This is a genomic window from Achromobacter dolens (genome assembly GCF_902859745.1).
Lineage (GTDB): Bacteria > Pseudomonadota > Gammaproteobacteria > Burkholderiales > Burkholderiaceae_B > Achromobacter > Achromobacter dolens.
On the sequence record NZ_CADIJW010000012.1, the window covers coordinates 1 to 54935 of the forward strand.

The window sequence follows — 54935 nt, forward strand, 5'->3', positions numbered from 1 at the left end:
ACCCGCGCCGGTGGTGGCATCGCCGCCCGCCGTCACGCCTCCGGCGCCGGTCGCCGCTGCCCCCGCCGCCATCGCGCCGGCGCCCGCCGCGCCCGAACCGGAAGCCGCGCCCAAGAAGGCGTCCTGGCTGTCGCGGCTCAAGCAGGGGCTGTCGCGCACCGGCCAGAGCATTGGCGGCATCTTCGTCGGCGTCAAGGTCGACGAGAACCTGTTCGAGGAACTCGAATCGGCGCTCATTATGGCCGATGCCGGCCTGGAAGCCACCGAGAAGCTGCTGACCGCGCTGCGCGCGCGGGTCAAGAAAGAGCGCATCGAGGACCCCGCCAAGGTCAAGGCCGCGCTGCGCCAGTTGCTGGCCGATCACCTGCGTCCGCTGGAGCGCGCCTTTGACCTGAAGCGCGCGCAGCCGCTGGTGGTGATGATCGCGGGCGTCAACGGCGCCGGCAAGACCACGTCCATCGGCAAACTGGCGCACACCTTCCAGCGCCAGGGCGCCAGCGTGCTGCTGGCCGCGGGCGACACGTTCCGCGCCGCCGCGCGCGAGCAACTGATCGAATGGGGCAGCCGCAACAACGTCACCGTGATCTCGCAGGATGGCGGCGACCCGGCGGCGGTGGCGTTCGACTCGGTCAACGCCGGCCGCGCGCGCGGCATGGGCGTGGTGATGGTGGACACGGCCGGCCGCCTGCCGACCCAGTTGCACCTGATGGAAGAACTGAAGAAGATCCGCCGCGTCATCGCCAAGGCCGATCCAGCCGCGCCGCACGAGGTGCTGCTGGTGGTGGACGGCAATACCGGCCAGAACGCATTGGCGCAGATCCGCGCGTTCGATGCGGCCATCAACCTGACGGGCCTGGTCGTGACCAAGCTGGACGGCACCGCCAAGGGCGGCACGCTGGCGGCGGTGGCGGCGGGCAGCCAGGGCGTGCGGCCGATCCCGGTGTACTGGATCGGCGTGGGCGAAAGCCTGGAAGACCTGCAGCCGTTCGTGGCCGACGAATTCGCCGGCGCCTTGCTGGCCGACTGATCCGTCCCGCTGATACCGGCACGGGCCTCGCGCCCGGCGCTGAAAACACCGCGCCCCACGTCTGCTGCATCGCAGGCTTGGGGCGCGGTGTTTGCGGCGGGCGGAAACGCAATCCGCGAAGGATCGCGCCGCCTTATTTCCAGAACGGCTTGCTGCCGGCCAGGTCGTCGAATGCCTGTTGGGCATCCACCGCCAGCTCTTCCAGGCGCGCGCTGATCCAGCCCAGCGCGAACCAGGCCTGCGGATGCGTGGCCGTACACGACTCGTAGTAGTCCTTGGCCACGGCCAGGTCGTTGATCTCGCCCAGGATGTCCTGCACCCGCGACAGCAGCTTGCGGTAGCCGCGCAGCTTGCTCGGGGGCAGCAGCGATTCGGCGAAGGCCAGGCTGTAGCGCAGGCGCTTACCGCGCTTGCGCAGTTCGTGGCGCGTGGGGATGTCGAGCGTGGCGAACTGGGTGCCCTGGTCGGCCACCTTGCTGTGCCAGCGATGCAGGCGCCGCGCCAACTGCTTGTGCAGTTGCTGCGGATCGGGCTCGGGCGCCAGCATGGGGATGATGGTGGGCTTGACGCTGGGACCGGCGATGCCGCCTTCCAGGCGGATGGCGGGTTCGGGCGCCGCGTCGCTGGGCATGCCGTTGGCGACGGGCAGGCCATCGCTGGTGGGCTGCGCGGGCGGCACGTCCAGGCTCCATTCCAGCAGTTCCAGCAGCCAGGCCTGGAAGGCCTTGCCGCCGGCGATGGCGCGCGCGTCCTGTTCGGGCGGCGCGGCCTCCATCGGGATGACCGGCATGCCGGCGCGCATCAGCGCGGGCGCCACGGTTTCGTTCAGCACGTCCTGGTCGCGGTTGGCGCCGAAGGCGGCGAAGTGGGCGCGCACGCCCTGCATGATGGCGTCGGGGATCGGCCCGATCCAGCCGTCGAACAGCTTCCAGGCCGAGCGCAGGCGGCGGATGCCGACGCGCAACTGGTGCACGTGCTCGGAATTGCCGGCCCGGTACACGCCTTCGGTGTCGACTTCGGCCAGCACGGCCGCGTTGCGGGCGATCTGGTCGAGGCATTCGGCGGCGATGCGGCCCATGGCCTGCGCCGCCGTCATGTCCTCGCGCAGCTTGACGGACGCGGCGCCGCGCGGCGCCCAGAACAGCGCGATGGCCTGGGCGCGGCGGCTGTCGAGGTCGTCGCCCGGGACGGCGTCGACGTCGGCCAGGCGCTGCGCCAATTGCGCCAGCGCGTCGCCGCGCTCGGACTTGCTGCGCGGGTCCAGCACCAGGTTGTGGCGCTGCTGCCAGCCGCGCGCGACCGCGAAGATGGCGGCGGGGCGGCCCGAGACCAGTTCGAATTCAAGTTCGGAGATCGGCAGTTCCAGCGCGCCGGCGCGCAGGATGCCGGTGTCGTAGGCCAGTTCGACGGTGCCGTAGCGCGTGCGCACCTTGCGCAGCATGCGCTGCACGTCGGTTTCATAGCGCAGGCCGAGTTCGCCCTTGATGGCGGCCAGCGCGGCCTCGACCTCGGTGCCGGCGTAGACCGACAGGTCGAGCACGGGGCCCGGGCGCGGGTGGTTCAGTTCGATGCGGGTGATGGCGTTGATGCCGGGCATCTTCAGCGTCTGCACCCAGTCGCGGCCTTCCTGGCGCAGGCGGATGGCGATGCGCGCGCGGGCCAGTTCACGCTCGGGCGTGTCGAAATACATCGCATGCAGGCGGATGCGCGTCGCCTCGCGTTGCTTGATCTCTCGCAGCACGGCCTGGCGCGAAGCCGTGGGCACGTGCAGTTTCAGTTCCTGTTCCGACATGGCGGCGGGTGTCCAACGGCAAAAGCCGAGATCTTAATCAAACGGGAGGGGCGGTTTGATGACCGGTCATATTTATTTCACAAACGCTCGCATGGAGCATAGACGGGGTTGCGGTGCATCAACAATCGTTCCCGCGTGGGGCGCGGGATATTTTCCGCTTCGATTGCGTCCGCTCAATGACCCGGACAGGCAGAGACGGGCCGTGGGGGGGTGTCAGATTGTAAATCCGGGATGGGGCGTGCCTCGGCGGTCCGGGTGCGCGGGGTGGCATGCAGCCCCGCGCGAGGCGGCCAAAAAAAACCGCCCGTTGCCGGGCGGCGCAAAGGAACGTCGGTTGCGGGCGCGTCAGAGGATGCGTTTGCGCGCCTGGGTGATGAGGATCTCGGCCAGCACCACCACCACGAAGATGGCTGCCAGCACCAGCGCCACCCGGTCCCACTGGAACAGATTGAGGGCGGTGTCCAGCGCCATGCCGATGCCGCCGGCGCCGACCAGGCCAAGCACCGCCGATTCGCGCACGTTGATGTCCCAGCGCAGCAGCACGATCGACCAGAACGCTGGGCGGATCTGCGGCCAGTAGGCGTACCAGATCACCGAGGCCTTGCTGGCGCCGGTGGCGGTGACGGCCTCGATCGGGCCGCGCTGCGCTTCCTCGATGGCTTCGCCCACCAGCTTGCCGACGAAGCCGATGGAACGGAACGCGATGGCCAGCGTGCCGGCCAGCGCGCCGGGGCCGAAGATGGCGATGAACAGCAGCGCCCAGACCAGCGAGTTGACCGAGCGGCTCGACACCAGGATCAGGCGCGCGAGCATGTTGATGGTCTTGCTGGGCGTGAGGTTGTTGGCCGCCAGCAGGCCCACCGGCACCGCCATGATGACGGACAGGATGGTGCCGAGCGTGGCGATGTGCAGGGTCTCGATCAGCGCGTCGTGCACGCCGCCGCGATAGTGGGCCCAGTCCACCGGCCACATGCGCTGGAACAGGTCGGCCATCTGTTCCGGCGCGTCGTACAGGAACTCCGGGATGATCTCGACGCCGCGGATGGCCTGCACGATGGCGGCCACCAGCAGCAGGTAGAGGGCGAAGCGCAGCAGCCGCTGGCCCAGGCTGTAGCGGTGCCAGACGCGCGGCGCGTTGGCGGCGGGCAGGGTGGGGGCGTGCGTGTTCATTGATCCGCCTCCGCCTTGCGCGCGGCCTGGTAGGCCGCCTTCGATGCGCTCGAACCGATGCCGCGCGCGCCGGCGAAGCGGCCCTGCAGGATACGGTCGAAGCCCAGGTTGTCCAGGAACACGGCGCGCACGAAGCCCGCCAGGATCTCGCCCAGCATGATGATGGCGATGAGCGTCAGCAGGATGGCGCTGACGAAGTCGTAGTCGAAGCGCTGGAAGGCCGAGAACAGCGTGCCGCCCACGCCGCCGGCGCCGACGATGCCGACCATGGTCGAGTTGCGCAGGTTCGAGTCGAACTGGTAGGTGGCAAAGCCGATGAAGCGCGCGAACACCTGCGGCAGCACGCCAAAGGCGAGCACGTTGGCGAACGAGGCGCCGGTGGCGCGCACCGCTTCGACCTGCTTGAGCGAGATTTCCTCGATGGCCTCGGTGAACAGCTTGCCGATGAAGCCGATCGAGGCCACCGTCAGCGCCAGGATGCCGGCCAGCGCGCCAAAGCCCACGGCCTTGACGAACAGGATGGCGACGATCACCGGATGCAGCGCGCGGCACAGCGCCACGATCGAGCGGGCGGGCCACGAGACCCACGCCGGCATCAGGTTGCGCGCGCCCAGCAGGCCCACGGGCAGCGCGAACAGGATGCCCAGCACCGAGGCCAGCACGGCGATCTCCAGGCTCTCGGCGATGCCCTTCCACAGCGTGGCGGGCTTCTCGAAATTGGGCGGGAACATGCGCGCCAGGAAGGTCGAGGCGTGGCCCATGCCGCTTTCGAAGCGGGCCCAACTGAAGTCCAGTTGCGCGGCCGCATACACGGTGTACAGCACCAGCAGCAGCACGCCGGCCTTGGCGCGGCCGGACAGCGCGAAGGGACGCGGGTGGGACGAACGCGGAGTCATTACGCCAGCCAAGACTCGCCTCCGTAGATGGTCTTGAGCATGGCGGCGTCCAGGCCTTGGCCGTTGCCGTCGTAGACCACGTGTCCGCCGGACATGCCGACGATGCGGCCGGCGTAGCGCCGCGCCAGTTCGACGTCATGGATGTTGACGATCACGGGGATGCCGCTGGCGTCGCCCTGCGCCGCCAGCAGCTCCATGATCTCGACCGAGGTCTTGGGGTCGAGCGACGAGGTCGGCTCATCGGCCAGCAGCAACTGCGGGCGCTGCATCAGGGCGCGGGCGATGCCCACGCGCTGGCGCTGGCCGCCCGACAGCGCGTCGGCGCGCTGGTCGGCAAAGCCCGCCAGGCCCACGGTATCGAGCAGTTGGTAGGCGTGCTCGATGTCCTCGGCCTCGAAGCGGCGGGTCCAGGCCTTGAAGGCGCCGGTGTAGCCCAGCCGTCCGGTCAGCAGGTTTTCCATCACGGTCAGGCGTTCGACCAGGTTGTATTCCTGGAACACCATGCCGATGCGCCGGCGCGCGCGCCGCAGCGACGCGCCACGCACCCGGGCCAGGTCGACCGCGCCATCGCCGGACTCCAGCACGATCTCGCCGCGGGTGGGCTCGATCAGCCGGTTGATGCAGCGCAGGAGCGTGCTCTTGCCGGTGCCCGAGGGGCCGATGATGGCGGTCAGGCCGCGTCCCGCGATCTGCAGGTCGATGCCGTTCAGTACCGGCCGGCCGGCCCGGTATTCCTTGACCAGGCCGGAAATGCGTAGCGACGTCGTCATGCTGATTACTTCTTGCTCTTGGCGGATTCGCGGTCGTAGGCGGCGCGGTTGAAGCTTTCGCCGCCGGATTCGGCGACCTGGCGCACGATGGCCCAGTCCTTCTGGTAGGTCACCGGGTAGAAGCGGTCGGCGCCGTCGAAGGCCTTGGACATCTCGGCCGGGAAGCGGTAGTCGTAGAAGCACTTGAGCATCTGGTCGCGGAACTTCGGCTCCAGGTCGTGCGCGTAGGCGAACGACGAGGTGGGGAATTTCTCGCTCTTGTAGATGACGCGGAAATCGGCTTCCTTGACCTGGCCGCGCTCGATCATGCGCTTGAACACGTCCGAGGCCACGGCGGCGGCGTCGTAGTCGCCCGAGTTCACGCCCATGACGGACTGGTCGTGCTTGCCCGAGAACACCACCTTGTAGTCCTTGTCGGGCGTCAGGCCTTCCTTGGGGAACAGCGCCACGGGCGCCATGTGGCCGGAGTTCGACGACGGCGCGGTGTGCGCCAGCTTCTTGCCCTTGAGGTCGGTGAGCTTCTGGTACGGGCTGTCTTTCTTGACGATGACGATCAGGTTGTAGCCCTGGAAGCCATCGGCGTAGCCCTTGACGGCGAACGGCACCGCGCCGGCGATGTTCACGGCGAAGGCGGTGGGGCCGGTGGAGAAGCCGCCCACGTGCAGGCGGCCCGAGCGCATGGCCTCGATTTCGGCGGCGTTGCTCTGCACCTGGTAGAACACCACGCGCTTGCCGGTGCATTCGGACAGGTGCTTGGTGAACGGCTTGAAGATGTCTTCATACACCGCGGGGTCTTCCACCGGGGTGTAGGTGAACACCAGCGTCGACGGCGTCTTGAGCTTGGCCGGATCGGTGGGCGTGTCGGCCACCAGGTCCTTGTTGGCGTCGCAGTAGTTCTGGTCCAGGTCGCCCCGGTTGGGGCAGGCGTCGGCGGCGTGGGCGGCGGACGCTCCGAACGTTCCGAACACGAGCGCGGCCAGCGAGGCCGCTTGCAGGTGACGCAATGCGCGCATCGTATGTCTCCTCTTATAGGTCTGAATATGACTGGTAACTGAATTCAAACATACAAGCGCCAGGGGCACACTCGGGAAAGTCCCTGTGTTTCTTTTCGGGTTTTGTTCGTTTTGTTCGCTTTGGGTTCGTTTATGCGCGAACGGCGCGACGGCCGCGCGAGTGGATCGGCGGATCCGTCGCGCGGCTTGCGGGTCAGGCGGGAGGAGGGAAGGTCAGGCGCGGTAGCCCAGCTTGCGCGAGATCTCGTGCGCGCAGGCCAGCAACGGACGGGCGATGGCGCCGTCCCAGGACACGTCGAACAGGCCGGTGGGGCCCAGGCTGGTCAGCGCCAGCACGATGTTGCTGGTGTTGTCGAACACGGGCACCGACAGGGCGTCGACGCCCGGCAGCGGGTTGCCCAGGGCGCGCGCCATACCGTGCACGCGGATGTCCGCCAGTTGCGCCTCGATGTTGGCGCGGCTGACCTTGCGCGGCGGCGACACGCTGGAGATCACCGCCGTATCGCCTTCCTCGCGGGCGATGTAGTGCTCGCTGACCTTGGGCGGCAGCCAGGCCGCGAACACCAGGCCAGTGGCGGTGTGCAGCATCGACATCACGGTGCCCTTGCGCATGTTCACGTGCACCGGATAGCTGGCCTCGGTCATGTGGATCATGGTGGGGCCGTGCGAGCCCAGCACCGCGATGCCCAGCGTGTGGCCGATCTCGGATTGCAGTTTGGCGATCTCGGGCATGGCGATGCGCACCGGATCCAGCCGCTGCAGGCTGACCAGGCCCATCTGCAGCGCGAACGGCCCCAGCTCGTACTGGCCGGTGATGCTGTCCTGCTGCACCAGGCCGACCCGGATGAAGCTCACCAGGTAGGGGTGGGCCTTGGCCGAGGTCATGCCGGCGCCGGCGGCCAGATCGCGCAGGGTCAGCGGCTTGGCGGCGTCGACCAGGGCGGCCAGCAGCGGCACGCCCACTTCGATGGACTGGATGCTGCGGCGGCCGTCATTGGCGGCGGGGGCGGCGGGTTTGGTGGTGGCCACGGTGGGTGCCTCAGGCGGTGACGGCGCGGGCGGCCAGCAGCCGGTCGGCCATCTCGGTGAAGCCGGCGCCGCCATGGAACGCGGCCACGTAGGCGGGGCGGTGCGTCAGGCGGTGCAGTTGCGACTGGATGTTGGCCACGCCGACCGAGACCGGGAAGTAGGCGAACATGGGCTCGTCGTTGGGCGAGTCGCCGATGAACAGCGTGCTGTCGAGCGCGCTGGCCACGTCGATGCCGAATTCGCGCTGGAACAGGGTGCGCGTCATGGTCAGCTTGTCGTAGTCGCCGAACCAGCCGTTGACGTGGATCGAGCTGACCTTGGCCTGGGCGCCGGCGTCTTCGAAGATGCGCACGATGCGGCCGATATCGGCCTCGGGCAGGGGCGGCACGTCCTCGCAGAAGTCGATGGCCAGGTCGGCCACGCGGTAGTCCTGGTCGCTGGCCACGGCGGCGCCGGGCACCTCGGCCAGCACCCGGTCGCGGATCGCGTCGAGCTTTTTGCGGCTGGCCTGGCGCGAGGCCGCGTCGGTCCAGTAGTGCGTAACCATGCGGCGCGCCTGGCGGTCGTAGGCGTAGTAGAACGCGCCGTTCTCGCCGACCACTGCGCGCACCGGCCACATACGGGCGATGTGGTCGCACCAGCCGGCCGGGCGGCCGGTGATCGGCACCACCTGGATGCCGGCCTGTTCCAGGCGTTCCAGGGCGGCGTAGGCGTCGGCGGGCAGCCGGCCTTCGGTGGTCAGGGTGTCGTCGATGTCGGTGAGCACGACGCGGATCCCCGCCGCGACGGTCAAAGGCATGGCCGCAAGGGCTTGCATGGCGTTTTTCCTTGGTTTTATGGGGTGTTCTCCGGCCGAAAGTTTAACCGGATGGCCCTGTTTGGGCGGGGGCGGGGCGGGCCGGTAGGGGATATGGCGCCGGGGGCGGTAAAATCCGGGCTTTCCCGCCTGGTTTGCGTGCCCGCCATGTCCGTCCAGTTGTCCCCGTTGCCCGGCTCCGAGCCGGAATCCTTCGATATTGCCTCGGTCGCCGAGATCATCGCCGAGCTGCGCGCCGGCCGCATCGTCATCCTGGTTGACGAGGAAGACCGCGAAAATGAAGGCGACCTCGTCATGGCCGCCGAATTCGTCACGCCAGAGGCCATCAACTTCATGGTGACCCACGGCCGCGGCCTGGTGTGCCTGACCCTGACCGAAGAACGCTGCCGCCAGTTGGATCTGCCGCTGATGGCGGCCCGCAACGGCACGCGATATGGCACCAATTTCACCCAGTCGATCGAGGCCGCCGAAGGCGTCGAGACCGGCATTTCGGCCGCCGACCGCGCCCGCACCATCCAGGTGGCGGTGGCGCGCGACGCCAAGCCGTCCGACTTGGTCCAGCCCGGCCACATCTTCCCGGTGCGCGCCGTGCCCGGCGGCGTGCTGGTGCGCGCCGGCCACACCGAGGCCGGCTGTGACCTGACCGCCATGGCCGGCCTGACCCCGGCCGCGGTGATCTGCGAGATCCTCAAGCCGGACGGCACCATGGCGCGCCTGCCCGACCTGGTGCAGTTCGCCCGCGAGCACGGCCTGAAGATCGGCACCATCGCCGACCTGATCCAATACCGCAGCGAGCACGAATCCATCGTCAAGCGCGTCGGCAAGCGCAGCATGCAGACCGCCTGGGGCACCTTCGAGGCCGTGGCCTACGAGGACGCCGCCACCGGCTCGGCCCACCTGGCGCTGGTGCATGGTACCGTGGCGCCAGACGTCGAGACCCTGGTGCGCGTGCACGAGCCGGCCTCGGTGCTGGACGTGCTGGATACCGGCGCCAGCCCGCATAGCTGGGGCGTGGCGCAGGCCCTGCAGGCCATTTCGCAGGCGCCGGCCGGCGTGCTGGTGCTGATGAACTGCCAGTCGTCCACCGAACACCTGTTCGCGCAGATCGCAGGCTGGAGCGACCCCAAGGCCAATGCCAACCCCGCCAACGCCGACCGATTCGGCCTGCGCACCTATGGCATCGGCGCCCAGATCCTGCGCGACCTGAACGTGGGCCAGATGAAGCTGCTGGCCCGGCCGCGCAAGATGCCCAGCATGGCGGGCTTCTCGCTCACCATTACGGGTTACGATTGCGACCCTCCGAACACTCCCGCAACACACTGAAGGCCGACACATGAACCCTTACATCCTCACCCCCGACCTGAACGGCGAAGGGCTGCACATCGGCATCGTACGCGCCCGCTTCAACGAAGAGATCGGCCAGGCCGAACTCGAAGCGTGCCTGAAGGAACTGGCCGAACTCGGCGTGGACGAGCGCGACGTGATGGTCGCCACCGTGCCGGGCGCCCTGGAACTGGGCGTGGCCCTGTCGCACATGGCCGAGACGTTCGAGTTCGACGCCCTGATCGCGCTGGGCGCGGTCATCCGCGGCGAGACCTATCACTTTGAAGTGGTCAGCAATGAAATGGCCACTGCTATCACCCGCATCTCCCTCGAGACCGGCATCCCGGTCGCCAACGGCGTGCTGACCGTGGACACCGACGAGCAGGCGCAAGCCCGCGCCGCCGGCAAGGGCCGCGACTGCGCCCAGGTGGCCGTCGAAATGGCCAACCTGGTGGCGGCCCTGGAGCCCGAGGAAGAAGACGAAGACGACGAAGACGAGGACGAAGATTTTGACGACGAAGAAGACGACGACCAGCGCTGATAGCGCGGCGCAAGCCCGCGCCAACGCCCGCAGCGCGCGCCGCCGTGCGCGCGAATTCGCGCTGCAGGGCGTGTACGCGTGGCTGCTGCGCGGCGGCGAAGGCACGCAGGACGCCGGCGAGATCGACGCCCATCTGCGCGACACCGAGGACTTCTCCGAGGCCGACGCGCAGTGGTTCAAGACCTTGCTGCATGGCGTCCTGCGCGAAGCGCCCGCGCTGCGCGAGCGTTTCACGCCCTACGTCGACCGTCCGCTGGCCGAGCTGTCGCCGGTCGAGCATGGCATCCTGCTGATCGGCAGCTTCGAACTGATCCATCATGTCGAAGTGCCGTACAAGGTCGCCATCAACGAAGCCGTGGAACTGGCCAAGTCGTTCGGCGGCACCGACGGCTTCAAGTTCGTCAACGGCGTGCTCGACAAGCTGGCGGCGGACGTGCGCTCGCATGAAATGAAGAAGTAGATACCCCCCCGAAGCGCTGCGCGCTTCCCCCCCAGGGGGGCGCCGCTGCGGACCGGCGGAGCCGGATCCGCGCGGCCCGGGTCTGGGGAGGCGCATTTTTTTGGATCGGTCTCCTTTCTTTCGGAGTTACCTTTCCGCTCCTTTGGTGCGGGCCTCTCTTTGGAGCGAACCTTTCCTTGGAGCGTCGCTCCTGCCTGGGAGTCAATACCGGCCGTAGCGCCGGACTGCGGAGTTGTCGTGGCGTCCGAATTCGATCTGATCGCGCGCTATTTCACGCGCGCCGCGCCGGCGGGGCTGTTGGGCGTGGGGGATGACTGCGCGTTGTTTCCGGTGCCGGCCGGCGAACAGGTGGCCACCAGCACGGATCTGCTGCTGGAAGGCCGGCATTTCTTTCCCGATGTCGATCCGAAGGCGCTGGGGCACAAGGCCCTGGCGGTGAACCTGTCGGACCTGGCCGCCATGGGCGCGCGGCCCATTGGTTGCGTGCTGGGGCTGGCGCTGCCGCGGCTGGACGAGGCGTGGCTGGCGGCGTTTGCCGAGGGGTTTCATGCGCTGGCGCAGGTCCATGGCTGCCCGTTGATCGGCGGCGACACCACCCGCAGCGTCCATGACCTGGCCATCAGCGTGACCGTGTTCGGCGCCGTGCCGGCGGGCGCCGCGCTGCGCCGCGACGGCGCCCGGGTGGATGACGATATCTGGGTGTCCGGCGAACTGGGCGCGGCCGACGTGGCCTACCGCCTGCTCGACGGGCAGTATCCGGCCGACGCGGCGCGGCTGGCCGCGACCCGCGGCGCGCTGGAATGGCCCGAGCCGCAAGTGGCGCTGGGCGTGGCGTTGCGCGGCATCGCGCACGCCGCCATCGATATTTCCGACGGCTTGCTGCAGGACCTCGGCCACATCCTGGCGGCCAGCCGGGTGGGGGCGTTGCTGCATGAAGACCGCATGCCCGTGGCCGCCGCGCTGGCCGGCATGTCCGCTGACGTCGTGCGCCAAGCGGTGCTGGGCGGCGGCGACGTGTACCAACTCTGCTTCACCGCGCCGCCCGCCCGGCGCGACGCCGTGCGGGCGGCCGCGCAGGCGGCCGGCGTCCGCGTGACGCAAGTGGGCAATATCGTGGCCGAGCCGGGATTGGTGCTGCGGGACGCCGCCGGACAGCCGTTGACACGATTGCCCGCCGGCTTCGATCACTTTCCCTCGGTCTGAGAGCGCCGGCCTTGCGCCGGACGCAGGCAAACCCTGTCACAATCGCTGCCACGGTTGTTTACTGAACGCCATCCTTCCCATCGCCCTTATCCCCGCCACTCTTGGGCCCTTATCCATGTCGTCCTCTTCCCCCCATTCCCCGTCGATGCGCGAACGCTCGCGCGCGGTCTATCCCGCGCTGTCCTGGGTGTGCCGCGATCCGGGCCGCCTGATCGCTTTCGGCTTCGGCAGCGGCCTGATCCGCCCCGCCTCCGGCACCTGGGGCACGCTGCTGGCCTGGCTCATCTGGGTCGCCGCCGCGCCGGCCGCGTCGGACCTGGCCATCGGCATCTTCCTGGCGCTGGCCTTCCTGTACGGCTGCTGGGCCTGCGACCGCGTCGGCCGCGAACTCCAGCAGCCCGATCATGTCGGAATGGTGTGGGACGAGATGGTGGCGTTCTGGCTGGTGCTGTGGCTGACGCCGGCCGGCTGGTTGTCGCAGGCGCTGGCGTTCGTGCTGTTCCGCACGTTCGACATCGTCAAGCCGCCGCCCATCAAGTTCTTCGATGCCCGCCTGAAGGGCGGTTTCGGGGTAATGTGGGACGATATCGTCGCGGCCGGATACGCCTTGCTGATCATGGCGCTGGCCGTGCGCACAGGAGTCTTGGGATGAACCAGCAACACGAAAACCCGCCGTCCAATCTGTCGGCTGAACAACTGGCGCAGGCCACCGTATACGGGCTGGCCGAGCGGCTGGGCGATACGTTGCGGCGCCTGGGATTGGTGCTGGGCACCGCCGAATCCTGCACCGGCGGGCTGCTGGCGGGCGCCGTCACGGCGGTGGCCGGGTCCAGCGAGTGGTTCGACCGCGGCTTCGTCACCTACAGCAACGATGCCAAGGTCAGCGAACTGGATGTGTCGCCGGACGCCTTGCATCACTTCGGCGCGGTCAGCGAGCCGGTGGCGCTGGAGATGGCCAACGGCGTGCTGCTGGCCTCGCCGGCGGCGCAGGTGGCGGTGTCCACCACCGGCATCGCCGGTCCGGGCGGCGCCACGCCGGGCAAGCCGGTGGGCATGGTGTGCTTCGGCTTCGCGCAGCGGGTCGGCGACGGCATCAGCAGCCGCGCCGTCACCCACGTGTTCAGCGGCGACCGCGCGCAGGTGCGCCAGCAGGCGGTCGAATTCGCGCTGCGCGGCGTGCTGGAACTGCTGGGGGCGCCGGTCAACCGGCGTTGAGGAAGACCGCCCGCGCAATGGCGCGGTCCAGGGATACCGCGGGAACCGCCTGGCCCCCGCGGGCGGCGCTCAGCGCACCGCGTTGATCGCGTCGCGCAGGCCGCGCGCGGCGTCGCCGGCGGCCTGGCGCCAGTCATCGCCGCCGCTGGCGTAGATGATGGCGCGCGACGAGTTGATCATCATGCCGCTGCGCGCGGCGTTGGCGCCGGCGTTGACGGTGGCGGTGATGTCGCCGCCCTGGGCGCCGATGCCCGGCACCAGCAGCGGCACCGCGTCGCCGATGCGCTGGCGCACCGCGGCCAGCTCGTTCGGGAAGGTCGCGCCCACCACCAGGCCGCACTGGCCGTTGGCATTCCATTTGTCGGCCACCAGCCCCGCCACGTGCAGGTACAGGGGCTCGCCGTTATCCATCTTGAGGAACTGCAGGTCCGACCCGCCGGGGTTGGATGTGCGGCACAGCACGATCACGCCGCGGTCGCGCCAGGCCAGGTAGGGCTCGACCGAGTCCAGGCCCATGTACGGGCTGACCGTCAGCGCGTGCGCCTGGTAGCGCTCGTAGGCTTCGCGGGCGTAGTTTTCGGCGGTGGAGCCGATGTCGCCGCGCTTGGCGTCCAGCACGATGGGCAGGTCGGGGTGCTTGTCGCGGATGTGCTGGCACAGCGCTTCGAGCTGGTCTTCGGCGCGGTGCGCGGCGAAGTAGGCGATCTGCGGCTTGAAGCTGCAGGCGTAGGGCGCGGTGGCGTCGACGATGTCGCGGCAGAACTGGAAGATCGCGTCCGGCTTGCCCTGCAGTTCGCGCGGAAAGCGTTGCGGGTCGGGGTCGAGCCCGACTTGCAGGAGCGAGTTGCTGGTGGTCCAGGCGTGTTCGAGTCTTTGGAGGAAATTCATGGGGGAGTTCAGTGCAGTTTGACCCGGGGGCGCGTGCGCCGCATGAGCAGGCGGGCCAGGGCCAGGGAGGCGGTGCGTGAGATGCCCAGCACCGCTTTGTGGTGCATCAGGTGCAGGCTCATGTACATCAGGCGCGCCAGTGTACCGCTTACGAACAGTCCGCGTCCGGCCAGCTTGCCCATCAGGCTGCCCACGCCGGCGTCCTGGCCCAGCGAGACCAGCGAGCCGTGGTCTTCGTAGACATAGGGAGCGGTGGGCTCGGCCGCGCGGCGCAGGCGCGCGGTGAGCTTCTTGCACAGGTAATCGGCCTGCTGGTGCGCGGCCTGGGCGCGCGCCGGCACGGTGCGGCCATCGCGCCAGGGCGCGGCGCAGCAGTCGCCCAGCGCCAGGATGTGCGGGTCGGCGGTTTCGAGCCGTTCGTTGACCTCGAGCTGGCCCAGTCTGTTCAGCGGCAGGTCCAGCTCGGCCAGCAGGGCCGGGCCCTTGATGCCGGCCGCCCACATGCACAGGCGCGCGGGGAATTCGCGGCCGTCGGCGGTCTTGACCGAATCGGCGGCGACCTCCGAGACGCGGCAGTCGGTTTCGACGCGGATGCCGAGCTCGGTCAGGCGCGCGGTGGCGGCGATGGATATCTTTTCGGGGAGCGCGGACAGGATGCGCGGCGCGCCCTCGACCAGGGTGATCGCCAGATCGCGCTCGGCGCGGAAATTCGGCAGGCCGTAGGCGCTGACCACGTGGCTGGCCTCGACCAGTTCCACCGCCAGCTCGACGCCGGTGGCGCCGCCGCCGACGATCACCAGGTCCAGCCGAGCCGACGGATCGCGCACCTTGGCCTGGTCGACCAGCGCCATGGCCTTGAGCATGGTCAGGCGGAATTGCTCGGCGTTCTCGGTGGTGTCCAGCGTGACGGCGTGCTCGGCCGCTCCCGGGGTATTGAAGAAGTTGGAGGTGCTGCCCAGCGCCAGCACCAGCGTGTCGTAGGCCAGTTCGCGGCGCGGCAGCACTTCCTGGCCCTGGCTGTCGGCCACGGCATCGACCGTGACCAGGCGGCGCTCGCGGTCGACGCCGACCAACTGGCCCTGGGCGAAGGAAAACCCGTTCAGGTGCGCCAGCATCAGGTAGGACAGGCCTTCCTGGTGGATATCCAATGTGCCCGCCGCCGCTTCGTGCAGCGACGGCTTCCAGATGTGGAACGGCCGGCTGTCGACCAGGGTGATGTGCTGGCGGCCGTGGAGGCGGCCGAGCTTGGCGGCCAGTTCGAGGCCGCCGGCACCCCCGCCGACGATGACGATGCGTTCCGAAGGGGCTGGCGTCGAGTTGGGCATCATGGTTCCCAGTATAGAGGCCCGGACCCCTTGGCGGGCAAGCCCGGCGCCGTGAATCAGTGCATCACGAAGCGGCTGACTGCCACGCCCACCCAGACGGCGACGGTGAACAGCAGCAGCAGCATGACGGCGGCGCTGCCCAGGTCCTTGGCCCGGCCCAGCAGCGGATGGGTGTCGACCGACAGCGCGTCGGCCAGCGCCTCGATCGCCGAATTCAGCAGCTCCACCGCCAGCACCAGCACCACGGTGCCGATCAGGAAGAACACCTCGACCGTGGTGCGCCCCAGGAAGAACGCGGCCGGGATCAGCAGCACGGCCAGCGCCAGTTCCTGGCGGAAGGCGGCCTCGTACTTGATGGCGGCCTGCAGGCCCTGCAGCGAGTAGCGCAGCGCATTCAGGATGCGGCGCAGGCCGCCGGTGCTTTTGTAGGGCGAGTGGTGCGGGTTGGTCGACATGGGAAGCGTAATAAGGCCGGGTGTGGCGGCTTTTTAACAGATATGGATTGCCGGCGTGATGCGACATGAGGCGGGTCAAGCATCCGCCAGGTTTTGCTGGTAATACTACGTTACTTTTTGCCTTCGCCGCGGCCATGCGATACCCTGGCGGCGCGCGGCATCGCGGCGTTGGCTTCTGACCACGCCCGCCGTGTGCAATTCCCTACCAACGCGCCTCTGCGCCCGTCTTGGGGCGGATGCATCAAGGTGCCCTGAGACACAGCAATCCATGCTCGAACGCTTGAATACGGAGTCCTTGTCGCGCCTGCCCGCAGACGTGGAGAAACCCGCCTATGACCGCGGCCGATTGACGCCGGGTATTGTGCATCTGGGGCTGGGCGCCTTTCATCGCGCGCACCAGGCGTTGGCCACCGACCTGGCCATGGCCGCCAGCCAGGATCTGACCTGGGGCATCCTGGGGGTGTCGCTGCGCAGTCCGGCCGTGCGCGATGCGCTGACGCCCCAGGATGGCCTGTACACCCTGGCGCTGCGAGACGGCGACGAGGCAGGCGGCGCGCGGGAATCCCTGCGCGTGGTCGGGTCGGTGCTGCGCGTAATGGTGGCCCAGGAGGATCCGCAAGCGGTGCTCGAGCGCATCGCCTATCCGCAGACGCGCATCGTCAGCCTGACCATCACCGAGAAAGGCTACTGCCACGAACCGGCCACCGGCCACCTGCGCTGGGATGACCCGGACATCCTGCACGATCTGGAGAACCCGGTGCGCCCGCGCAGCGCCATCGGCATGCTGGTGCATGGCCTGGCGCTGCGCCGCGAGCGCGGCCTGCCGCCCTTGACGCTGCTGTCCTGCGACAATCTGCAGGCCAATGGCGACACGCTGCGCAGTCTGGTGCTGGCCTTTGCGCTGCGGCTGGACGTGGCGCTGACCGGCTGGATCGACGCGCATTGCACCTTTCCCAATTCCATGGTCGACCGCACCGTGCCGGCCACCCGCGACGAAGACCGCGCGCGCATCACGCAGCGCCTGGGGGTGGAAGACGCCTGGCCGGTGGTGGCCGAGCCCTACCTGAACTGGGTGATCGAAGACAAGTTCGCGGCCGGCCGCCCCGACTGGGAAGCCGCGGGCGTGACCTTCGTGGCCAATGCCGCGCCCTATGAGCGGCTGAAGCTGCGCATGGTCAACGGCCCGCATTCGGCGCTGGCCTGCCTGGGGACGTTGCTGGGCGCCGCCACCATGCATGAGGCGGCGGCGGTGCCGGCGTTGCGCGGCTTCGTGGACGACCTGATGCGCCACGAGATCGCGCCCACGCTCAAGGGCATTCCGGATGCCGGCCTGGAAGGCTACCGCCAGCGCTTCCTGGCGCGCGTCGACAACGCGGCGCTGCCGCATCCGACGTGGCAGGTGGCGATGGACAGTTCGCACAAACTGCCGCCGCGCCTGCTGGCCGCCATCCGCGACCGCCTGCGTCGCGGCGACGATATTCGCCGCCTGGCGCTGGCGGTCGCGGCTTGGCTGCACTATCTGCGGGGCGAAGACGAAAGCGGCGCGCGCTATCCGATCGACGATCCGCTGGCCGCGCCCCTGGCCAGACTGTTGGCGCGTGCCGATGTGGCGGCGCGGGCGGCGGCGCCCAAGCAGGCGGCCTATCGCCGCGCCCTGGTGCTGGCCGGCTATCGACCGGTGTTCGGCGACCTGGGCGAGAAGCCGGTGTTCGTCGCGGCGCTGGCGGCGCAGTTGGAGGCCCTGCGCGAACATGGCGTCCTGCATGCGCTGCAAGCCGTGGCGCGCGAACCCGAGCCTATTGTTCCGGCCGACAGCGTGGGCGTGGCCGAGGCGGCTGAAGCGACGGCCGCCGCGGCCGCGCCGCCTTCACGGGAAGCGGCCGGCCTGGGTATGTGAGCCCGCGCCGGCCACGACGCTGTCCCTACACGCCCAGGTAGTGCAGCAGGCGCGCTTCGTCGTCGATGAAGGCCCGCGAGGTGCCGCTCCAGGCTACCCGGCCCTTTTCGATGATGGCGTGGCGGTCGGCGGTGGCCAGCAGCGGTTCCAGGTTCTTGTCGATGCACAGCACCGCCAGCCCGGTGCGCTTGAGGCTTTCCAGCGCCTGCCAGATTTCCTCGCGCACCACCGGCGCGAGGCCTTCCGTGGCTTCGTCCAGGATCAGCAGGCGCGGATTGGTCAGCAGCGCGCGGCCGATGGCCAGCATCTGCTGCTCGCCGCCCGACAGGTGACTGCCCAGGTGGCGCGCGCGTTCGGCCAGGCGCGGGAACAGCGCGTAGACGCGTTCCAGCGTCCAGGGCTGCGCCAACCCCTGGCGGTTGTGCGCGGTGGCCACCAGGTTCTCGCGCACCGACAGGTTGGGGAACACGTGCCGGCCCTCGGGCACCAGGCCGATGCCGCACTGCGCCACCTTATAGGCCGGCAGGGCGACGATGTCGCGGCCGTCGAACGTGACGGCGCCGCGGCTGGCGCGGTTCAGGCCCATGATGGCCTTGACCGTGGTCGACTTGCCCATGCCGTTGCGGCCCAGCAGCGTCACGAACTCGCCCGGGCCGATATCCAGGTCGATGCCGAACAGCGCCTGGCTGGCGCCGTAGTGCGCGGTCACGCCGCGCAGCGACAGCAGCGCGCTCATGCCGGCGCTCCCTGCGCACGGCGGCCGGCGTGGCCGCGTTCGCTGCCCAGATAGCACTCGCGCACCTGCGGATCGTTGCGGATCTGGTCGGCGTCGCCGCAGGCCAGGGCGCGGCCATACACCAGCACCGTGATGCGGTCGGACAGCGCGAACACCGCCTGCATGTCGTGCTCCACCAGCAGAATGGTGTATTGCCCGCGCAGGCGTTGCAGCAGCCGCGTCATGGCCTCGGATTCATGCTGGCTCATGCCGGCCATGGGTTCGTCCAGCAGCAGCAGGGTCGGCTGGCAGGCCAGCACCATGGCCAGCTCCAGTTGCCGCAGCTCGCCATGCGCCAGCGCGGCGGCGGGGGTGTCGGCGCGCGCGTCCAGGCCGGCCAGCGCCAGCGCCTCCCGCGCCGGCTCGCGCAGCGCCGGCGTGGCCAGCAGCGGCCGCCAGAAGCGGAAGCCGTGGCCGCGCCGCGCCTGCACCGCCATGGCCACGTTCTCCAGCGCGGTGAACGGCTTGAACACCGAGGTGATCTGGTACGAGCGCGCCAGCCCGCGGCGCACGCGCCGTTCGACCGGCAGGCGCGTCACGTCCTCGCCGTCGAGCAGCACGCGGCCGCCGTCGGGCCGCAGCTCGCCGCTCAACTGGCCGATCAGCGTGGTCTTGCCGGCGCCGTTGGGGCCGATCACCGCATGCAGTTCGCCCGGCCGGATGTCCAGCGACAGGTCGTCGGTGACGGTCAGGCCGCCGTAGCGCTTGACCAGGTGTTCGACGCGCAGCGCGCTCATCGCGGTTCTCCGGTGGGGTGGGGCAGGGCGCGCGCGGCGCGCAGGCGCAACGGCTTGTCCGACAGACCGCCATACAGGCCGCGGCGCGACACCAGCACCACGCCCACGATCAGCAGGCCCATCACCAGCATCCAATGGTCGGTCAGCAGCTTCAGTCCTTCCTCCAGCAACAGGAAGGCCAGCGCCCCGGCAACCGGGCCGACCACCGTGCCCAGTCCGCCCAGCGCCACCATCACGATCAGCTCGCCGGAGGTGGTCCAGGCCAGGTACGAGGGCGACACATACAGCGTCAGGTTGGCCAGCAGCACGCCGGCCACGCCGCACACCATGGCCGACAGCACATAGGCCGCCAGGCGATAGCGCAGCGTCGCGAAGCCCAGCGCGCGCATGCGCCGCTCGTTGGCCTGGCAGCCGCGCAGCACCATGCCGAACGGCGCGTGCACCAGCCGGCGCAGCGCGGCCAGCGCCAGCAGCAGCACGCCGAACGCGGCGTAGTACAGCGCCAGCGGCGTATCGAGCCGGAACAGGCCGAAGTCGCTGCCGGCGAACAGCGACATGCCGTCATCGCCGCCGAAGCCCTCCAGCCCCGTGGCCAGGAAATAGAACATCTGCGCGAACGCCAGCGTGATCATGATGAAGGCGATGCCGGACGTGCGCATCACCACGTAGCCGCTGACCAGGCCGACCACGGCGCAGGCGCCCAGCGCGGCCAGCAGGTGCAGCCAGCCGTTCTCGATGCCGTAGTGGTTCAGCACGCCGACCGCGTAGGCGCCCAGGCCCAGGTACAACGCGTGGCCGAAGCTGACCATGCCGCCGTAGCCCAGCAGCAGGTTCAGCGCCAGCGCGGCGATGCCGTACACCAGCACGCGGCCGAACAGCGCCAGCAGGAACGGTTCGCCCTGCCATTGCGCGTACAGCGGCACCAGCGCCAGGAGCAGCAACAGCGCGCCGGCGGCGAGCGCGCGGGGAGAGAGTCGAAGCATGTCGGGGCCTCCTTGGGCGCTATCCATGCCGCACGGGAAACAGGCCCTGCGGCCGCAGCGCCAGCACCAGCGCCATGACGATGTAGATCAGCATCGAGGCGATCGCCGGGCCGGCCGCGTTGGCGGCGGCCGGCGGCAGCGCGGCGCGCAGCAAGGCGGGCAGCAGCGCCCGGCCGAGCGTGTCGACCAGTCCCACCATCAGCGCCGCCAGGAAGGCGCCGCGCACCGAGCCGATGCCGCCGATGACGATCACCACCAGCGTCAGGATCAGGATCGGTTCGCCCATGCCGGTCTGCGCCGACAGGATCGGCCCGGCCATCAGCCCGGCCACGCCGGCCAGCACCGCGCCCAGCACGAACAGCAGTGTGTTCAGGCGCGCGATGTTCACGCCCAGCACGCCCACCATCATGCGGTCGGTGGAGCCGGCGCGGATCAGCATGCCCAGCCGCGTGCGGTGGATCAGCGCGTAGCAGCCCGCCGCCACCGCCAGCCCCGCCACGATGATGAGAAAGCGGTATAGCGGGTAGGTGACGCCCAGCAGGTCGATGGTGCCCGACAGCCACGACGGCAGGCCCATGCTGATGGGCGCAGGGCCCCAGATGATGCGGGTCAGCTCGTTGAAGAACAGGATGAAACCGAAGGTGGCGAGCACCTGGTCCAGGTGCTCGCGCGGATACAGCCGCGCCAGCGCGATGCGGTCCAGCAAGAGGCCCAGCAGCGCCATGCCCGCCACCACGGCGGCCGCGGCCAGCAGGAACGAGCCGCTGTGGCGGAACACGGTGGCCGCGATGAAGGCGCCCATCATGTACAGCGAGCCGTGCGCCAGGTTGATGAAGTTCATGATGCCGAACACCAGCGTCAGGCCGGCGGCCAGCAGGAAAAGCAGGATACCCAGTTGCAGGCCGTTCAGGGCCTGCACCAGCAGCAATGTCGCGGACATGGCGCCTTACCTCGTTATTGCCCGGCAGGCCGGCGTCATTTCATGGCGCACTGGGCGGCGTACTGGTCCGAGACCTTGGACAGGTCGGCGAAGATCGGGCCCTTGTTGACGAAGCCGACCTTGCCGTCCGCGCCCGCCGCCACGTCGGCGCGGAAGAAGCCGGCCGCCGGGAAGTGGTTCGGCTGGTAGCGGAATTCGCCGCGGACCGACTGGAAATCGGCCGCCTCCAATGCCTTGCGCAGGGCTTCCTTGTCGTCGGTCTTGCCGCCGGTGCGCTTGAGCGCCGAGCCGATGAGTTGCGCCGCGTCCCACGACTGGGCCGCGTAGCTGGACGGCTCGCGGCCGTACTTCTGGCGGAAGGCGGCGGCGAAGGCCTTGTTGGCGGCGTTGTCCAGGTCGGGCGAGTACGGCACGTTAGTGACCGCGCCGAGCGCGTCTTTCTGCAGCGCGGGCAGGGTGGCGCCGTCGATGGTGTCGACCGACAGCAGCGGGATCTTGTCGAACAGGCCGGCCTGGCGGTACTGCTTGATGAAGTTCACGCCCATGCCGCCGGGAAAGAACACATAGGCGGCATCGGGCCTGGCGTCGGCCAGCGCCGCCAGCTCGACCGAGTAGTCGGGCTGGTTCACCTGGGTGAAGACCTCGTTGACCACCTCGCCCTTGAAGAAGCGCTTGAAGCCGGCCATGGCGTCCTTGCCGGCCTGATAGTTGGGCGCCAGCAGGTAGACCTTCCTGAAGCCCATCTGGTTGGCCATCTCGCCGCTGCCTTCGTGGCGCTGGGTGTTGTTCCACGAGGTCGAGAAGAAGAACGGCGAACAGTCCTTGCCGGCCAGGTTGGTGGGGCCGGCGTTCGAGCCCACCAGGAACACGCCGGCGCCCGTCACCGGCCGCGCCACGGCCAGCATCACGTTCGAATACACCACGCCGGTGATGATCGGCACCTTGTCGCTCTGCACCAGCTTGCGCGCGGCCTGCACGCCGACCTCGGGCTTGAACTGGTCGTCTTCCTTGATGACCTGCACCGGCACGCCGCCGAGCTTGCCGCCGCCCTGTTCCACGGCCAGCATGAAGCCGTCGAGCTGGTCCTGTCCCAGCACCGAGCCGGGCCCGGTCAGGGTGGTCAACAGGCCGATCTTCACATCGGCCCAGGCGGCGGCGCCGGGCGCCAGGGCGACGGCCGCGGCGGCGGCCAGCAGATGGATGCGTTTCATGGTGAATCCCCTTGCGTTGCCGTGTCTCACGGTCATGGTTGGCGGGCGGCTCAGCGGTCCAGCCCGAAGAACGTCTGCGTGTTGGCCGACAGGATCTTGTGCTGCACCGCGGGCAGCAGGTCGGAATTCGACACCAGCCGGCCGACCTCCTGCTCGCCCAGCGGATACGGATAGTCGGAACCGAGCAGCACGCGGTCCTCGCCCATCACGTCGATCAACAGCCGCAGCGAGCGCGGATCGAACACGGCGCTGTCGACGTAGAAGCGGTCGGTGTACGACGAGGGCGGCTGCGGACAGTCCTGGCGCACGATGTCGCGGTGGCGCCAGGCGTTGTCCACGCGTCCCAGCAGGAAGGCGAAGCTGCCGCCGCCGTGGGCGAAGCACAATTTCAGGCTGCGGGGGATGCGCTCGAACGCGCCGGACAGGATCAGCGACAGGATGCCCAACTGCGTTTCGGCCGGCATGGCGACCAGCCACGGCAGCATCCAGCGCTTCATGCGGCCGTCGGTCATCATGTCCCAGGGGTGCACCAGCACCGGGATGTCGTCATTGGCGCAATGCACCAGGAACCGCACCAGCGTGTCGTCGTCCAGGTCGCGCGGACCGACGTGATTGCCGATCTGCACGCCCAGGTGGCCGGCGGCGCGGGCGCGCGAGGCCTCGCGGCAGGCCAGGTCCAGATCCTGCAGCGGCACCTGCGCCAGCGCCTTGAGGCGGCCGGGCGCGAAGGCGCAGTGCTCCAGCGCCAGGTCGTTCATGCGCGCGGCCCAGTCGGCCGCGGCCCGCGCGGGATAGGCGTAGCCGAACATCACCGGCGTGGCGCACAGGATCTGCAGGTCGACGCCGTGGCGGTCCATCTGTTCGATGCGCAGGGCCGGGTCCCACAACGTGGCGTCGACCGGGCGGAAGGGGCGGTCGCCGGCCATGATCTGGCCGGTCGAGCCGTCGCCGTCGCGCCGCAGCCAGGGCGCGGCCACCGGGTCCAGCGCCGCCGCTTCCTGCCGCGTGATGGGCGGGAAGAAGTGCGCGTGCATATCGATTTTCAGGGTCATAAAGAGGGCGGATGACAGGTTGGGGGCGTCAGGCGGGCGACGGCTGCGCGGCGGGGGCCTGCGCCTTGCCGGGGTGGAGCGCGCCGCAGCCGGGGCAGGTGCGCTTTTCCTCGCTGGAATAGAAGGCCTGGAACAGCGGCGGCAGGTCGGTCACGATGCTTTTGAGCTGCACCTCGACGCGGTGCACCAGGTGGCCGCAATGCGGGCAATACCATTCGAAGCCGTCCAGCAGCCCCTGTGGGCGCTGGCGCTCGATCACCAGACAGGCGCTGCCGGTCTCGGGGCGCTGCGGCGAATGGCGCACGTGCGGCGGCAACAGGAAGATGTCGCCTTCCTTCAGGTCGACGCGTTCGGGCTTGCCGTCGATCCACAGCGACAGCCAGGCGTTGCCGCGTACCTGGTAGAAGAACTCTTCCAGCGGATCGTCGTGGTAGTCGGTGCGCAGGTTGGGGCCGCCGACCACGGTGACGATGAAATCGGCGTCCTGCCAGATCTGCTGGTTGCCCACCGGCGGTTGCAGCAGGTGGGCATGGTCCTGGATCCAACGCTGGAAATTCAGGGGCGGGCCATAGGCGGGCATGACGGTCTCCGGGAGGCGCTTGCGGACTTCGCTGAAGGCAAGTCTAGGCGGGGGAAGGGGCCGCGGCACAATAGAAATTGCGCGGTTGGATATGCGGGGTATCTATCGCGGGGTTTCCCTGAACGGGATATCCCGGATGCGGTGGCCGGCGCTCAGGCGCCGGCGGGGCGCTGCGCCGCGATCTGCTTCAGGTACTCGACCAGCCGCAGGCAGGCCGGCGTCAACGGCCGGTCGGCGCGGATCGAATAGCCGACGTCGCCAAACGCGCCGAAGGCGTCGGTGGGCAGGCGCGTCAGCACGCCCATGGCCAGGAACTGGGCCGCGGCGTCGTAGGGCATCAGCGCCAGCGCGTCGCTGTGCATCAGGATGCCGATATTGGTCAGCAGCGACAGCGACTCGACGTGGCGCGTGGGCAGCCGCACGCCGGCGTCGAAGAAGCTGCGCTCGATCGAGGCGCGCAGCGGCGAGGTGGGCGCGGGCAGGATCCAGATGTGGTCGGCCAGCTCGGCCAGCGTCACGCGCGCCGCGCCCGCCAGCGGATGGCGCGCGCCGGCCACCAGGCACAGATCCTCGCGGTAGAGCTTGTGGTGGTCGACGGCGACGCCCGAGATCGACGCCATGTCGGCGCCCGGCAGGCGGCCCACCACGATGTCGACGTCGCCGGTGGCCAGCGCCGGCAGCAACTGCGCCGACGGCCCCTCGCGCACCGTGACCTGGATGCCGGGGTGCTCGGTCATCAGCCGCGCGATGGCCTCGGGCAGCAGCTTGGCCGAGGCCGCGATCAGCGTGCCCACCACCACGTGGCCGCTGGCGCCGCCCAGCACCGCGTCGATGTCGTCGGCCATGTAGCGGATCTCGGCCATCATGGCGTGCACGCGGCGGCCCAGCACCAGCGCCAGCTCGGTCGGCGTTACGCCGCGGTTGGAGCGCTCGAACAGCGTCGCGCCGAAGAACGCTTCCAGGTCGTGGATGGCCTTGGTGACGGTGGGCTGGGTCAGGTGCATGTCGCTGGCGGCGCGCGACAGCGAGCGGCGCGCCAGCACGCGCTCGAAGATCTGCAACTGGTGCAGCTTGAGTTTGTGGCTGAGCGCGTTGGGCGTGATGCGGAAGTTCGACATGCGCGCGGCCGTCCCGGCGGGGCGGCGATCCTGTTCCGAAGGCGAAGCCGCAAGGCGGTCAGGCGCCATGGCCGCGCGCGCCGCTCAGCGCGCCTGCGGCTTGTAGGCCACCGCCTTGATCTCAATCAGCAATTGCGGGTGCGGCAACTGATGCACCGCCACGGTGGTGCGCGCCGGTCCATCGGCGTCGAAGAACTCGCCGTAGACCTGATTGTAGCCACCGAAGTCGTTCATGTTGACCAGGAAAGTACTGATCTCGACCACGTCCGCCAGGCCCGCGCCGGCGCTGGCCAGGATGTCGCGGATGTTCTCGATCACCGCGCGCGTCTGCGCGCGGATGTCGAGCGTGGTGGTGCCCATGGCGTCAACCTCGGCGCCGGCGATGCGGTTGTCGGGCAGGCGCGAGCTGGTGCCGGAGACGAACAGGAAGTCGCCGGCGCGCTTGATGTGGGGATACTTGCCGCGCGGCGTGGCCTTGCCGGCGACGACGGTGGCGCGGGTGGAAGATGAGGTCATGGCGGAGTCCTTGAAGGCGCTGTGGCTCACAGCTTGATGCAGACGTTGGTGGGCTCGGTATAGAAATGCAGCGAATGGCGGCCGCCCTCGCGGCCGATGCCGGACAGGCCGCTGCCGCCGAACGGCGTGCGCAGGTCGCGCAGGAACCAGCAATTGACCCACGCCAGGCCGACCTTCATGGCCTGCGCGACGCGGTGGCCGCGGGTCAGGTCCCGTGTCCAGACGGCGGCGGCCAGGCCGTAGCGCGTGTCGTTGGCCAGGCGGATGGCCTCTTCCTCGGTGTCGAACGGCGCCACGTGGCAGACCGGGCCGAACACTTCTTCCTTGATGCAGCGCGCGCTCTCGGGCAGGCCGGTCCAGATGGTCGGCTGCACGTAGGCGCCGGCGTCGCGTGCATCGCCGAACACCGGCACGCCGCCGCCGGTGACCACGGTGGCGCCTTCCTCGCGCGCCAGGGCGAAATACGACAGCACCTTTTCCCGGTGTTCGCGCGACACCAGCGGCCCCATGCCGGTGTCCGCGTCATTGGGCCAGCCGATGCGCAGCGCCCGCGCGCGCTCGGCCAGCGCGGCGACGAAGCGTTCGTAGATCGGGCGCTGCACGTACACGCGTTCAGTGCACAGGCAGACCTGGCCGCAGTTGGCGAACACCGAGCGCGCGGTGCCGTCGACCGCCGCTTCGAAGTCGGCGTCGGCGAACACCAGCGCCGCGTTCTTGCCGCCCAGCTCGAACGACACCGGCTTCACGCCCGGCGCCACGGCGCGCATGATGGCCGCGCCGGTGGCCGATTCGCCGGTGAAGGTGATGCCGTCGATGTCCGGATGCGTGGTGATGAACTCGCCCGCCGAGCCCGGCCCGAAGCCATGCGTCAGGTTCAGCACGCCGGGCGGAAGCCCCGTATCGTGCGCGACCTCGGCCAGCAGCGTGGCGGTGGAGGGCGTGACCTCCGACGGCTTCATGATGACGGTGTTGCCGAACGCCAGCGCCGGCGCCACCTTCCAGGTCAGCAGCAGCAGCGGCAGGTTCCACGGCGAGATCACGCCGACCACGCCCAGCGGCTTGCGGTAGGCGTAGTTCAGCGCCTGGCGGCCGTCGGGCGTGTCGGTCATGTAGCTTTCCATGTCCAGCGTGCGCGCCAGTTCGGCGAAGGCGCGGAAGTTGGCGGCGCCGCGCGGAATGTCGATCTGGCTGGCCCAGGAGACCGGCTTGCCGGTGTCGCCGATCTCGGCCTGCAGGAAATCGTCGAAGCGGCGGTTGATGCCGTCGGCCAGCGCCAGCAGGTAGTCGGTGCGCTGGCCCACCGGCAGCGCGGCCCAGGCGGGCAGGGCGCGGTGGGCGGCGGCGACGGCGCGGTCGACCTGCTCGCGGCTGGCTTCGTGCGCCTGGGCGATCAGCGCGCCATCCACCGGGCTGTGTTTGTCGAAGGTGGACGCGCCGTCTTCGAAGCGGCCATCGATGTAGTTGCGCAACTGGCGGATCGTCATGATCGGGATTCCGGGAAGGGCCGAGAGGGAGGCTGGCGATAATGTACGTATACGTACTATTATGAGGATATTAGGCAGCGCCCGGCGCGAAGTCAATGCAGGGTTTTGCCCCAGGAGGGCCGGCGTGGGTGGGCAGGCCGCCTGCCGCGGCGCGGGCTGGCCGCCACGCGGGACCCTCGGGGCAACGCCAGCCCCGGCCTACAATCGCCAGGCCCTCTCCATGGAACGCCCGATGACCGTTTCCCGTTCGACCTCACGTTCGGCCCCGCCCCGCGCCTTGCGCGAATTCGACCTGACCCATGTGGCCTCGCACCTGCTGCGCCGCGCCCATTTCCGGGCCGAGGCGCTGTTCGCCCAGGCGTTTCCCGACGAGGACCTGACGCCGCGCCAGAAGGCCCTGCTGATCACGGTCTACCAGAATCCGGGCGCGACCCAGAACCGGGTCGCCGAGCTGATCGCGCTGGACCGCAATTCCTTCGCCGAAATGATCGCCCGCATGAGCGCCAAGGGGTACGTGCGGCGCACGCGCTCTGCCGAGGATGGCCGCGCCTATGCGCTGGAGATCACGGACGAGGGCATGGCGCTGCTGGCGCGGGTGCTGCCGCGTGATGCGCAGGTGGAGGCGCAGGTGCTGGCGCCGATCCCGGAGGAACTGCGGCCCGTGTTCCTGCGCTGCCTGCGCCTGATGGCGGGGCTGGAATCACCCGAGCCGTCATGAGGGAAAAGGAGCGGGAAAGGCTCGCGTCCAGCGCAGCGGGTGACGGACGCGGCGCCTGGTTCAGGGCGTGTCCGACGGCGGTGATGCCGGCGGCGCCGATGCCGGCACGGACGCCGACGATGCCGGCACGGCGGACGCTGGATCCGCATCCGAAGCCTTGGAGGCCGCGGGCGTCTTGGGCCGAGCCTCGCGCCCGAACCGCAGCGCGAACTGCCGTGTGAACACCGCGCCGAAGAAGAAGATCTGCGCCGAGTAATAGATCCACAGCAGCAGCGCGATCAGCGAGCCGGCCGCGCCATAGGCCGACACCGCCGCGCCCCGGCTCAGGTATACGCCGATCCCCCACTTGCCCACCAGGAACAGCGCCGCCGTGACGATGGCGCCGGGAATCACGTCGCGCCAGGAGATCCGCGCGCTCGGCAGCAGCTTGAAGATCACCGCGAACAGCGCCACCACCACCGAAAACGAAAACAGGCTCGAGGCCCAGTCGGCCGCCGTCGCGAAGGCCGAGGCGGTCCACAGGTCGCCGTAGTACTTGCGCGCGGCGCCCAGGGCCGCGTTCACGGTCAGCGAGACCAACAGGAACAGCGCCAGCACCAGCACCAGGCCGAACGACAGCATCCGGCTGCGCACCATGCCCTGGATGCCGCCCTTCTGGTTGCCGGACACTTCCCACAACTCGTCCAGGCTGGCCTTGAGCTCGGCGAAGGCCGTGGTGGCGCTGAAGATCAGCACGAAGATCGAAATCAGCGCCGCGATCCAGCCGCCGCCGGATTCATGGGCGCTGGCCAGCACCGTCTGGATCACTTCGGCGCCGCGCTCGCCGGTCAGGTCGCGCAGCGACGCGAACAGCTCGGACCGCACCGCGTCCTCGCCGAAGAAGGCGCCGGCCACCGCGATCACCAGGATCAGCATCGGCGCCAGCGAGAACACCATGTACAGCGCCAGCGCCGCGCCCTTGCTGGAGGCGCGGTGGGTGGACCATTGGTTGGCGGAATCCATCAACAGGCCGCCGATCTCGGACGGACGCAGGGCACGCAGGCTTTGGGGAAGGCGCATGGGTCTGGGCTCGGGCTGGAGAAACTTCATTGTAGGTACGCATGCGCGCGCGCGAAACCATGAACTTGTTGGCAAACGTTCCGGCGTCGCGGGGCGGTGGCCGCCTGCCGGGCGCGCGCGGGCAAGCCCGAGTGGAGGTCGGGGTTGAGCATGTCGCGCGCGGAAAAAAGAAAAACCCCCGGGGCGAAGGTCCGGGGGTCTTTCGGGGTACTGCATTCCCCGGCCGAAGCCGGGGAGGCCATGCAAGGGAAGCGGGACTTAGAAGTCCATGCCGCCCATGCCGCCCATGCCGCCGGGCATGGCCGGGGCAGCGGGCTTGTCTTCGGCCAGTTCCACAACGGCGGCTTCGGCGGTCAGCAGCAGGCTGGCGACGGAGGCGGCGTTCTGCAGGGCGGTGCGGGTCACCTTGGTGGGATCCAGCACGCCTTGCTCGACCAGGTCGGTGTACTCGCCGGTCGCGGCGTTGTAGCCGTAGTTGCCCTTGCCTTGCAGCACGGTGTTGACCACCACGCTGGCTTCTTCGCCGGCGTTGGTGACGATGGTGCGCAGGGGTTCTTCGACGGCACGCAGGATCAGCTTGATGCCGGCGTTCTGGTCAGGCGTGTCGCCCTTCAGGTCGGTGATGGCTTGCTTGGCGCGCAGCAGAGCCACGCCGCCGCCGGCCACAACGCCTTCTTCCACCGCAGCGCGCGTGGCGTGCAGGGCGTCTTCGACGCGAGCCTTCTTTTCCTTCATTTCGACTTCGGTGGCAGCGCCAACGCGAATCACGGCAACGCCGCCGGCCAGCTTGGCCACGCGTTCTTGCAGCTTTTCACGGTCGTAGTCGGACGTGGCTTCTTCGATCTGGATGCGGATCTGCTTGACGCGCGCCTCGATCGACTTGCTGTCGCCAGCGCCGTCGATGATCGTGGTGTTTTCCTTGCCCACTTCGATGCGCTTGGCTTGACCCAGCTCAGCCAGGGTGGCCTTTTCCAGCGACATGCCGGTTTCTTCGGAGATCACCGTGCCGCCCGTCAGGATGGCGATGTCTTCCAGCATGGCCTTGCGGCGGTCGCCGAAGCCAGGCGCCTTGACGGCGGTGGTCTTCAGGATGCCACGGATGTTGTTGACCACCAGGGTCGCCAGGGCTTCGCCCTCGACGTCTTCGGCGATGATCAGCAGCGGACGGCTCGACTTGGCGACTTGTTCCAGCACCGGCAGCAGGTCACGGATGTTGCTGATCTTCTTGTCGAAGATCAGGACGAACGGGTCTTCCAGCGCGGCGACTTGCTTTTCCGGGCTGTTGATGAAGTAGGGCGACAGGTAGCCGCGGTCGAATTGCATGCCTTCGACGACGTCCAGCTCGTTTTCCAGCGACTTGCCGTCTTCGACGGTGATGACGCCTTCCTTGCCGACCTTGTCCATCGCGTCAGCGATGATCTGGCCGATCGAGGAGTCGCTGTTGGCCGAGATCGAGCCGACCTGGGCGATTTCCTTGCTGGTCGTGACCGGCTTGGATTGCTTTTTCAGTTCGGCGACGGCGGCGGCGACAGCCTTGTCGATGCCGCGCTTCAGGTCGATCGGGTTGAAACCGGCGGCAACGTACTTCAGGCCTTCCTGAACGATGGCCTGGGCCAGCACGGTGGCGGTGGTGGTGCCGTCACCGGCGTTGTCGGAGGTCTTGGAGGCGACGTCCTTGACCAACTGGGCGCCGATGTTCTCGAACTTGTCCTTCAGTTCGATTTCCTTGGCGACGGAGACGCCGTCCTTGGTCACGGTCGGGGCGCCGAACGAGCGCTCCAGCACGACGTTGCGACCCTTGGGGCCCAGGGTGGTCTTGACGGCGTTGGCGAGGACATTCACGCCACGGACGATGCGCACGCGGGCGTCGTCACCGAACAGTACTTGCTTGGCAGCCATTTGTTAGCTTCCTTCGAAAATTCGTTTTGAGGCAGGGTTTACTGGACCACGGCGAGGATTTCGTCCTCGCGGATGACGAGCAGCTCTTCGCCGTCAACCTTGACCGACTGGCCGGCGTACTTGCCGAACAGAACCTTGTCGCCAGCCTTCAGGTCGACCGGCAGGATCTTGCCGTCTTCGGTCTTCTTGCCGGGGCCGACGGCCACGACTTCACCCTGGTCGGGCTTTTCAGCGGCGCTGTCGGGGATGACGATGCCCGACGCAGTCTTGCGCTCGTTTTCGAGGCGTTTGACGATCACGCGATCGCCCAGGGGACGCAAGGCCATGAGGAACTCCTGTTACTAGAGAAGAAAGTGAATGATCGGTTGGGCCCGGGAGGATTGTTAGCACTCACCGGAGTCGAGTGCTAATTATAGGGATGATGTGGTGGGGTTCAAGGGGGAGAGCGGTGGCTGTTACATATGGGGCGGGCGGCAATGCGTCTTGTGGTGTGTCCCTTTTTTTGCGGATCGCGCTGAAGGGTCCGGGGGGCGAGAGTCTGCGCAAGAAGTTCTCTCACGCCCAAGGAGCCAATACATGCCCGCCAGCCTGCGCGCAATTCAATCGGATATCACGAAGCTTCGCGTGGACGCCATCGTCAACGCCGCGAATTCCTCATTGCTTTGGGGCGGCGAGTGTCGAATTTCGTTCGACTTGAGATTCGGTTCACTGAAGTTGGCACGTGGACGAGTGTAGATTGAGGCGGCGTGTGGATTGAAAGCCCGTTCATTGGCAGGCCGTGCCTTGCTCAATAGGTTATATATCCACTGAAGAGCGACTTGCTAGCATGTGTTGTGCTGTACGAAAGACATCATCGACATACAACTTGAGAAGATAGGATCATGACCCAGCCGCATTCAAGACGCCCACCCGCTGACGTACTGAAGACACGGTATACACCTGCGATGAAGCTTCTCTTTACGTTGGGCCTCGCAATGCTAGGGACCTACGCCCAAGCCGCCAGTTTTGATTGCAACAAGGCCGCGAGCACGACGGAAAAGTTGATCTGTAGCGATGCCGAGACCTCCGCGCTGGATGGCAAATTGCAGGGGGCCTATAAGGCAGCACTAGCCGCAACCGATGCCTATGGCAAGAAAGCGTTGGCTGAAGAACAGCGCAACTGGATTAAATACGCGCGTGGCATTTGTCAAGACAGCGCCTGCCTGCGGCAAGCATACACAAGCCGCATCGCCCTGCTGGCGCGTAATGAGAAACATATTGCCAATGGCAAGGTGTACTCGGACTGCAAGCTGCCGGGCAACCAAACCGCCAGTGGCGAATGCGTCAATGTTGTGCCGATTCGTGATCCCAACTCCCGTGTGGAATCGTTCAACCAATCGCTGGGGCAGCAGAAGCAAAACGGCCGAATCATCGGTTGTAGCCGGCTGATTGATCTGCCGGTTGGCGTCGCCGGAAGTAATCACAGTTTTGGCGGCTCCTGCGTATTGCAGGAAGGCACGCAGCGCAAGGACGTGAGGATCTGCAACGACGATATGTTCGGTCATTTCCAAGTAGAGCCGTCCACGCCGCAGGATGCCTCGGACAAGCGCCTGGTCGACTTTACTTACGCACAATGCTATGGCGGCTGATGGTAAACGTCCGGCTCTCACCGCGTAGAGGCTATCTTGGCGCTCAGGCAAGGGCTTTGCGCGGTGAGAGCCGGACGTTTACCTCACCCAGCCAGCCTCCCCATCACTTCTTCTTCTTATCCCGGTGTTCGAGGGGGACCGCGCCGGCCTGCAGGCGGCGTACCGGATCGCGCGCGACCGCGAGCTGACGCTGGCGCCGTTCGTCCATGCCATGTTCGCCACCGGCCGCTACGAGGCCAACCGCGCCGTGTTCCGCGCCCAGCCGGCCGACGACCTGGACCTGGTCGGCATCGCCCTGCACGGTCCGAAAAGGGCGGTGGACAAGGCGATCAAGGGGCGGTCGCTGCATCCTTGATGCTGTCGCTGTCGCTGTCGGACGCGGGACGCGCCGGCGCGCCGTCCCGGTAGGCCACCGAGACCATGGCGCCCACGACGAACGTCATCACGATGAAGAGCGTCAGATAGGCCACGATCCAATACGGCCCGCCGTCCAGGGCGTAGCCCAGGTACTCGTACAGCGCGCTGTGGGCCAGGCCGCCCGCGCTCACCAGGATGCCCAGGGCCAGCATCAGCGGCCAGCGCGGGTAGGGCATGGCGGCGCGCACGCCGCGCAAGCCGGTTGCGCCGGTCACGGCGGCGCGCGGCAGGGCGGGCGCTAGCAGCGCCAAGCCGTACAGGATCGGCAGCCAGAGCACCAGCACCACGGGCACCAGCGCCGCGAAGAACAGGCCCGAGTCCGGGCCGTTCATCAGCGCGAACAACACGTAGGGCAGGTCGCCGGTGGCGCGCGCCAGCGTCGCCACGACCACCGCCTGCAGGCCCAGCATCACCAGGTGCCAGGCTTGCGCCGTACTGCCGCCGGCATCGATCCGCGTATCGTCCGCGCGCGCGATGACCCGGTGCCAGGCGTACGTCATGCGCGAGAATGCAATCAGGTTGACCAGCGCGGACAGCAGGAACAGGCCGCCCTTAAGCCAGTACAGCGACGCGGCCAGAATGGCGAACGGCAGCGATAATAGGAACACCGCCAGCGACCACGGCGCGGCCGCCAGCATCGCGCGGCCATGGCGCCGGATGGCGCCAGCCGTTGCGTTGAAGAATGAAATCGCTCCGCGTGCGTTCGACAAGTCGTTCCTCCGTGTGCAATCGACAGGGCCTTGTTTATACCGCAGCCGGGCCCCCCGGACATCATCGTTTGCAGGCCTTTACCATAAGAGAGGAGACCCGATGGAAGTGACCTTGAGCGGCGGGATGGGGGGCGAGGTCGGCATCGCATGCCTGCCCGCCATCGTCGCGTGTCGCCCGCGGCTGAAGGCCGCTATTGTCCATAGTTCCCAAAAAGTTCAAGGCTTGGGTCAGCGCTCGCTAGGTTCGCGAATCGAGCGAGCTTGTGGCTTCATCGAGCAACAGCACTGGGGGGATCGCGCGGTATGGTGCGGGCCAACGTCAGGCGCTGCTTCCCCGTCATAGCGGATCGACCCGCCATCCACGTCGTACAGGCGAGCCAGTAAGTGGCCGAGAGTGCTTTTGCCTGATCCGGTCGAGCCGACGATGGCGACGTCGCTACCCGCGGGGATATCGAAACTGATATTCATGCTCCAGTTTTACTGCGGCGACCTTTTCCTTGATCTCGATCGGCGTGTCCGGATATTCGACGATGCGGGGCGAACAAGGCGCGGGTGGTGCGTACATCGCGTCCAAGCTGCAACATGGAAGACACCAACCTTCGTTCCCGAAGGCTGTGCGAACGACTCGGGATGCGCCAGGAAGGGGGCTTCCAGGAGTTCATATCTTTCAGAGGGAGCGCATGGTCGAGGAACCGATGCTTCAACGCGCCTACTACGTGCAGGGCAACCAGCCCGAGCAATGTGTAGGCCAGCGTCTTGTGCAACCATTGGAAGACGATAAACCACTTGTCGTTCTTTGGCAGGAGCTCCGGCAGATGAGCGCCGAAGAACGGGATGCCGTCACTCATTGTGAACGAGCTCGACATCGAATAGCCCATCAACGGCACCAGGACGAGCAGTACGTAGGTGGCCCGATGCACCAGTTTCGATAGCGCCTGCTCGTAGGGCGCAAGCGACAGCGGCGGTTCGGGAAGGTGAGGCTGGCGCCAGCGGATGACGAGTTGCGCCAGGACGACCAGAGATCGTCAGGTTCAATGGGTCAACAGATATGGGCTGACGCCCGTCCTGAAGAAATTGCCTCGGGACGAGCCTTGGATTTTGGATGATGTGCGTGGGGACGGGCAGCGGCTTTTCAGTCGAGCGAGATGCCGGACTCTTGGGCCACACGCCGCCATTTTCCTTGCTCGGTCGCAAGCATGTCACGGAATTGTTCGGCTGAGCCCGGCGACACTTCCACGCCTCTCGCGGTCAGCTTTTCCCGCACATCGGGCATATGCAACACGGAGTTCAAGGCTGCGTTGAGCCGTTGTACTACATCGGGCGGCAGGTTGGCGGGTGCGAATACGCCCATCCACCCTTCCGCGGCCAGGTCCTGAAAGCCCAGCTCTCTCAGGGTGGGGGTGTCCGGCAGGTCACGCAGCCGTGCGGGGGAGGGCGTAGCCAGCGCGCGCAGCTTTCCCGATTTGATATGGGGCAAAGCGACCGCCGCCGTTTCGAAGGTGAAGTCGACCTCGTTCGCCAACAGCGCGCTCATTGCCGGCGCGCTGCCTTGATAAGGAATGTGCGTTGCTCTGATTCCGGTGCGTGACAGGAACAACTCGCCGATCATGTGATTGGTTGATCCGATGCCGAACGACGAAAAGTTCAGGCGATCGGGTTGCGCCTTGGCCCGGGCGATCAGGGATTGCACGCTGGTGATGGGCGAAGAGGCGGGAACGACCAGGACAAAGGTGACGGTGCCTACTTCACCAATCGGCGTGAATTGCTCGAGCACGTCGTACGGCGCCGTCTTGCGCGTTACCGGGTTGATGATCAGCTCGGCGCTGGTGCCAAAGAACAGCGTGTTGCCGTCGGGCGCGGCGCGCGCCACGTTCAATGCGCCCAACGTGCCGCCGGCGCCACCCCGGTTCTCAACGATCGTGGGCTGGTTCAGGAGCGAGGGGAGCTTTTCCGCAATGATGCGGGCGGCCCCGTCGGTGCCCCCTCCTGGAGGAAAGCCGACTACCAGGCGTAGCGGACCTGCGGGATTGCCGGCGGCGCCGGCCTGGGCGGTGCATAGCGCGCCCAGGCACAGGAAGACCAAACGGAGCAGCATTTTCATGGGAGTTCTCCAAAGGGAACGGGTATGTCCCAAAAGGGTGGTCGCGAACGATGGCGTTACGGTTGGGCCGCGCGTTGACGCACGCCTTCTTCATGGGCCGCCCTTTCGGCGGCGCATACGCTGGCCCGGGTGCCGACCCGTTGCAGATAGGCTTCCAGATGGGGCCATGCGGCGGTGTCGATGTCGTGGGCGCGGGTCCACATGGCGATGGTGTAGCAGTGGGCGTCCGCAATCGTGAAGTGGCGGCCCATCAGGAAATCACGTTCCGCCAATTGGTCGTTGAGCCATTGCAGCCGGCCTTGCAGATACTGGCGGGCGATCAATTTGTACTCGGGCGGCGTGATGGCTTTGAACAGCGGCATGAAGCCGCCTTTGTGCAGATCCGCCGCGATAAAGCTCATCCACTCCATGATGCGGTAGCGAATCAGGGATCCGGGCGGCGCGAACAAGGTCGTGCCGAGCTGTTGGTCGGCCAGGTATTGCATGATGACCGCGCCTTCGCTGAGGTACTGCCCGTCGGGCAATTGCAAGGTGGGCACCGTACCCTTTGAATTGACCAGCAGGTAATCCGTCCCGTCGCTCAACCGCTTGGTGCGCATGTTGACCCATTGCAGGTCCAGTGCAATGCCGAGTTCGCGCGCAACGATATCGACCGCGAGGGAGCAGCCCCGTACCTCGTGATAGAACTTCATGTCAGTTTCCCCAGGTGATGTTGCCAAGGCCGAAGCGAAGCGCGTGGCCGCTCAGGCATCAGGTTGAAATGCCGATTTATCGAAAAGCAGTAGTACAAAAATAGAAAAATCATTAATTTGGTACTACAATTCTTGCGTGGCGTGAGCTTGTTTCCAACTAGGGGAAACGCTTGCTCGGACAATGGGACGCCGCTGCGGCCCCTTGTGCCATTCATGGCCAATCAGGCTTCGGACAATCAGTGGCGGTAGAGGCCGCGCCGCGTCCGGGCACCTATTTCCTCAAGCGAAGGGACGACATCATGCAAGGCACGATCTTGGTGGGGACGGCAGGGCAAGGCATATTGCGCAGCGCCGACGACGGCGCGAGCTGGCATCGGCTAGGTCTGAAAGAGGCGATCGAGTTTGACGGCGTCGTGCGCTGTCTGGCGGTCGACCCGTCCGACCCCGCCCGTGTGTTCGCCGGTGCGGATGCCGGTATCTGCCTGAGCACCGACGGCGGCGCGCACTTTCGGCGGATGGAGTCGCCGGCCAATGGGCAGACCGTGTGGGCCCTGGCATTGGATCCGAGCAATCCCGCGCTGGTCTACGCGGGGACCGGGGCACCGTCGCGTGCGCGCATGTTCCGCTCCGCCGATGGCGGCCAGACGTGGGAAACGTTGCCGGTCGAGTTGCCGGAGTTCTGCGCCGGTGTGAATCGGCCGCGTATCCTGTCGATTGCCGTGGACCCCGCTAACGGCGAGGTCTGGTTCGGCGTCGAGGAGGGCGGCGCCTGGCGCAGCCGTGACCGGGGCGATTCCTGGCAGCGGATTGACGCGGCAGCCAACGGAATCGTCAGTGGCGACATACACGCCATCAGCGTTTTGCCGGCGCGCGGTACGGCGCCGCGCACGCATCTGATCTGCACCGTCAATTCTGTCTACACCAACGTCGACAGCGGCGAAGGCGTCTGGCAGGGCGCCAGTTCGGCGGATCGCTTCGATGGCATGTACTACACCCGCACGATCCAGCCACTGCCCGGGGGCGAGGACACTCTATTGCTGGCGGTCGGCGATGGCACGCCTGGCACGCGGACGCGGATATATCGTTCCGAAGACCGTGGCCGCACTTGGACCTGCGCGATATTGCACTCGCCGCCGAACTCGACCTTCTGGACCTTCGGCGCGCATACGGCTGATCCGTCGCTCGTGTTTGCGGGCACGAAGTATGGGCATCTGTTCCGGTCGATGGATGGCGGGCGCAGTTGGTTCAAGGAGTGGCGTGATTTCAGTGAGATCACAGCCGTGGCCTGGACACCGTTCGTCGCGCCAGTCAAGGCCCACCCTCAATCCAGATTACAGAGCCCGTCCACTTGACCTCCTCAGAGCCGCCGCGCCGGCCGCGTCCGCGGTGGCGGCCATTCCAGTCCCGTTCCATTCCCTGAACAAGAGACGTACCGTATGAAGACCCCCAATTTCAACGCCTTCCATATCCGCAAGTGGTACCTCCAGATCGAGGATTCCCTGGCTGGAGAAACCGGAGCTCCTGCGGATGGCGAACCTCTGCGAAAGATCGTCATTGCCGCTTGCATCCACAATCCCTATGCCGGCCGCTATGTCCAGGACCTGTCCGCGTGGATCGATGCTTCGCCCGAGCTGGGGCGCGAGTTTGGCCGTCGCATCCGCGAGGCCGCCGCGGGAAGGGCGATCGAGAGCTATGGCAAAGCGTGCCTGGTGGGGATGGACGGAGAATATGAGCATGGCAATGCCTTGCTCACCAATCCCGCGGCCAATCCTGTGCGGGAAGGCGTCGGAGGCGCGAAATCGTGGGTGCCGTCCACCGGCAAGCGGGGGGCGCCCGGCACCGCCATCGATATTCCCCTGGCGCACAAGGACGCGCTCTATGTGCGGTCGCATTACGATACCGTCACGGCGCAATTCAACGACGGCCCGAACCGTGATGAAGTCGTACTGGTCTGGGCGTTCGCCACGCGGGGGCGGCTGAACGCGCGCCTGGGCGGACTGCGCGCTTCCGAAGTGAAGGGGCTCGACGGCCTGTGCTGAGCTGGCCGGATTCAAGGAGAGGCATATGAATCGCCGCGACTATACGTTGACGGTATCCGGGCTGGGCCTTCATGTCGTTGAATGGGGCGACGTCGACGGCGATCCCATTGTCATGCTCCATGGCATCCGGGGCTACGCCGAGACCTTTTCGCGTCTGGCGGCCGCGCTGCAACCTGGCGTGCGCGTGATCGCCTTCGATCAACGCGGCCGCGGCGACTCCGATTGGGACCCCGACTGGAATTACTATGTGGACGCCTATGTGGCGGACCTGGAGGGCGTTGCCGGGCAATTGGGCCTGGCGCGGTTCGATTTGCTCGGGCATTCGCTGGGCGGCATCAACGCCATTGTGTTCGCGGCGAGGCATCCGCAGTTGGTCCGCCGGTTGGTCATCGAAGACGCGGGGCCGGGCGCTTTCGAAGTCAGTGCGGGGGCCTCGCGCATCTGCAAGGAGCTCCAGGCCACGCCGGAGCGGTTTGCGTCATGGGATGAGGCCGTGGCGTTCATGCGTGCGTTGCGTCCCACAGTCAGCGAGGCGGCGCGCCAGGAACGTTTGGCCAGCATGCTCAAGCCGGCAGCGGAGGGAGGTTTTACCTGGCGCTATGACCATGCTGGTATCGCTGCAACCCGATTGAACCCGGATCCCGCGCGGCTCGTGGACTTGGAGCCGTATGTGCGGGCGATTGCGTGTGATACGTTGGTAGTGCGCGGTGGAAGGACTGACTATCTGCAGCCCGACATGGTGCGGCGCATGTGTGACCTCAATCCACGTCTTCGAACGGTCGATATCCCGGATGCTGGCCATTATGTCCACGATGACCAGCCTGTTCTGTTTGCAGAAACGGTGCGGGCGTTCCTGAACGGCCCGGGTGCCGCGCAGGCCTGAAGAGAGGGGCATGGCGGGAAAGAGCCGCCGGCATGTATCCCGTCCCCCCGGCTCCATGGCCAGGGGGGGGTGGGCCACTCGCCCTTTATCCGGCCAGATCGGCCGGTTGCGTCGCCAGGACCTTTTGATAGATCGCGATGGTGTTTTCCACGGCGGCCTGCAGCCCCGCCGGAGAAGAGCCGACCCAGTCGTAACCCTGTCCAATCATGCGCTGGCGAGCGGCATCGTCTTTGCCCAGGTTCCCTGCCAGCGTCGCGACGCTATCTGAAATGGACGTGGGCGTGCCCGCGGGTCCGAACAAGCCGAACCAACCGCTGAAGTCCAATTGCCGCACTTGCTGTTCCTCGAAGGTCCTGGCGTCGGGGAAAACCCGTGTGCGGGTCTCGCCCGTCACGCCGAGGACGCGAACCTTGCCTTCGCGGGCTAGGCTTTCAAGCGCGCTGCTGGTCAGGAATACCGCATCGATATGGTCGCCGAGCAGATCAGTGACCGCCTGCCCGGAACCTTTGTAGGGCACGTGGGACAACTTGGCACCCGTCGATTGGGCCAGCAACAGCCCATACAGATGCGCTGACGAGCCGGTGCCGAAGGTGCCGTACGTCAACGCTTGGTGGCGGGCGTCGGCCAGGAATTCGTCCAGTGTTTTCCAACGCGACTTGCTAGCCACCGCCAGCACATTGGCGGTGGTCGCCAACAAGGTGACCGGACTGAACTCCTTGGTGATTTCGGCGGCGGCCGTCTTGGCAATGAGCGGGCCGAGCACATGTGTGCTGGACGTGCCCAACAACAAGGTCGTGCCGTCGGGCTTCTGGCGTGCGACATGGCGCGCGGCGATGGCGCCGTTGGCGCCCGGTTTGTTCTCGACCACGAAGGTGGTGCCGGGCGCGTGCGTCTGGGCGAAGTGGGCGAATTCGCGCGCGAGCTGGTCGGCGCCTCCCCCCGGGGCAAAGGGCACCACCAGTGTAATCAGCGCCGGTAGCGGTTGACCTTGGGCCTTGGCCAGCTTGGTCCGCCCCAGGGCGCCCGCCGCCATGAGGCCCAATAACCCTGTGGTGAAAGATCTGCGTTTCATGACCGCCTACTCCTGGTGTAGGGATCGGCCGCGGCAAAGCCCGCCAGCCGTCCGAGAACGTGAATGACGGCACAAATCGTACTACCAAAATATAGAAAATTATATTTTGGTACTACGATTTAATGGATAACACCTAGTTTTGTCGGATTCGAAGTACCTGTAGAGCCGTACGCCCGGCTTGGCGGACGTGGTGCAGGGCTGCTTTGCCGGCAGCCGCTTCATCACGGGCCTTGAGCGCTTCGAAAATCTGGGTCAATTCGTAGAGGGTCTCAGGCAACCGAGTGGGCGCGGACAAGGATGTTCGCCGCAACAGCACGATGCGGTTGTGCAGTTGGCGCAGCATGTTGCCCAACAGGCGATTGCCGCACCCGGCGGCGATCGTGTCATAGAACGTATCGCTGAGGGCGACCGTCTGCTCGACATCGCCACGGCGCGCGGCGTCGGCGAGGGACTCGAAAGTTGTTGCCAAAGTCTGCATATGCTCGCTGCGCGCGCGCAGTGCGAAGCCGGTGCAGATTTGCGCTTCCAGGATGCCTCGCACTTCGTAGATTTCTTCCGCTTCTTCGTAGGTCAGCACCGCGACCACCGGGCCGCGATTAGGGATGATCTCGATCAGGCCTTCGGCCTCGACCTGGCGTAGCGCTTCGCGCACCAGTGTGCGACTGACGTCGAGCAGTTCCATCAACTCACGTTCCTTGAGGCGCTCGCCCGGCTGGAATCTGCCCGAAAGAATGATTTTTCGGAGCGCGTCTTCCGCTTGACGCCGCAGTGGGGTCGAAGGGGCGTCCTGCTCGGTGGATGAGTGCGCGTCCTGCTTATCGCTATTCATGGGGTGTCATACCGGAATTTGCTGTTATCTCAAGTTGATCATACAAAAGATGGGTGGCATCGTGTTGCGTGATGGCCCGTCGTTCGCATCCGGGCGCTTGGGGTGAGGTTGAGGTCTGATCACGTTGGGCGTGTGGTCCCGCATATCGCGCACATGCTGATCGGTAAGGATTAGTAGTCTTGCTGCTTTGCAGCGCGTTGGTGGGGTGCTGTTGCTGTCGCTGGCTTGCCACCTATGGGCTTCGCGCCAGCTTGAGATGCCCTCGCCGAGAAAGCTGATCAATCCGTACCAGGTATCACCTGCCGCGGGTAGACGAGGGAATCGGCCGGGACTGGTACTACGGGACGATCATTTTCCAGGTTGACCGAGCGGACGAGGCCACGCTGCAGGCGCTCAAGGCGGCGCTGCCCGGGAGATGATAGATGCCCCGTGCCCTTGATCGAACAAGGTCCAAGCTACTGCAAGCCATTCCAACGCGCGACGGCGGGCTCCGCCGCCGCCCACTTCCACAGGTCTCCCTGGCGGCAAATTGTCGCAAGATAAGGTCCCGTGTTTTTCTGGTCTTGAGTCACCGTGAAAAAGATCTCGCGGCAGGACGCGAGCGGCGTCGGCATTTCCCGGATGACGCCCATTTCGCCGCGTTCGTTGCCATAGGGAATCGTGTGACGGATTTCCCACTGTCGAATCTGGCCGACCTTCATTTCGCCGGCCTGCCTCGCCATGGTGTCTTGTTGATCGCTCTTCCATTCGCGCATCACATCCTTCACCGTCGCGTCAGTGACCGCCTGTATCGTCACCCCCACCGCGTAGCCCACGGCCGGATTGGCGGTCAATGCGCCGCTGCCGATTCCCGCCACGGCGCCAGCCGCGCCGCCGAGCGAGGCGCAGCCCGATACGAGCAGCAATAGCGAGAGGGGCCCGGCGACGCGGCAAAAGCTCATTGCAGCGCGCCCCAGCGAGGTGTAGCCGGCTCCGCGACCGCCCAGCGCCAAGCGCTTCCATCGTTGCAGATCATGCTGGTGTAGAACTGGCTTGGCGCGCTAGGCGCCGGCTGGCCATTGGCGCTATTGCTTGCCTCGGGGGCAGAGGAGGCGAGCGGAGGCGGAGCGATTGAGAACACAATCTCTTTGCAACTGAATCCATCCCCTCCGACGATTCGGCTGACGGCGACCTTTCCCTGCTCGTCGCCTTCAATGGGGAGCGTGTGCCGGACCCGCCAGTCGGCGACCTCGTCCACATGCAAGGGGCCCGCGACCTGGGCGATGGCGTTCTGTTCCTCTTCGTGGACGGCGCGTTCCAAGTATTGCAGCCCGGCCTGCGCGATGCTCTGCACGCCCAGGCCGATGCCCGTGGCGACCGACGCATTGCGCGTGACTTTGTTGGCCAGCGTGGTCCCGGCGATGCCCGCCGCAGCGCCCGTTCCCTGGCTCAAAAACGAAGTGCACCCTGACAAAAGAACACATAGAAAACAACTGTACGAAAGCGGGCGAAAAATCATGCTGAGGCGGTTGGATATTGAAAGTGGATACGGTGCGGTCCACTAGACCATCCCATAGAGCCGTAGAATGCTGACCGCCACCACTGCGGCTACGGCGATGATCATGAGTTCGAAGATAACCTTCAAGAGCGACTCCGTTGCAGTTCTTCCCCGCTCATCAGGGCGAACAGAGGCTCGCGCTGAAGTGAGCGTTTTGGGGAGGGTGGCCTGGCTATGCCCGTGCCAGGCGATTCTCGTTCCATCAGCCGCCAGTGCGCGCAGGCGCGGGATTCTGTCCCAGCGCGTTGTAGGCGTGATATCTGGCGATGCCGGCGTATTCCTGCAAGGCGAAGTCAGCGACGGCAAAGTTGTACGAGAGCGGAAGCACAGACCAGCGCGCGTTCAGGTAGTCCGCGCGGACAGGCGTCGCGGGGACGCCAAAGTGAGCGAAGTACAGCATGCTGCGTTTGAGATGGATTCCCGACGAAACCAGCACCACGCGGTCGGCGCCGAAGCGCTGCAGGACTTCGCTGGTGAGTCGGGCGTTCTCCCACGTGTTCCTGCTTTCCGATTCGAGCACGATATCGGCTTCGGCAACACCAAGCTTCAGGAGAGCGTTCGAATAGACGGCAGCTTCCGGCGCGCCGGTGTGGGCCGCGTCGCCGCCGCTCACGATCACTTCGCACTTTTCACCGGTCTTCCTGCAATCGTCGTAGCGTTCCACCGCCGCGACGATCCGCGCGTATGAGAAGGCGCCTGGCTCGACCGTGTCCGTCAGCCTTTCCGTGCCTGCTCCCAGCAGGACGATTGCATTGTGTTTTCCCCACTCGATCGGCAGTGCGGTGGCGTAGGCGGACTGCAGGCTCCCCAAGAGCCATGCGGGAATGGGACCGCATCCCAGCATCAGAAACAGGGTGGCTACGACCACGTAAGCCAGTGCGCTCACACGGCGAAACTTGAGCGCGGAACAAAACATTCCCAGCAGCAAAATCGAGACAAGTACAGTGAGTGTCATTCAAGCAATCTCCAGCGAGTGCCCTTCGCTTTCGCGTCCGATGGCACACAGACGTGTTTTCGTGAAACCTGCTCGGGATGTTAGGCGGAGCGTAGGAGCGCGTCGTTCAGATTTATCTGAGCATGCGAGTCAGGCGGGGAGGGCGGTCTTCACGTGCCAGACCCCCAGGAGGAAGCGACGAGAACCTTATATCCGCGGCGCTCTTGAGGGTCTGAGAAATATCTGAGCGATCGCCCTCTTCATTGTCCCGTGGGGGAGGCGTGCGCTGGCGAGTCCGCTCCGCGCCATTTCCGCGTTGCGTCAGTTGCGTCCGGCCATCACGCCGCCATCCACGTCCCAGATGGCGCCGGTAACCCAGGCCGCCTGGTCCGACAGCAAGAAAGCAATCACCTCGGCAACATCTTCCGGCGTGCCGACGCGCCCGATAGGATGAAAGCTGTTGAAGCCTTGCAGGGCGTCGTGGACCTGCGCCTTCGGAATGAAGCCCTCATAGATCGGCGTTTGCACTACCGCGGGCGACACCGCATTGACGCGGATGTTCTTGGGCGCCAGCTCCATCGCCAGATGCTGCGTCAGCGAATGAAGGCCCGCCTTTGCCATTGAGTAAGCGGAAGATGGCGTGGCCGCAATCGCCTGCTTGGCCCACATCGAGCCGATATTGACGATGGCGCCGGGACGTCCCTCGGCGACGAGGTTTGCGGCCACCTTCTGCGTGATGAAGTAGAACGCTTTGTTCAACGCCATATATCGATCGTAGTCGGCGGACGTGTGTTCGAGGAACGGCTTCGGTGAGAACACCCCGGCGGCATTGACCAGCAGGTCGATGTCCGAGTGCTGCTCGTCGAGGAGGGCGAGCAGTCTGGTCAGGCCTTCGTGGGTGGACATATCGGCTGAAACGGCGGTGACCGGGCCAAGGGGCGCGAGCAGTCGACGGGCCTCTTCGGCCTTGCCCGGGCGCTGTCCGACGATTACGGCATTGCCACCGAGCGACATCACCTTCCGGGCAGCTTCCAGGCCGATGCCGCTGGTGCCGCCAACGACCAATAGTTTCTTTCCATTGAATTGCGTGTTCATGTGAGCTCTCTTTGATGGCCCAAAGCCGGGCCGGGTGAGGAAAATCCAAGCCAATTGCTTGATCCAGACCCAATTCTTCTCCTATCGTCGTGCCGCGACAAATGAGATAAAGTGCTTGGACGACAAAGAAAAACTTTATCCAAATGAAGTCGCCAGTCCATCTAAATGCCCTCCGCGCGTTCGAGGCCAGTGCGCGTCACCAGAGTTTTTCCGCCGCGGCGGCCGAATTGAATGTGACGCCCGCGGCCGTTGGTCAACTGGTCCGAACGCTGGAAGCATGGCTGCGCATACCGTTGTTTCGGCGCAGGCCCAGCGGAGGCGCGAGGCTTGTCCTCACCGAGGCGGCGCAACGCGCATTGCCTGACATCCGGGCGGGTCTGGACCGGATGAGCATTGGGCTCGAAAAACTAAAGGAAGGATCCGCCAGCGGCGTGCTGACCGTCGCTGTGAGTCCCGCTTTCGCCGCCAAGTGGCTGCTGCCGAGAATTGACGGCTTTCAACGCGCCTGGCCCGATACCGATGTGCGACTCGACACCAATCTGAAACCGGTGGACTTCGTCGCGCAGGATATCGATATCGGGGTGCGTTACGGAACCGGGCAGTGGCCGCGTTTGTCGGCGCAGAAGCTGTTGGACGAGGAAATCTATCCCGTCTGTTCGCCCGGGCTGCTGCGCCAGCGAGGCGGATTTGAACGGCCTGCCGCGTTGTCCACAGAGACGCTGATCCACGATCTCTCGATGGATGGGCACGCAGAGTTTCCCACATGGAAAACCTGGTTGCGAAAGGCCGGTGTGTCCGGCGTCGGTGCCCTGCGGGGTATGAAAATCAACAACTCAGCAGCGGTATTGCAAGCTGCGGCGGAAGGCCATGGAATTGCACTGGCCCGCAGCGTGATGGCCAGGGACGATCTGGCCGCGGGCAGGCTGGTGCGGCTTTTTCCGGAGGTCACCTTGGCCTCACCGCTCGCGTACTACGTGGTCTATCGTCCGGAATATGCAAGCTTGCCAAAGTTGGTCGCGTTCCGGGATTGGTTGCTGAGCGAGGCCAACCTTTAGGTCGCCCTGGCAATGGGCCTGGCGTCATGACGAGGATCCGCCCGGACGCGCCGTTGCTTCAAGGACGTGGCCAGCTAGTGCGCGATCTGTCGAGTGGGCAGGTTCTCGCGAATCAGGGAGCAATGCACCGGGATGACGTGGCCAGTCAGTTCGCCTAGCAGGCCGTCCGCGAAATCGCAGGCCAGGAGGTTGTCAGGTCCGTGCCGACGTGTCGAGTAGACGTTCACGTTCGCATAGACCCCATTCTTCAGCATCTTCAACTTCCATGCTTTCCAGGGAGGAGGCGAGATCCGCGTCGTCGGATGTGACCGCGGCATTTCGATGACCGCCTGCCCCAGGTCTATTGCACCAATTTCGTTGGCGTATTCAGTGTCCTGCCGGGTAGGCCAACCGTACCAATCGGCGGAGACCATGACGTCCTCCCCTTGTTCGGCCAAGGCCCTTTGAGCTGCTGGGGACAGGGTCACTTGAAGATGTATGGGCATCTCGCCGGGCATCTTGGGTGACGCGAAAGAGCCATCGCTGCGGGTGAATGGAACGACGCCCAGGAAAAAGGCGAGGGCGACCAGCGCGCCGCTGATTAGCTTTCGAGAATTCCTGTGTGCGTTTGGCCCAGCAATATGCATATGTCAACAGTATGGGAACCGAGATACGGCGGATCGCCCGGTGTGACGCGGTTGCCGAGCCTTGTCAGGGGCAGTTCGCTAACCACCGTGATTGCCATGCTTCAAAATTAGCAAGCCGCCCGCAACGCATGCATCAGAAAAATCTGAGGCGGGTGGCTTGCTCGCTCATGATGAAGGTGCGCCGGAAAAGAAATTTGCAGATTTCACATGGCTAACAGGATGGCACCGACATTTCTCGGACCGCGTGGATCACCCCATGACTTCGTTCGCTTTTGCCATACGCTCATTGCTGAATCCTAAAAAAGGACATAGCGCAGATGAAGCAATGCATGTTGAGAATCAGCCTGGCAGCAGTTGTGACGCTGGGTGTGGGCGCTGCCCATGCGGGCGTATGCGACGGCTTGAGTGTGAAAGGAAAGCACGAGCGGGCGCGATATGCCCCTTTGGTGGCGACGGCCATCGGTGGTGGCGTGCAGGCCTCCAAGGTCGAAGTCCAGCGGCTGCTGCGCGAGCAGGAGTGGAGCGCGGCTTTTGTGCGCATGCCGGGTCACGAAGACGGCGTATTCTTTTTCCAGTCCGTGGGAGGGGCGCCTCGGTTCAGGCAAGTCTGGGGCGGGCGGCCGGAACCCTGGGAGAGCCCATTCGCAATGAAGTGGGCGGAGAACCTGGGAGTGCCCGCGGGATTGGCTCAGTGCTTCGCGACCATCGTGGCGGGGGGCTGACGATCGCCTTCGGGAGCGTGGTTGGCGAAGGAAGCCAAAAAAAAAGAGCAGCACTGAAGGCTGCCCGGAAAACCTCATGTTGAGGGTGTAAGTCCAGCGGGGGTGGGGAGGGACCAGCAGCCCCACTGGGAGGTTACGGCTTCGTTGCTCCTGTCTTGGATGGCGGGATGCCGACAGAGGACGCGGGCGACGAAGGGACGGCCCGATCTGAAAAGTGCAGTTCGTATCGCTCACCGCGATCCGTGTACAGGAGCACGTTGAGCGGTGCCGCGTGTTCGCCCGTTCCCCGCAGGACGATGATGCGATCGCGCCATGCGCCCACGCCGACCTTCCATTCAGTGCTCGCGCCCGCTTCGACTTCCTGAACTCTCTCGTTGGGGGTGCTCAGGCAGAAGTCCCTGACTTGTCCTGCTTCGATCATCGCGTTCATGCCATCGGTGATCTTTTCGCAACCGGTCGCGCCCGCGGGGGCCGCCAGCATGCAGATGATGACGCTCGCTGTTGTTTTGATGAATTTGGCTTTCATGGAGGCTCCTGCCCTGGAATTGTCTAGGGCGGCAGGATAGCGGGAGGAATGCCCATGGTTCATGAGATTTTTCTTAGTGATTTCGCCTTCCGGGGACATGAGGCCCTTCATGCGAGATCATCGTTAAGGGCGCGAAAGCTGCCTGGCCGTGAGGTGAAGCGTTCCTCCAAAGAGATGGGTTCATACCCAGCGCACCGGCTGCAGATGATCTGATTTGCGTCGGGGCCTATCCTTACCTCGAAGTCATAAGCCAGCCAGGAGCATCGTGTACAGCGGAAGTAGAGCGTTCTGTCCCTGCTGGTTCGTGCCTCGCCACCTGCCCAAAAGAATTGCGGGTCTTCCTTCATGTTCCATTTCCTCTGTGACGTGATGTCGAAGACGTGGCGGAAGCGCCGCAGCGGCGAGCGCTTCCACAAGGGGGGCGAGCGGCCTTGAGCGGCGGTTCCAATACAACCGCGGGGGCGGCGTCGTCAACATAGTCGGCCTGACGGGGAGGGCGCTGGAACGCATGAAAATCATTGGGCCCACTGTGTTGATAAATTTCCTGCAGGCGGTGCTTGATGGCATCGTCCACCATGCGCTGATTGATATTCGCGGTGGCTAGCGCGGGGAATCCGCACGCAACGAGGAGTAGTCCCACAACCGCGGGACGCATGACTTTATCCGCCATTGGTGATCTCTTCAGAAGTACATCGAGTGGGTAGGAGCGTGCCCGACCGCTTGAGGCGAGGATGGCAGCGCGACGACGTTGACGGAATGCCGCTACGAAGAAATTTAGCAGTGGCTCCGCCGCCTGGGGTTGAGAAAAATCTGACCAGCCATGGGGATCAGTTGCCGGAAAATACCGCGTGCCGTAACAGACGTCTTCGTTTTTCCATTGATCATGTCTACCTCATCCCTTCCCCTTCGGCGTTCCACAGAAGAGTGCGCCGAGATCGTCCTTGACTTGCTCGCACGCAATCGGATGCTAAGTCGCAAGGAAATCCTGCAAATGGCGGATCTGACTCCCTCGGAAATTGATAGCGCGTTGAGTCGCCTTCGAAACGCCGGGGCGATCCGGCGTAGCGCTATGAGCAAGAACATCCGCTCCGGCGTGGTTTACGAGCGTACGGGGGTCGCGCTGAATCGCAAGCGGTGTACGAGTAAGAATCAGAGCTCAACGTGCGTGCCGGAAGCGGCGCGCCCCGGCGGCTGTTTTTCAGGCTTGCTGGAGGCTTGGAATATTCGTGTCCCCAGCGCAAAATTTGGCGTGCTTTCCGTGATGCGTGATGGTTTCTCACGGGAAGAACGTCAGGACCTCAGGAATATTGCCGAAAGAAAGGCGCGCAAGCGAGGAGCAGAAACGGGACCCATGGTCGTCGATCTTCAGTTTTCCCCGTAGACAGGCGGCTCGCTGAGCCGGCTGTCTGGGGGGGCTGTTGCCGGGATTGTCTACGGATTGATGTCGATCACCCGCGGCACGGAGAATCTGCAGCCATGCTCTTCGCAGACAGGGCCGATGCCGATTTCGTGATGATCGAAAAACACGCCTTGGTGACTCACCGCCAAGGCGCCGTAGCGCTGGGTCTTCACCGCTGCTACGATCTTCGGAGAGATGACTTTCTCATAGTGCGCCACGAAATCCCCACGATTTTTCAGTATCAGAATGTGGTCATCGACCGTGACGTTCAAGGGATACTGAACCAGGTTAGCCACCTCTTGCTCATCATGATTGACCACCGCAGCCTGCAGGCGCCTGAACAATATTTGGTACGCCTCATGACTTTTGGGACCTAGCCAGTTATCGATGGCTACGCTAGTGCTTTCCTTCGCGATGGCCGGCGCCGAAAGTATCGCGAGGCCGGCGAATGCGACTAGACCGCGCTTCATGAGAGACATTCCTGTGAGTTCCTATAAGGGTCGAGGCCGGGATTGGCCGCGCCAATGGGAAGATCAGGATAGAGACAACACTCGGGTTTTCGGCTCAGAGATATCTGAGTGAACGCCCTGGCTAGTGTTGCTTTGCGGCATGCGCGGCCTCGTCAATGGCGATTTCGACGTCGTTAAGAAGCTCGAAAATCGCCGGCGTCCATTCGTCGAGCTTCCCGTTGGCAATCGCCCGCTCAATGCGCTCGCCTTCACCCAGGCAATCCCACTCTCCCAGCGTGCTGAGAGCGCCCAATATGCGGTGAAGGCTGGGTGCCCAGTGGTGCGAAACGATGGTGGATAGTTCTTGTCGCAGCGTCTCGAGTTCGCTGCGTAGAAGCGCGGAGGAGTCAGTCAGCATCTGGCTGGCGGCCTGCAATGTGCCGAATGTCGTGCACAGGGACTGCATGTCGATGCCTCGATGCCGTTCGACTTCTGCCGTTCTCGAATTTGCACGCAGCGGGGGGGGGATCCATTGCGGAATGAAGCGGGCCAGTGTCTCGCGCAACACGTCAAGTCGCACGGGTTTGCGCAGGTAGGCGTTAATGCCCGCGCGACGCCATGCTTCCTGGTCGGGTTGGAGGGCCGCCGACAAGATAACGATAGGCAGCCTTCTCGATGCGCCTAGAGCCCGCTCCCGTGCGCGCCACGTCTTTGCAAGTTCGCCTCCGTCCTGGACGGGCAGTTGCCAGTCGGTAAGGAGCAGATCGTAGCGTTCCTGCCCCAGGGCCTCCAGCGCCGCGGCGCCGTCAACCACCGCGACGCTCTGGCAGCCCAGGGCGTCCAATTGTCTGGCGAGCATTTGACGATTGATGTGGTGGTCTTCCGCGATGAGAATGCGCGGGCGCGAGATGGGTTCGTCGGGAGCTCTGTGTTCGCGTCGGCCCGTGAGCGCCTCTGGCTGAGGCGCCGCGAGTATTGGTCGTTCGATCGTGGCCTCCGGGCCTTGAGGGGAAGCGCTGCTGGCGCTGAAATCGCACTGGAAGCGCGCCTGCGTGCCTTTGCCCAGCTCACTTTTCAATGTGAGTGTGCCCCCCATGAGTTTGACCAGTTTCTGCGACACCGCCAGACCCAGTCCCGTTCCTCCGTACTTTCTGGCGGTGGACCTGTCGGCCTGCTTGAATGGCTGAGTCAGATTCTTGAGCGCCTCGGGCGCCACTCCCGTGCCCGAATCACTGACAATGAACTCCAGTCGCTGCCTGCCTTTCGTGTCGGAAAGCAGATTCACCCCAACGCGGATCTCGCCCTTGTGGGTGAATTTCGCGGCATTGCCGACGAGATTGACCAGGACCTGGCGAAGCCTCACGGGATCGCCCAGGACAGCCGGAGCGATACGTTCATCCACATGATGCGAAACCAGCACCCCTCGACGCCGGGCCGGCTCGCCCATCAATAGCATGACGTTCGCCACCAACGAGCGCAAGTTCACGGGTATCCGTTCCAGCTCCATCTGGTCGGCATCAACCTTTGTGTAGTCGAGTACCGTGTCCAGGATCTTGAGCAGGGAGTGGGCGGACTCGTCGATCACGGCAACCATTTCTCGCTGCTCCGAGCGCATTCCGGTACGGCCAAGCAGTTCCAGCATGCCAATGACCCCCGAGAGCGGGGTGCGGATCTCGTGGCTCATGACGGCTAGGAAGGTGGACCGCGCCTGTGCTTGGGACTGCGCCAGATCCCGCGCGGTCTCCAGCTGTGCTTCGACTTCGATCCGCCTGCGTATCTCTTTGCGCAGGCGCCAGTACCCCGCCGCGAAGCCGGAACCGATGGCAAGAATGATCGCCATCGCGGGGAGAATCTCGGTCCAAAAGACGGATTCGGGTATGCCGTAGGTATATTTTGGGGCGAGCCAGGTGCTGGCTACACGCTGTTCGCGACCAGAGGGTAGATTGGAGAGGATCCTGTTGACCAAGGGGACAAGAGGCTCAAGCCGCGTCGATATGCCGATGGAAATGCCTTTTCGAGCGCCGACCGGCGCGGCAATTCTCACTTCCCCGACATAATTGCTTTGAATCAGCGGGTCGAGCAGGAAAAGATCTCCGATATACGCGCGAGCCTCGCCGTCGCGTACGTGGTCCAGTCCCTTTTCAATGCGGCTCTCGGATGTTGTGGAGACGCCGAAGTGCTGCAGCTTGGTCAAAAGCGCCGGTGGCGCCGAGGCGTCCAGGTATACCGCTGCGCCATGCAAGTTCCGTAGGTCGGAAACGCTGTCTGAGTAGCCTGTGACGATGACCAGCGGTGCTTCCGCATACGCCTGCGTGTTCAACGCAGGAAATTCCTGCGAATGGTCTTGCGAAACCGCTATGAGATCGATGGCGCCAGACCGGAGCAAGGCCTGCGCGCCTTCGTACGATTCCGTGGGGACAAAGTCGAAATGCAGCCCCAGGCCCTGCGCGACAATTTCGAGGAAGTCGGCAGCGATGCCGCTGGGTTGCCCGTAATGATTGAAAAATCCATATGGAAATTCACGCATAGGGAAACCAACCCGTAGCGTAGGCAACGTGGAAAGCCACCGGGCCTCTTCGGGGGATAAAGCGACCTTTATCCTTGCTGTGGGTTCGATCGCGGTGCTCCAGGCGTGTGATACCGCTTCCTGTTGTTCAGGGGACAGCGAGCGCAGCGCAGCGTCGAGCGCGTCACGCAACGGTTCCCTCCCCGGTCCGAGCCCGAACGTCAGATTTCGCCCGGCGGTGTTGATGCTGCCAATGATGTGCAACTGCCGGAAAGCAGGATCCTCCATTAATGCTCGAACCGTTCTGGGCGATCCGACAAAGGCATCGGCCGTGCCGTCCCGGACTTGCTCCAACGCCGTGGCCACATTGTCGTAGGCCTTGATGGAAATGTTCTTGTAGCGCGCCGACAGAGCTTCCACCAACGGCGAGCGGTCTTCCACCGCCAAGTTCAATCCGTGTAAATCCGCGGTGTCCAATACTCCCGAACCGCGCCGCGATACGACGATCGGCATGGTCTTGAAGTAGGGGCGGGTGTATGACATGCAACTCTGTTGCGCCGTCGTTTCCGACATGGCTTGGGTCATTACCAGATCCACTTGACCCGTGCACACCGCCAGATAGAGATCATGCCAGGTCGGATACGGCTTGATCCGGTAGTTGACGCCAAGGATCTTGGTCAACATATCCAGATAGTCGACGCTCAAGCCATGGAGCTGGCCCTGGCGCCAGGTTTCATAGAAGTCTCTTCCTTGCGCAGTCGTTCCGACTACAATGTCGCCATGTGCGCGCAGCCACTCTTGCTGCGCGCTCGGGCCTATTTCAGCGTGAGTCTGGTTTGTGGCGCCGACCATCATCAGCAGTGCGATAACCAGCCCACGAGCATACTTGCTCACTGAGATGCGGCCAGTAATCTGAAGGGGGCAAAACATCATGATTCGTATCGTCCTGGCTGACGACCATCCGGTCGTTCTTCTTGGCATCAAAGCTGTTTTTGCTCAAACGCTGGGAATGGAACCCGTCGGCGAGGCGACATCCGTCGACGCCTTGTTTTCGTTGCTGGCCCGACAATCGTGCGATGTGCTCATCACCGATTACTCCATGCCAGGCGGCGCGCGACCCGACGGACTGAGCATGATCTCGGAACTGCATGAGCAGTATCCCGATATGAAAATTGTTGTTCTCACCCGGATCACAAGTCTGGCGATGATCGATCCCATTTTCAAGGCTGGCGCGTTGGCCGTGATCGAAAAAGGGGCTGCGATGAAAGAGGTTCTGGCTGCGGTGCATACGGTGGCGCTAGGCCGGCCCTACTTGTCGGAACGGTTGCGCAGCGGCTCGCGCCAGCCCACGAGTACCGCGGCGATTTCAGCCAATTCACGCCTGTCCCCAAAAGAAATCGAGGTAATTCGTCTCTTTGCCTCTGGTCATTCCAATAACGAGATCGCATTTCTGCTGCAGGTCAGCCCCAAGACCTCGAGCCGCCAGAAGCGGGACGCCATGAAAAAGCTGGCGGCGCGTACGGACGCCGAACTGATCTGGCACGCGAAGGAAATGGGGCTGGTCTAAAAGGATCTTCCCGGCCGGCGGCTCATGGAGCAAGCTCATGTCACGCCGTCTGGCCGTGACGATCATCATGATGTAAACCCGATGGCCTGCGTGGTCGGGCGCCAGTCTTGTCTCCCCGGGCGTCTCGCCATGATACGACCCAAATGCCTTCGAAATTTTGCCGAATTGGTGCATTGGTTGCCGGTGAGGAGGGCTTGGAATAATAGAAGCAGTTTCTCGATAACCAAGCAGGTTTTCAATAATCCTGCCCTCCATCTCACGCTATATTTTTAGCACCGGCAGAGATAGGCGTTCATCTAAAAAAGCACAGCTAAACGCCAGTATTTTCAGCGCACTTGGAACGAGTCGGCGGCGAAGCCGCGGCATTGTCGAAGTTGGATATGCCGTGAGATGCCTCGCACGCGGAACGCTGCGTTCCGACATTGAAAATTTTGGGGAAAGCCGGATGCATGGTCGTGATCTTCATTTCTCGCCCGAGTGGGCGCCTGCTGCAAGAGCTGTTCGCGACAGGCAAGCTCGCTGGCGGGAAGACCGGCCGGCTTTTCGCGACCCTGCCGGCGGGATGTGCGCATGAGGCGTAGAAAACTCACCGCCGCACAGATCGCCGCCATGTTGCGTGATGTCGAACGCGGATGGTCCCCAATGGAAATCTGTGTGCAGTACGGCATAGGGATCAGCACGTTCTACGAGCTCAAGGGCTTGTATGCGAGCGCGCCGGTCGAATTGATTGCGCGCATGGAAAAGATGGCCCAGGAGAATACCCGCCTGTGCCGGCGTATCGTCCAGCTTGAAGAAGAGGTTGCGATGATGACGGCCGCCTTGAAGTCCTATGCCAAGACATCGGATCAACGCAGGGCCGCGGTCGCTTGGCTTGTCGATAACTACCGCATCGCACTCAGCCGGGCCTGCCGGCTGGTGGGCATTTCCCGCTCATTTTTCCTTTATCAGTCCAGCCGGAAGCTGCTCTACACGCAGCGCACGCCCGAGAAGAAGAGGGAGTTGGAACAGCAAGCGCACTCGGGCTGTTGAGCTGATGGCCTAGTTGCGCCGCATCCTTGTGGGCGTAAGTCCCCACGTCCGTCGAATCAGCGCGGTCATGTGGCTATTGTTGGAGAATCCAGCGCGACGGGAAACCTCGTGCAATGGAGTGTCGGTATCAAGAATCAGTTGCCGAGCCACATTGAGACGCATGTTCAGTATGTACTGGTGTGGGGCCTGGCCAACGGTCTCGCGGAACGCGCGTGCGAAGTGGCTG

The 54935-nt window shown here is 65.5% G+C and carries 57 protein-coding genes and 3 pseudogenes (1 of these 60 running past the window's edge); 20 read left to right on the plus strand and 40 right to left on the minus strand.

Annotation, left to right across the window (positions count from 1 at the left end; genetic code table 11):
* Positions 1–13 precede the first annotated feature (13 nt).
* Positions 14–1027, plus strand: a complete 1014-nt coding sequence (gene ftsY, locus HV783_RS11510) for a signal recognition particle-docking protein FtsY (protein WP_437341319.1) — start codon at positions 14–16, stop codon at positions 1025–1027.
* 133 nt (positions 1028–1160) lie between these two features.
* Here the strand turns inward: ftsY and HV783_RS11515 are convergent, their stop codons facing one another.
* From HV783_RS11515 to HV783_RS11545, 7 genes are all read right to left on the minus strand, one after another.
* The gene (locus HV783_RS11515) at positions 1161–2819 is read right to left on the minus strand and encodes a CYTH and CHAD domain-containing protein (protein ID WP_054500711.1); all 1659 of its coding nucleotides are present in this window, start codon (positions 2817–2819) and stop codon (positions 1161–1163) included.
* Between the two features lie 345 nt (positions 2820–3164).
* Complete coding sequence (gene phnE / locus HV783_RS11520; RefSeq protein WP_054500712.1) at positions 3165–3989, minus strand: phosphonate ABC transporter, permease protein PhnE; 825 nt, start codon at positions 3987–3989, stop codon at positions 3165–3167.
* A complete protein-coding gene (gene phnE / locus HV783_RS11525; protein ID WP_026384726.1) occupies positions 3986–4885 on the minus strand; it encodes a phosphonate ABC transporter, permease protein PhnE in 900 nt (299 codons plus the stop codon). Before phnE (HV783_RS11525) ends, phnE (HV783_RS11520) begins: the two co-directional genes overlap by 4 nt.
* Complete coding sequence (gene phnC, locus HV783_RS11530) at positions 4885–5655, minus strand: phosphonate ABC transporter ATP-binding protein (protein WP_049076126.1); 771 nt, start codon at positions 5653–5655, stop codon at positions 4885–4887. The genes phnE (HV783_RS11525) and phnC overlap by 1 nt, the downstream gene beginning before the upstream one ends.
* A gap of 5 nt (positions 5656–5660) precedes the next feature.
* The gene (gene phnD, locus HV783_RS11535; RefSeq protein WP_054500713.1) at positions 5661–6668 is read right to left on the minus strand and encodes a phosphate/phosphite/phosphonate ABC transporter substrate-binding protein; all 1008 of its coding nucleotides are present in this window, start codon (positions 6666–6668) and stop codon (positions 5661–5663) included.
* Between the two features lie 213 nt (positions 6669–6881).
* Positions 6882–7697 (minus strand): IclR family transcriptional regulator, encoded by an 816-nt coding sequence (locus tag HV783_RS11540; RefSeq protein ID WP_175189165.1) that lies wholly within the window; start codon positions 7695–7697, stop codon positions 6882–6884.
* Positions 7698–7707: 10 nt separating this feature from the next.
* Positions 7708–8514 carry an HAD-IIB family hydrolase gene (locus tag HV783_RS11545; protein WP_049076120.1) on the minus strand — a complete coding sequence of 269 codons (807 nt, stop codon included), beginning with the start codon at positions 8512–8514 and terminating at the stop codon, positions 7708–7710.
* Between the two features lie 147 nt (positions 8515–8661).
* Here HV783_RS11545 and ribBA point away from each other — a divergent pair, with 147 nt between their 5' ends.
* From ribBA to HV783_RS11575, 6 genes are all read left to right on the plus strand, one after another.
* Complete coding sequence (gene ribBA / locus HV783_RS11550) at positions 8662–9837, plus strand: bifunctional 3,4-dihydroxy-2-butanone-4-phosphate synthase/GTP cyclohydrolase II (protein WP_049076118.1); 1176 nt, start codon at positions 8662–8664, stop codon at positions 9835–9837.
* 10 nt (positions 9838–9847) lie between these two features.
* Positions 9848–10378, plus strand: a complete 531-nt coding sequence (gene ribH / locus HV783_RS11555; RefSeq protein WP_006391339.1) for a 6,7-dimethyl-8-ribityllumazine synthase — start codon at positions 9848–9850, stop codon at positions 10376–10378.
* Positions 10347–10838, plus strand: coding sequence for a transcription antitermination factor NusB (gene nusB / locus HV783_RS11560; RefSeq protein ID WP_049076116.1), 492 nt, complete (start codon positions 10347–10349; stop codon positions 10836–10838). The genes ribH and nusB overlap by 32 nt, the downstream gene beginning before the upstream one ends.
* 237 nt (positions 10839–11075) lie before the next feature.
* Positions 11076–12041, plus strand: coding sequence for a thiamine-phosphate kinase (gene thiL / locus HV783_RS11565; RefSeq protein ID WP_064525817.1), 966 nt, complete (start codon positions 11076–11078; stop codon positions 12039–12041).
* 145 nt (positions 12042–12186) lie between these two features.
* On the plus strand, positions 12187–12693 hold the full coding sequence (locus tag HV783_RS11570) for a phosphatidylglycerophosphatase A family protein (protein WP_049076110.1): 507 nt from the start codon (positions 12187–12189) through the stop codon (positions 12691–12693).
* Positions 12690–13256, plus strand: a complete 567-nt coding sequence (locus HV783_RS11575) for a CinA family protein (RefSeq protein ID WP_054415090.1) — start codon at positions 12690–12692, stop codon at positions 13254–13256. Before HV783_RS11570 ends, HV783_RS11575 begins: the two co-directional genes overlap by 4 nt.
* A 69-nt stretch (positions 13257–13325) precedes the next feature.
* Here the strand turns inward: HV783_RS11575 and pyrF are convergent, their stop codons facing one another.
* From pyrF to HV783_RS11590, 3 genes are read right to left on the minus strand one after another with little or no spacing between them, the layout of a single operon-like run.
* Positions 13326–14144, minus strand: coding sequence for an orotidine-5'-phosphate decarboxylase (pyrF, locus tag HV783_RS11580; protein WP_054500716.1), 819 nt, complete (start codon positions 14142–14144; stop codon positions 13326–13328).
* An 8-nt stretch (positions 14145–14152) separates the two neighbouring features.
* Positions 14153–15472 carry an NAD(P)/FAD-dependent oxidoreductase gene (locus tag HV783_RS11585; protein WP_054415094.1) on the minus strand — a complete coding sequence of 440 codons (1320 nt, stop codon included), beginning with the start codon at positions 15470–15472 and terminating at the stop codon, positions 14153–14155.
* 53 nt (positions 15473–15525) lie between these two features.
* The gene (locus HV783_RS11590) at positions 15526–15924 is read right to left on the minus strand and encodes a diacylglycerol kinase (RefSeq protein ID WP_054415096.1); all 399 of its coding nucleotides are present in this window, start codon (positions 15922–15924) and stop codon (positions 15526–15528) included.
* Between the two features lie 268 nt (positions 15925–16192).
* On the opposite strand from HV783_RS11590, the gene HV783_RS11595 reads away from it, so the two are divergent.
* Complete coding sequence (locus HV783_RS11595; protein ID WP_175189166.1) at positions 16193–17821, plus strand: mannitol dehydrogenase family protein; 1629 nt, start codon at positions 16193–16195, stop codon at positions 17819–17821.
* Positions 17822–17846: 25 nt separating this feature from the next.
* Here the strand turns inward: HV783_RS11595 and HV783_RS11600 are convergent, their stop codons facing one another.
* The 11 genes and pseudogenes from HV783_RS11600 to HV783_RS11645 all read right to left on the minus strand — a co-directional run bounded on the left by HV783_RS11600 (position 17847) and on the right by HV783_RS11645 (position 27217).
* Complete coding sequence (locus HV783_RS11600; RefSeq protein ID WP_054500718.1) at positions 17847–18557, minus strand: ABC transporter ATP-binding protein; 711 nt, start codon at positions 18555–18557, stop codon at positions 17847–17849.
* Positions 18554–18814 carry an ABC transporter ATP-binding protein C-terminal domain-containing protein gene (locus tag HV783_RS29695; protein ID WP_416172637.1) on the minus strand — a complete coding sequence of 87 codons (261 nt, stop codon included), beginning with the start codon at positions 18812–18814 and terminating at the stop codon, positions 18554–18556. The genes HV783_RS11600 and HV783_RS29695 overlap by 4 nt, the downstream gene beginning before the upstream one ends.
* Positions 18815–18820: 6 nt before the next feature.
* Positions 18821–19267, minus strand: a pseudogene (locus HV783_RS29700) (ABC transporter ATP-binding protein); the annotation flags it as partial.
* A gap of 62 nt (positions 19268–19329) precedes the next feature.
* Positions 19330–20316 (minus strand): branched-chain amino acid ABC transporter permease, encoded by a 987-nt coding sequence (locus HV783_RS11610; protein WP_175189167.1) that lies wholly within the window; start codon positions 20314–20316, stop codon positions 19330–19332.
* Positions 20317–20335: 19 nt separating this feature from the next.
* Entirely contained in the window at positions 20336–21256 is a 921-nt protein-coding gene (locus HV783_RS11615; protein ID WP_175189168.1) for a branched-chain amino acid ABC transporter permease, read from the minus strand.
* Between the two features lie 35 nt (positions 21257–21291).
* Positions 21292–22467, minus strand: a complete 1176-nt coding sequence (locus HV783_RS11620) for an ABC transporter substrate-binding protein (protein WP_049076095.1) — start codon at positions 22465–22467, stop codon at positions 21292–21294.
* A 50-nt stretch (positions 22468–22517) separates the two neighbouring features.
* Positions 22518–23519 carry an amidohydrolase family protein gene (locus HV783_RS11625; protein WP_175189169.1) on the minus strand — a complete coding sequence of 334 codons (1002 nt, stop codon included), beginning with the start codon at positions 23517–23519 and terminating at the stop codon, positions 22518–22520.
* 28 nt (positions 23520–23547) lie between these two features.
* Entirely contained in the window at positions 23548–24099 is a 552-nt protein-coding gene (locus tag HV783_RS11630) for a 3-hydroxyanthranilate 3,4-dioxygenase (RefSeq protein WP_049076093.1), read from the minus strand.
* Positions 24100–24251: 152 nt separating this feature from the next.
* Positions 24252–25217: a LysR substrate-binding domain-containing protein gene (locus HV783_RS11635; RefSeq protein ID WP_063569904.1), complete on the minus strand. Its 966-nt coding sequence runs from the start codon at positions 25215–25217 to the stop codon at positions 24252–24254.
* Between the two features lie 84 nt (positions 25218–25301).
* Positions 25302–25733 carry a RidA family protein gene (locus HV783_RS11640; RefSeq protein WP_059273102.1) on the minus strand — a complete coding sequence of 144 codons (432 nt, stop codon included), beginning with the start codon at positions 25731–25733 and terminating at the stop codon, positions 25302–25304.
* A 26-nt stretch (positions 25734–25759) separates the two neighbouring features.
* Positions 25760–27217, minus strand: coding sequence for a 2-hydroxymuconic semialdehyde dehydrogenase (locus HV783_RS11645; protein ID WP_175189170.1), 1458 nt, complete (start codon positions 27215–27217; stop codon positions 25760–25762).
* A 232-nt stretch (positions 27218–27449) separates the two neighbouring features.
* Here HV783_RS11645 and HV783_RS11650 point away from each other — a divergent pair, with 232 nt between their 5' ends.
* Positions 27450–27935 (plus strand): MarR family winged helix-turn-helix transcriptional regulator, encoded by a 486-nt coding sequence (locus HV783_RS11650; protein ID WP_254603880.1) that lies wholly within the window; start codon positions 27450–27452, stop codon positions 27933–27935.
* Positions 27936–27995: 60 nt separating this feature from the next.
* Here the strand turns inward: HV783_RS11650 and HV783_RS11655 are convergent, their stop codons facing one another.
* The 3 genes from HV783_RS11655 to groES form a co-directional block, all read right to left on the minus strand.
* Positions 27996–28994, minus strand: coding sequence for a YihY/virulence factor BrkB family protein (locus HV783_RS11655; RefSeq protein WP_054415112.1), 999 nt, complete (start codon positions 28992–28994; stop codon positions 27996–27998).
* A 258-nt stretch (positions 28995–29252) separates the two neighbouring features.
* Positions 29253–30893, minus strand: a complete 1641-nt coding sequence (gene groL, locus HV783_RS11660; protein ID WP_006385976.1) for a chaperonin GroEL — start codon at positions 30891–30893, stop codon at positions 29253–29255.
* Between the two features lie 38 nt (positions 30894–30931).
* Positions 30932–31219, minus strand: a complete 288-nt coding sequence (gene groES, locus HV783_RS11665) for a co-chaperone GroES (RefSeq protein WP_006221616.1) — start codon at positions 31217–31219, stop codon at positions 30932–30934.
* A 250-nt stretch (positions 31220–31469) separates the two neighbouring features.
* Between groES and HV783_RS11670 the strand changes: the two are divergent.
* The 3 genes and pseudogenes from HV783_RS11670 to HV783_RS11680 all read left to right on the plus strand — a co-directional run.
* A pseudogene (locus HV783_RS11670) lies at positions 31470–31565 on the plus strand (O-acetyl-ADP-ribose deacetylase); the annotation flags it as partial.
* Between the two features lie 209 nt (positions 31566–31774).
* A complete protein-coding gene (locus tag HV783_RS11675) occupies positions 31775–32521 on the plus strand; it encodes a lysozyme inhibitor LprI family protein (RefSeq protein ID WP_231132964.1) in 747 nt (248 codons plus the stop codon).
* Between the two features lie 118 nt (positions 32522–32639).
* Positions 32640–32876 (plus strand): annotated as a pseudogene (locus HV783_RS11680) (DUF2000 family protein); the annotation flags it as partial.
* Here HV783_RS11680 and HV783_RS11685 read toward each other — a convergent pair.
* The 5 genes from HV783_RS11685 to gstA form a co-directional block, all read right to left on the minus strand.
* Positions 32851–33648 carry a hypothetical protein gene (locus HV783_RS11685; RefSeq protein WP_175189171.1) on the minus strand — a complete coding sequence of 266 codons (798 nt, stop codon included), beginning with the start codon at positions 33646–33648 and terminating at the stop codon, positions 32851–32853. The pseudogene HV783_RS11680 and the gene HV783_RS11685 sit on opposite strands and share 26 nt — an antisense overlap.
* A 228-nt stretch (positions 33649–33876) precedes the next feature.
* Entirely contained in the window at positions 33877–34116 is a 240-nt protein-coding gene (locus tag HV783_RS29705; RefSeq protein WP_437341318.1) for an ATP-binding cassette domain-containing protein, read from the minus strand.
* Entirely contained in the window at positions 34113–34568 is a 456-nt protein-coding gene (locus HV783_RS11695) for a cytochrome b (protein WP_254603881.1), read from the minus strand. Before HV783_RS11695 ends, HV783_RS29705 begins: the two co-directional genes overlap by 4 nt.
* A gap of 212 nt (positions 34569–34780) precedes the next feature.
* A complete protein-coding gene (locus HV783_RS11700; RefSeq protein ID WP_367646382.1) occupies positions 34781–35743 on the minus strand; it encodes a Bug family tripartite tricarboxylate transporter substrate binding protein in 963 nt (320 codons plus the stop codon).
* Between the two features lie 62 nt (positions 35744–35805).
* The gene (gene gstA / locus HV783_RS11705) at positions 35806–36441 is read right to left on the minus strand and encodes a glutathione transferase GstA (protein WP_175189173.1); all 636 of its coding nucleotides are present in this window, start codon (positions 36439–36441) and stop codon (positions 35806–35808) included.
* Between the two features lie 299 nt (positions 36442–36740).
* On the opposite strand from gstA, the gene HV783_RS11710 reads away from it, so the two are divergent.
* The 3 genes from HV783_RS11710 (at position 36741) to HV783_RS11720 (ending at position 39363) form a co-directional block, all read left to right on the plus strand.
* Positions 36741–37793, plus strand: coding sequence for a WD40/YVTN/BNR-like repeat-containing protein (locus tag HV783_RS11710; protein ID WP_175189174.1), 1053 nt, complete (start codon positions 36741–36743; stop codon positions 37791–37793).
* An 84-nt stretch (positions 37794–37877) separates the two neighbouring features.
* Positions 37878–38480, plus strand: a complete 603-nt coding sequence (locus HV783_RS11715) for an amino acid synthesis family protein (protein WP_175189175.1) — start codon at positions 37878–37880, stop codon at positions 38478–38480.
* A gap of 25 nt (positions 38481–38505) precedes the next feature.
* On the plus strand, positions 38506–39363 hold the full coding sequence (locus HV783_RS11720) for an alpha/beta fold hydrolase (RefSeq protein WP_175189176.1): 858 nt from the start codon (positions 38506–38508) through the stop codon (positions 39361–39363).
* An 85-nt stretch (positions 39364–39448) separates the two neighbouring features.
* Here the strand turns inward: HV783_RS11720 and HV783_RS11725 are convergent, their stop codons facing one another.
* The 6 genes from HV783_RS11725 to HV783_RS11750 form a co-directional block, all read right to left on the minus strand.
* Positions 39449–40435 carry a Bug family tripartite tricarboxylate transporter substrate binding protein gene (locus HV783_RS11725; protein WP_175189177.1) on the minus strand — a complete coding sequence of 329 codons (987 nt, stop codon included), beginning with the start codon at positions 40433–40435 and terminating at the stop codon, positions 39449–39451.
* Positions 40436–40568: 133 nt separating this feature from the next.
* Positions 40569–41264 (minus strand): GntR family transcriptional regulator, encoded by a 696-nt coding sequence (locus HV783_RS11730; protein WP_175189178.1) that lies wholly within the window; start codon positions 41262–41264, stop codon positions 40569–40571.
* 455 nt (positions 41265–41719) lie between these two features.
* Positions 41720–42205 carry a hypothetical protein gene (locus HV783_RS11735; RefSeq protein ID WP_175144113.1) on the minus strand — a complete coding sequence of 162 codons (486 nt, stop codon included), beginning with the start codon at positions 42203–42205 and terminating at the stop codon, positions 41720–41722.
* Positions 42202–42696 (minus strand): hypothetical protein, encoded by a 495-nt coding sequence (locus tag HV783_RS11740; RefSeq protein ID WP_175144112.1) that lies wholly within the window; start codon positions 42694–42696, stop codon positions 42202–42204. Before HV783_RS11740 ends, HV783_RS11735 begins: the two co-directional genes overlap by 4 nt.
* 307 nt (positions 42697–43003) lie before the next feature.
* Positions 43004–43756, minus strand: coding sequence for a YdcF family protein (locus HV783_RS11745; RefSeq protein WP_175189179.1), 753 nt, complete (start codon positions 43754–43756; stop codon positions 43004–43006).
* A gap of 300 nt (positions 43757–44056) precedes the next feature.
* Positions 44057–44830, minus strand: a complete 774-nt coding sequence (locus tag HV783_RS11750) for an SDR family NAD(P)-dependent oxidoreductase (protein ID WP_144655522.1) — start codon at positions 44828–44830, stop codon at positions 44057–44059.
* A 143-nt stretch (positions 44831–44973) separates the two neighbouring features.
* Here HV783_RS11750 and gcvA point away from each other — a divergent pair, with 143 nt between their 5' ends.
* Positions 44974–45885 carry a transcriptional regulator GcvA gene (gene gcvA, locus HV783_RS11755; RefSeq protein WP_144655521.1) on the plus strand — a complete coding sequence of 304 codons (912 nt, stop codon included), beginning with the start codon at positions 44974–44976 and terminating at the stop codon, positions 45883–45885.
* Positions 45886–45959: 74 nt separating this feature from the next.
* On the opposite strand, the gene HV783_RS11760 is transcribed toward gcvA, so the two are convergent.
* Entirely contained in the window at positions 45960–46298 is a 339-nt protein-coding gene (locus tag HV783_RS11760) for a hypothetical protein (protein WP_144655520.1), read from the minus strand.
* A 542-nt stretch (positions 46299–46840) separates the two neighbouring features.
* Here HV783_RS11760 and HV783_RS11765 point away from each other — a divergent pair.
* Positions 46841–47233 carry a hypothetical protein gene (locus HV783_RS11765; protein ID WP_175189180.1) on the plus strand — a complete coding sequence of 131 codons (393 nt, stop codon included), beginning with the start codon at positions 46841–46843 and terminating at the stop codon, positions 47231–47233.
* Positions 47234–47366: 133 nt separating this feature from the next.
* On the opposite strand, the gene HV783_RS11770 is transcribed toward HV783_RS11765, so the two are convergent.
* Positions 47367–47759: a hypothetical protein gene (locus tag HV783_RS11770; RefSeq protein ID WP_175189181.1), complete on the minus strand. Its 393-nt coding sequence runs from the start codon at positions 47757–47759 to the stop codon at positions 47367–47369.
* 1069 nt (positions 47760–48828) lie between these two features.
* Between HV783_RS11770 and HV783_RS11775 the strand changes: the two genes are divergently transcribed.
* Positions 48829–49140 (plus strand): hypothetical protein, encoded by a 312-nt coding sequence (locus HV783_RS11775; protein WP_175189182.1) that lies wholly within the window; start codon positions 48829–48831, stop codon positions 49138–49140.
* A 50-nt stretch (positions 49141–49190) separates the two neighbouring features.
* Here HV783_RS11775 and HV783_RS11780 read toward each other — a convergent pair whose 3' ends face one another.
* Both HV783_RS11780 and HV783_RS11785 read right to left on the minus strand, forming a co-directional pair.
* Complete coding sequence (locus HV783_RS11780; RefSeq protein ID WP_144655516.1) at positions 49191–49628, minus strand: hypothetical protein; 438 nt, start codon at positions 49626–49628, stop codon at positions 49191–49193.
* 121 nt (positions 49629–49749) lie between these two features.
* On the minus strand, positions 49750–53046 hold the full coding sequence (locus tag HV783_RS11785) for an ATP-binding protein (protein WP_175189183.1): 3297 nt from the start codon (positions 53044–53046) through the stop codon (positions 49750–49752).
* On the opposite strand from HV783_RS11785, the gene HV783_RS11790 reads away from it, so the two are divergent.
* A complete protein-coding gene (locus HV783_RS11790) occupies positions 53045–53680 on the plus strand; it encodes a response regulator (RefSeq protein WP_144655514.1) in 636 nt (211 codons plus the stop codon). The two genes, HV783_RS11785 and HV783_RS11790, sit on opposite strands and share 2 nt — an antisense overlap.
* A gap of 570 nt (positions 53681–54250) precedes the next feature.
* On the plus strand, positions 54251–54709 hold the full coding sequence (locus HV783_RS11795) for a transposase (RefSeq protein WP_175189184.1): 459 nt from the start codon (positions 54251–54253) through the stop codon (positions 54707–54709).
* A 9-nt stretch (positions 54710–54718) separates the two neighbouring features.
* Here HV783_RS11795 and HV783_RS11800 read toward each other — a convergent pair whose 3' ends face one another.
* Positions 54719–54935 carry the 3' portion of a helix-turn-helix domain-containing protein gene (locus HV783_RS11800; protein WP_175189185.1) on the minus strand. The gene runs 755 nt beyond the window's last position, so 217 of the gene's 972 nt are visible here — the last part of the coding sequence; the start codon falls outside the window, past its right edge — the gene reads right to left on this strand; its stop codon occupies positions 54719–54721.

Bases quoted from the DNA above. Each gene is read 5' to 3' on its own strand.
- HV783_RS11515 (WP_054500711.1), bottom strand. From the start codon at position 2,819: ATGTCGGAACAGGAACTGAAACTGCACGTGCCCACGGCTTCGCGCCAG.
- phnE (WP_054500712.1), bottom strand. From the start codon at position 3,989: ATGAACACGCACGCCCCCACCCTGCCCGCCGCCAACGCGCCGCGCGTC.
- phnE (WP_026384726.1), bottom strand. From the start codon at position 4,885: ATGACTCCGCGTTCGTCCCACCCGCGTCCCTTCGCGCTGTCCGGCCGC.
- phnC (WP_049076126.1), bottom strand. From the start codon at position 5,655: ATGACGACGTCGCTACGCATTTCCGGCCTGGTCAAGGAATACCGGGCC.
- phnD (WP_054500713.1), bottom strand. From the start codon at position 6,668: ATGCGCGCATTGCGTCACCTGCAAGCGGCCTCGCTGGCCGCGCTCGTG.
- HV783_RS11545 (WP_049076120.1), bottom strand. From the start codon at position 8,514: ATGCAAGCCCTTGCGGCCATGCCTTTGACCGTCGCGGCGGGGATCCGC.
- ribBA (WP_049076118.1), top strand. From the start codon at position 8,662: ATGTCCGTCCAGTTGTCCCCGTTGCCCGGCTCCGAGCCGGAATCCTTC.
- ribH (WP_006391339.1), top strand. From the start codon at position 9,848: ATGAACCCTTACATCCTCACCCCCGACCTGAACGGCGAAGGGCTGCAC.
- HV783_RS11570 (WP_049076110.1), top strand. From the start codon at position 12,187: ATGCGCGAACGCTCGCGCGCGGTCTATCCCGCGCTGTCCTGGGTGTGC.
- HV783_RS11575 (WP_054415090.1), top strand. From the start codon at position 12,690: ATGAACCAGCAACACGAAAACCCGCCGTCCAATCTGTCGGCTGAACAA.
- pyrF (WP_054500716.1), bottom strand. From the start codon at position 14,144: ATGAATTTCCTCCAAAGACTCGAACACGCCTGGACCACCAGCAACTCG.
- HV783_RS11585 (WP_054415094.1), bottom strand. From the start codon at position 15,472: ATGATGCCCAACTCGACGCCAGCCCCTTCGGAACGCATCGTCATCGTC.
- HV783_RS11590 (WP_054415096.1), bottom strand. From the start codon at position 15,924: ATGTCGACCAACCCGCACCACTCGCCCTACAAAAGCACCGGCGGCCTG.
- HV783_RS11595 (WP_175189166.1), top strand. From the start codon at position 16,193: ATGCTCGAACGCTTGAATACGGAGTCCTTGTCGCGCCTGCCCGCAGAC.
- HV783_RS11600 (WP_054500718.1), bottom strand. From the start codon at position 18,557: ATGAGCGCGCTGCTGTCGCTGCGCGGCGTGACCGCGCACTACGGCGCC.
- HV783_RS29695 (WP_416172637.1), bottom strand. From the start codon at position 18,814: ATGGCCGGCATGAGCCAGCATGAATCCGAGGCCATGACGCGGCTGCTG.
- HV783_RS11610 (WP_175189167.1), bottom strand. From the start codon at position 20,316: ATGCTTCGACTCTCTCCCCGCGCGCTCGCCGCCGGCGCGCTGTTGCTG.
- HV783_RS11615 (WP_175189168.1), bottom strand. From the start codon at position 21,256: ATGTCCGCGACATTGCTGCTGGTGCAGGCCCTGAACGGCCTGCAACTG.
- HV783_RS11620 (WP_049076095.1), bottom strand. From the start codon at position 22,467: ATGAAACGCATCCATCTGCTGGCCGCCGCCGCGGCCGTCGCCCTGGCG.
- HV783_RS11625 (WP_175189169.1), bottom strand. From the start codon at position 23,519: ATGACCCTGAAAATCGATATGCACGCGCACTTCTTCCCGCCCATCACG.
- HV783_RS11630 (WP_049076093.1), bottom strand. From the start codon at position 24,099: ATGCCCGCCTATGGCCCGCCCCTGAATTTCCAGCGTTGGATCCAGGAC.
- HV783_RS11635 (WP_063569904.1), bottom strand. From the start codon at position 25,217: ATGTCGAACTTCCGCATCACGCCCAACGCGCTCAGCCACAAACTCAAG.
- HV783_RS11640 (WP_059273102.1), bottom strand. From the start codon at position 25,733: ATGACCTCATCTTCCACCCGCGCCACCGTCGTCGCCGGCAAGGCCACG.
- HV783_RS11645 (WP_175189170.1), bottom strand. From the start codon at position 27,217: ATGACGATCCGCCAGTTGCGCAACTACATCGATGGCCGCTTCGAAGAC.
- HV783_RS11650 (WP_254603880.1), top strand. From the start codon at position 27,450: ATGACCGTTTCCCGTTCGACCTCACGTTCGGCCCCGCCCCGCGCCTTG.
- HV783_RS11655 (WP_054415112.1), bottom strand. From the start codon at position 28,994: ATGCGCCTTCCCCAAAGCCTGCGTGCCCTGCGTCCGTCCGAGATCGGC.
- groL (WP_006385976.1), bottom strand. From the start codon at position 30,893: ATGGCTGCCAAGCAAGTACTGTTCGGTGACGACGCCCGCGTGCGCATC.
- groES (WP_006221616.1), bottom strand. From the start codon at position 31,219: ATGGCCTTGCGTCCCCTGGGCGATCGCGTGATCGTCAAACGCCTCGAA.
- HV783_RS11675 (WP_231132964.1), top strand. From the start codon at position 31,775: ATGACCCAGCCGCATTCAAGACGCCCACCCGCTGACGTACTGAAGACA.
- HV783_RS29705 (WP_437341318.1), bottom strand. From the start codon at position 34,116: ATGAATATCAGTTTCGATATCCCCGCGGGTAGCGACGTCGCCATCGTC.
- HV783_RS11700 (WP_367646382.1), bottom strand. From the start codon at position 35,743: ATGCTGCTCCGTTTGGTCTTCCTGTGCCTGGGCGCGCTATGCACCGCC.
- gstA (WP_175189173.1), bottom strand. From the start codon at position 36,441: ATGAAGTTCTATCACGAGGTACGGGGCTGCTCCCTCGCGGTCGATATC.
- HV783_RS11710 (WP_175189174.1), top strand. From the start codon at position 36,741: ATGCAAGGCACGATCTTGGTGGGGACGGCAGGGCAAGGCATATTGCGC.
- HV783_RS11715 (WP_175189175.1), top strand. From the start codon at position 37,878: ATGAAGACCCCCAATTTCAACGCCTTCCATATCCGCAAGTGGTACCTC.
- HV783_RS11720 (WP_175189176.1), top strand. From the start codon at position 38,506: ATGAATCGCCGCGACTATACGTTGACGGTATCCGGGCTGGGCCTTCAT.
- HV783_RS11725 (WP_175189177.1), bottom strand. From the start codon at position 40,435: ATGAAACGCAGATCTTTCACCACAGGGTTATTGGGCCTCATGGCGGCG.
- HV783_RS11730 (WP_175189178.1), bottom strand. From the start codon at position 41,264: ATGAATAGCGATAAGCAGGACGCGCACTCATCCACCGAGCAGGACGCC.
- HV783_RS11735 (WP_175144113.1), bottom strand. From the start codon at position 42,205: ATGAGCTTTTGCCGCGTCGCCGGGCCCCTCTCGCTATTGCTGCTCGTA.
- HV783_RS11745 (WP_175189179.1), bottom strand. From the start codon at position 43,756: ATGACACTCACTGTACTTGTCTCGATTTTGCTGCTGGGAATGTTTTGT.
- HV783_RS11750 (WP_144655522.1), bottom strand. From the start codon at position 44,830: ATGAACACGCAATTCAATGGAAAGAAACTATTGGTCGTTGGCGGCACC.
- gcvA (WP_144655521.1), top strand. From the start codon at position 44,974: ATGAAGTCGCCAGTCCATCTAAATGCCCTCCGCGCGTTCGAGGCCAGT.
- HV783_RS11760 (WP_144655520.1), bottom strand. From the start codon at position 46,298: ATGGTCTCCGCCGATTGGTACGGTTGGCCTACCCGGCAGGACACTGAA.
- HV783_RS11765 (WP_175189180.1), top strand. From the start codon at position 46,841: ATGTTGAGAATCAGCCTGGCAGCAGTTGTGACGCTGGGTGTGGGCGCT.
- HV783_RS11770 (WP_175189181.1), bottom strand. From the start codon at position 47,759: ATGAAAGCCAAATTCATCAAAACAACAGCGAGCGTCATCATCTGCATG.
- HV783_RS11775 (WP_175189182.1), top strand. From the start codon at position 48,829: ATGAGCAAGAACATCCGCTCCGGCGTGGTTTACGAGCGTACGGGGGTC.
- HV783_RS11780 (WP_144655516.1), bottom strand. From the start codon at position 49,628: ATGAAGCGCGGTCTAGTCGCATTCGCCGGCCTCGCGATACTTTCGGCG.
- HV783_RS11790 (WP_144655514.1), top strand. From the start codon at position 53,045: ATGATTCGTATCGTCCTGGCTGACGACCATCCGGTCGTTCTTCTTGGC.
- HV783_RS11785 (WP_175189183.1), bottom strand. From the start codon at position 53,046: ATGATGTTTTGCCCCCTTCAGATTACTGGCCGCATCTCAGTGAGCAAG.
- HV783_RS11795 (WP_175189184.1), top strand. From the start codon at position 54,251: ATGAGGCGTAGAAAACTCACCGCCGCACAGATCGCCGCCATGTTGCGT.